Origin of the sequence: Bacillus fungorum, assembly GCF_002746455.1 — a bacterium.
In the GTDB taxonomy this organism is placed as follows: Bacteria; Bacillota; Bacilli; order Bacillales; family Bacillaceae_G; genus Bacillus_A; species Bacillus_A fungorum.
The window spans coordinates 230,197-272,017 of sequence record NZ_NWUW01000007.1 but is presented as its reverse complement, the minus strand read 5'-3'; the positions used below and the strand labels follow the sequence as shown (position 1 = coordinate 272,017).

Annotated in this window: 41 protein-coding genes, 3 pseudogenes and 1 riboswitch (1 of these 45 cut by a window edge); of the genes and pseudogenes, 11 read left to right on the top strand and 33 right to left on the bottom strand. The window is 36.3% G+C overall.

All coding sequences use genetic code 11. The features are described 5' to 3' along the window. From CO726_RS13290 to CO726_RS13260, 7 genes and pseudogenes are all read right to left on the bottom strand, one after another. Positions 1–2,414 (bottom strand): SpaA isopeptide-forming pilin-related protein (locus CO726_RS13290; protein ID WP_136699607.1); only part of this gene is annotated, 2,414 nt, incomplete at its 3' end. Between the two features lie 59 nt (positions 2,415–2,473). After that, a riboswitch (cyclic di-GMP riboswitch) is annotated at positions 2,474–2,566 on the bottom strand. 162 nt (positions 2,567–2,728) lie between these two features. Then, complete coding sequence (locus CO726_RS13285) at positions 2,729–3,274, bottom strand: TetR/AcrR family transcriptional regulator (protein WP_098761689.1); 546 nt, start codon at positions 3,272–3,274, stop codon at positions 2,729–2,731. A gap of 388 nt (positions 3,275–3,662) precedes the next feature. Next, positions 3,663–3,791, bottom strand: a pseudogene (locus CO726_RS13280) (CPCC family cysteine-rich protein); the annotation flags it as partial. Positions 3,792–3,813: 22 nt separating this feature from the next. Continuing rightward, complete coding sequence (locus CO726_RS13275) at positions 3,814–5,265, bottom strand: PH domain-containing protein (RefSeq protein WP_099684551.1); 1,452 nt, start codon at positions 5,263–5,265, stop codon at positions 3,814–3,816. Continuing rightward, a complete protein-coding gene (locus CO726_RS13270) occupies positions 5,258–5,734 on the bottom strand; it encodes a PH domain-containing protein (protein WP_000371356.1) in 477 nt (158 codons plus the stop codon). Before CO726_RS13270 ends, CO726_RS13275 begins: the two co-directional genes overlap by 8 nt. A 79-nt stretch (positions 5,735–5,813) precedes the next feature. Next, complete coding sequence (locus CO726_RS31775) at positions 5,814–5,981, bottom strand: hypothetical protein (protein ID WP_000783806.1); 168 nt, start codon at positions 5,979–5,981, stop codon at positions 5,814–5,816. Between the two features lie 2 nt (positions 5,982–5,983). Then, positions 5,984–6,535, bottom strand: a complete 552-nt coding sequence (locus CO726_RS13260) for a TetR/AcrR family transcriptional regulator (RefSeq protein WP_099684550.1) — start codon at positions 6,533–6,535, stop codon at positions 5,984–5,986. Positions 6,536–6,777: 242 nt separating this feature from the next. On the opposite strand from CO726_RS13260, the gene CO726_RS13255 reads away from it, so the two are divergent. Continuing rightward, positions 6,778–7,092, top strand: a complete 315-nt coding sequence (locus tag CO726_RS13255; RefSeq protein WP_169513035.1) for a PadR family transcriptional regulator — start codon at positions 6,778–6,780, stop codon at positions 7,090–7,092. Positions 7,093–7,096: 4 nt separating this feature from the next. Continuing rightward, entirely contained in the window at positions 7,097–7,660 is a 564-nt protein-coding gene (locus tag CO726_RS13250) for a DUF2812 domain-containing protein (RefSeq protein WP_169513034.1), read from the top strand. Between the two features lie 488 nt (positions 7,661–8,148). Here the strand turns inward: CO726_RS13250 and CO726_RS13245 are convergent, their stop codons facing one another. The 6 genes from CO726_RS13245 to ecsA form a co-directional block, all read right to left on the bottom strand. Then, positions 8,149–8,850, bottom strand: a complete 702-nt coding sequence (locus CO726_RS13245) for a LutC/YkgG family protein (protein WP_099684547.1) — start codon at positions 8,848–8,850, stop codon at positions 8,149–8,151. Further along, positions 8,831–10,261 carry a LutB/LldF family L-lactate oxidation iron-sulfur protein gene (locus CO726_RS13240; protein WP_099684546.1) on the bottom strand — a complete coding sequence of 477 codons (1,431 nt, stop codon included), beginning with the start codon at positions 10,259–10,261 and terminating at the stop codon, positions 8,831–8,833. The genes CO726_RS13245 and CO726_RS13240 overlap by 20 nt, the downstream gene beginning before the upstream one ends. A gap of 15 nt (positions 10,262–10,276) precedes the next feature. Further along, positions 10,277–11,002, bottom strand: a complete 726-nt coding sequence (locus tag CO726_RS13235; RefSeq protein ID WP_099684545.1) for a (Fe-S)-binding protein — start codon at positions 11,000–11,002, stop codon at positions 10,277–10,279. Positions 11,003–11,130: 128 nt separating this feature from the next. Beyond that, entirely contained in the window at positions 11,131–11,838 is a 708-nt protein-coding gene (gene ecsC / locus CO726_RS13230) for an ecs operon protein EcsC (protein WP_099684544.1), read from the bottom strand. 13 nt (positions 11,839–11,851) lie between these two features. Continuing rightward, on the bottom strand, positions 11,852–13,063 hold the full coding sequence (gene ecsB / locus CO726_RS13225) for an ABC transporter permease EcsB (protein WP_099684543.1): 1,212 nt from the start codon (positions 13,061–13,063) through the stop codon (positions 11,852–11,854). After that, positions 13,056–13,799: an ABC transporter ATP-binding protein EcsA gene (gene ecsA / locus CO726_RS13220; protein ID WP_065704661.1), complete on the bottom strand. Its 744-nt coding sequence runs from the start codon at positions 13,797–13,799 to the stop codon at positions 13,056–13,058. Before ecsA ends, ecsB begins: the two co-directional genes overlap by 8 nt. A 558-nt stretch (positions 13,800–14,357) precedes the next feature. Between ecsA and CO726_RS13210 the strand changes: the two genes are divergently transcribed. The 3 genes from CO726_RS13210 (at position 14,358) to CO726_RS13200 (ending at position 16,196) form a co-directional block, all read left to right on the top strand. Continuing rightward, on the top strand, positions 14,358–14,792 hold the full coding sequence (locus CO726_RS13210; RefSeq protein ID WP_001016840.1) for an HIT family protein: 435 nt from the start codon (positions 14,358–14,360) through the stop codon (positions 14,790–14,792). Between the two features lie 185 nt (positions 14,793–14,977). Beyond that, positions 14,978–15,340, top strand: a complete 363-nt coding sequence (locus CO726_RS13205; protein WP_098760664.1) for a YtxH domain-containing protein — start codon at positions 14,978–14,980, stop codon at positions 15,338–15,340. Positions 15,341–15,638: 298 nt separating this feature from the next. After that, positions 15,639–16,196: an HTH-type transcriptional regulator Hpr gene (locus tag CO726_RS13200; protein WP_000834918.1), complete on the top strand. Its 558-nt coding sequence runs from the start codon at positions 15,639–15,641 to the stop codon at positions 16,194–16,196. A 1-nt stretch (position 16,197) separates the two neighbouring features. On the opposite strand, the gene CO726_RS13195 is transcribed toward CO726_RS13200, so the two are convergent. Beyond that, complete coding sequence (locus CO726_RS13195; protein ID WP_099684542.1) at positions 16,198–16,536, bottom strand: DUF1878 family protein; 339 nt, start codon at positions 16,534–16,536, stop codon at positions 16,198–16,200. A gap of 118 nt (positions 16,537–16,654) precedes the next feature. Between CO726_RS13195 and CO726_RS13190 the strand changes: the two genes are divergently transcribed. Both CO726_RS13190 and prsA read left to right on the top strand, forming a co-directional pair. Further along, positions 16,655–16,849, top strand: coding sequence for a hypothetical protein (locus CO726_RS13190; RefSeq protein ID WP_000172690.1), 195 nt, complete (start codon positions 16,655–16,657; stop codon positions 16,847–16,849). 424 nt (positions 16,850–17,273) lie between these two features. Continuing rightward, positions 17,274–18,143, top strand: coding sequence for a peptidylprolyl isomerase PrsA (gene prsA / locus CO726_RS13180; RefSeq protein WP_099684541.1), 870 nt, complete (start codon positions 17,274–17,276; stop codon positions 18,141–18,143). Positions 18,144–18,362: 219 nt separating this feature from the next. Here prsA and CO726_RS13175 read toward each other — a convergent pair whose 3' ends face one another. Next, positions 18,363–18,608 carry a cytoplasmic protein gene (locus CO726_RS13175; protein WP_099684540.1) on the bottom strand — a complete coding sequence of 82 codons (246 nt, stop codon included), beginning with the start codon at positions 18,606–18,608 and terminating at the stop codon, positions 18,363–18,365. Between the two features lie 279 nt (positions 18,609–18,887). On the opposite strand from CO726_RS13175, the gene helD reads away from it, so the two are divergent. Together helD and CO726_RS32430 are read left to right on the top strand one after the other, a co-directional pair. Further along, complete coding sequence (gene helD / locus CO726_RS13170; RefSeq protein WP_099684539.1) at positions 18,888–21,218, top strand: RNA polymerase recycling motor HelD; 2,331 nt, start codon at positions 18,888–18,890, stop codon at positions 21,216–21,218. A gap of 757 nt (positions 21,219–21,975) precedes the next feature. After that, positions 21,976–22,379, top strand: a pseudogene (locus tag CO726_RS32430) (MarR family winged helix-turn-helix transcriptional regulator); the annotation flags it as partial. Positions 22,380–22,436: 57 nt separating this feature from the next. Here CO726_RS32430 and CO726_RS13155 read toward each other — a convergent pair. Genes CO726_RS13155 through CO726_RS13145 form a run of 3 tightly spaced genes read right to left on the bottom strand, consistent with a single transcriptional unit; the run spans position 22,437 to position 24,640 of the window. After that, positions 22,437–23,687, bottom strand: coding sequence for an FtsW/RodA/SpoVE family cell cycle protein (locus CO726_RS13155; protein ID WP_099684537.1), 1,251 nt, complete (start codon positions 23,685–23,687; stop codon positions 22,437–22,439). Positions 23,688–23,694: 7 nt separating this feature from the next. Beyond that, a complete protein-coding gene (locus CO726_RS13150; RefSeq protein WP_099684536.1) occupies positions 23,695–24,102 on the bottom strand; it encodes a PadR family transcriptional regulator in 408 nt (135 codons plus the stop codon). Between the two features lie 4 nt (positions 24,103–24,106). After that, on the bottom strand, positions 24,107–24,640 hold the full coding sequence (locus CO726_RS13145) for a sigma-70 family RNA polymerase sigma factor (protein ID WP_099684535.1): 534 nt from the start codon (positions 24,638–24,640) through the stop codon (positions 24,107–24,109). A 281-nt stretch (positions 24,641–24,921) separates the two neighbouring features. Between CO726_RS13145 and CO726_RS31770 the strand changes: the two genes are divergently transcribed. Beyond that, positions 24,922–25,086, top strand: coding sequence for a hypothetical protein (locus tag CO726_RS31770; protein ID WP_099684534.1), 165 nt, complete (start codon positions 24,922–24,924; stop codon positions 25,084–25,086). A gap of 199 nt (positions 25,087–25,285) precedes the next feature. Here the strand turns inward: CO726_RS31770 and glpD are convergent, their stop codons facing one another. From glpD to CO726_RS13075, 12 genes and pseudogenes are all read right to left on the bottom strand, one after another. Continuing rightward, on the bottom strand, positions 25,286–26,968 hold the full coding sequence (glpD, locus tag CO726_RS13135; RefSeq protein ID WP_099684533.1) for an aerobic glycerol-3-phosphate dehydrogenase: 1,683 nt from the start codon (positions 26,966–26,968) through the stop codon (positions 25,286–25,288). Positions 26,969–27,101: 133 nt separating this feature from the next. Beyond that, positions 27,102–28,592 carry a glycerol kinase GlpK gene (gene glpK, locus CO726_RS13130; RefSeq protein WP_099684532.1) on the bottom strand — a complete coding sequence of 497 codons (1,491 nt, stop codon included), beginning with the start codon at positions 28,590–28,592 and terminating at the stop codon, positions 27,102–27,104. A gap of 13 nt (positions 28,593–28,605) precedes the next feature. Continuing rightward, positions 28,606–29,427, bottom strand: a complete 822-nt coding sequence (gene glpF / locus CO726_RS13125; protein ID WP_001272193.1) for a glycerol uptake facilitator protein GlpF — start codon at positions 29,425–29,427, stop codon at positions 28,606–28,608. Between the two features lie 227 nt (positions 29,428–29,654). Further along, positions 29,655–30,215 (bottom strand): glycerol uptake operon antiterminator GlpP, encoded by a 561-nt coding sequence (glpP, locus tag CO726_RS13120; protein ID WP_099684531.1) that lies wholly within the window; start codon positions 30,213–30,215, stop codon positions 29,655–29,657. A gap of 97 nt (positions 30,216–30,312) precedes the next feature. Further along, a pseudogene (locus CO726_RS13115) lies at positions 30,313–30,480 on the bottom strand (DNA-binding protein); the annotation flags it as partial. Positions 30,481–30,612: 132 nt separating this feature from the next. Then, entirely contained in the window at positions 30,613–31,464 is an 852-nt protein-coding gene (locus CO726_RS13110; RefSeq protein WP_099684529.1) for a DUF2935 domain-containing protein, read from the bottom strand. 170 nt (positions 31,465–31,634) lie between these two features. After that, on the bottom strand, positions 31,635–31,835 hold the full coding sequence (locus tag CO726_RS13105; RefSeq protein WP_000449229.1) for a sporulation YhaL family protein: 201 nt from the start codon (positions 31,833–31,835) through the stop codon (positions 31,635–31,637). A gap of 78 nt (positions 31,836–31,913) precedes the next feature. Further along, positions 31,914–32,789 carry an alpha/beta fold hydrolase gene (locus tag CO726_RS13100; protein WP_099684528.1) on the bottom strand — a complete coding sequence of 292 codons (876 nt, stop codon included), beginning with the start codon at positions 32,787–32,789 and terminating at the stop codon, positions 31,914–31,916. 233 nt (positions 32,790–33,022) lie between these two features. Beyond that, positions 33,023–33,349 (bottom strand): hypothetical protein, encoded by a 327-nt coding sequence (locus tag CO726_RS13095; RefSeq protein ID WP_099684527.1) that lies wholly within the window; start codon positions 33,347–33,349, stop codon positions 33,023–33,025. Beyond that, positions 33,350–34,444, bottom strand: coding sequence for a response regulator aspartate phosphatase (locus tag CO726_RS13090; protein WP_099684526.1), 1,095 nt, complete (start codon positions 34,442–34,444; stop codon positions 33,350–33,352). A 256-nt stretch (positions 34,445–34,700) separates the two neighbouring features. Beyond that, positions 34,701–35,678: a ring-cleaving dioxygenase gene (locus CO726_RS13085; protein ID WP_099684525.1), complete on the bottom strand. Its 978-nt coding sequence runs from the start codon at positions 35,676–35,678 to the stop codon at positions 34,701–34,703. A gap of 190 nt (positions 35,679–35,868) precedes the next feature. After that, entirely contained in the window at positions 35,869–36,816 is a 948-nt protein-coding gene (locus CO726_RS13075) for a ring-cleaving dioxygenase (protein ID WP_099684524.1), read from the bottom strand. A gap of 643 nt (positions 36,817–37,459) precedes the next feature. On the opposite strand from CO726_RS13075, the gene CO726_RS13070 reads away from it, so the two are divergent. Then, positions 37,460–37,639, top strand: coding sequence for a DUF4177 domain-containing protein (locus tag CO726_RS13070; RefSeq protein WP_000272495.1), 180 nt, complete (start codon positions 37,460–37,462; stop codon positions 37,637–37,639). Between the two features lie 425 nt (positions 37,640–38,064). Here CO726_RS13070 and CO726_RS13065 read toward each other — a convergent pair whose 3' ends face one another. The 3 genes from CO726_RS13065 to CO726_RS13055 form a co-directional block, all read right to left on the bottom strand. Then, entirely contained in the window at positions 38,065–39,492 is a 1,428-nt protein-coding gene (locus CO726_RS13065) for a serine hydrolase domain-containing protein (protein ID WP_099684523.1), read from the bottom strand. Positions 39,493–39,905: 413 nt separating this feature from the next. Then, positions 39,906–40,850, bottom strand: coding sequence for a 3'-5' exoribonuclease YhaM (gene yhaM, locus CO726_RS13060; RefSeq protein WP_098760682.1), 945 nt, complete (start codon positions 40,848–40,850; stop codon positions 39,906–39,908). Positions 40,851–40,891: 41 nt separating this feature from the next. Next, positions 40,892–41,821, bottom strand: the end of a protein-coding gene (locus tag CO726_RS13055; protein WP_099684522.1) for an ATP-binding protein. The gene runs 1,995 nt beyond the window's last position; the window shows 930 of its 2,925 coding nt (coding positions 1,996–2,925); its start codon lies off the right edge, out of view; its stop codon occupies positions 40,892–40,894.

The following is a 41,821-nucleotide window of genomic DNA, read 5'->3' as shown; positions in this document are numbered from 1 at the left end:
CCTACTGATAGATCTGAAACGTTCGCTTTTCCTTCTTTATCTGTTGTTACTTTCGTTACTACTTTTCCTTTTGAATCACGTACTTCAAATACAACATCTTTTAATGGTGCTTTACTATCTTTATCTATTTTTGTTATCTCTACATTCCCTGTATCCATCATTTCATTTTCTACTTTTAATGATAGTACCTTGGTCATGCCTTTTGTAATTTCAAACGATACTGGCTCTGTTAGTTTCTTATAACCTGGTAAGCTTTTCGTCTCTACTAATTTGTACTTTCCTACTGATAGATCTGAAACGTTCGCTTTTCCTTCTTTATCTGTTGTTACTTTCGTTACTACTTCACCTTTCTCATTTTGGACTTCAAATACAACACCCGCTAATACTGCGCCGGTTTCTTTGTCCACTTTTGTAACTTCTACATTACCTTTGTCTACCATTGCATTTTCTACTGTTATTGGGAATATGCCATCCCCTGTTACATTTACTTCGAACTTTGTTTCTTTTAATTGGTATCCTTCAGGCGCTTTCGTTTCTTTTAAAATATATTTTCCTGGTGCTAGCGGTTTAGAAATTGCCTTACCATCTTTATCTGTAATAATATGTTCAACTACTACACCGTCTTTTACTAAATCAAACTCTGCATTTGCTAATGGTTTTTCACCATTTTCCGAATCAACTTTCTTTAATTCAATTTGACCCTTTTGCAAAGTATTTTTGATTTCAATTGTTTTTGTTTCTCCAGCTTGAAGTGTAACCTCTACTGGAATTGTTAATTTTTGATATCCTTCTGGCGCTACTGTTTCATAAATTTTATACGTCCCAGGAGCTAAAGTTTGAGGCACTGAAAACCCATTTTCGTCCGTTTTCAGTTTTGCAACAACTTCATTTTCATTATTTCGAACTTCAAATTCGGCACCTTTTAACTCCTTGTTTGAATCCTCAGCATCTATTTTATGAATCAATACTGTGCCGTCTTTTGGAGCTTCAGGTGGCGTAACATTTACTTCTTTCGATGTTAATTGCTTATCATCAAAATGTAATTCCGCTTTATTAGGAATCTTCTTATCTACGTAAGGAGATAAGTCTGCATTAGCTTTAATTTTCGCCTTAATGCTGAGATTAATTACCTGGTCTTCATATGATTTATAGTCAAAATCCTTACCAAACGTAAATGTTACCTCACTTCTTTGTTTATCTATGTTTAACGTTCCTTTAGAAGTAATATCTTGGCCATTTTGATCATACACTTTTGCCTCTAATACTTCTAAAACATCTTCTAAATCATCACTAATTACCATAGATGTGTATTTAGGAGGATCGTTTGGTATATGTGTACCAACTTGGTATTGAATAGCTTGATCCATTTGTGTTAACTGTTGATTTTCTACAAGCTTACCATTCTCATCAACTATATTTTTCTCAATGCTAGGTGGATTATCGTCACCTGAACCGGTTCCTCCTCCACCACTTACGAATACTTGTCCTACTTTTTCTTCAGTTACAATATTTTTACCTTCTAATTTCACAGTATTTTTATGCGGCTTTGCAGCAGGATTAGTAATCTTTGTTTTATATCTTAAAACATAACCTTTTGAACTGTCGGGAAACTCAATTGTAAATCCAGTCTTCGCTGCATTAATTTTAATTTTAGATAAATCTGCTGGCTTAATATTTGTTACTGCATAGTCATCTTCAAATACAGCCTCTTCTAATACTAAGCTCTCTGTAATTAGTTCATGCCCAGGTCCCAATGTGTCTGTTAATTTAAGATCTTGCATTTCTGTTCCAGTTGCATTTACATATACCGTCCAGTCTGCAATTGAAGGATCCTCCTGATTATAAGAACCCCATTTCAATAGATTATCTGTATTAGGCTGTGGCTTCGGTCTCTCTGTCGTATTGTTTACACTTACTTCTTTATTTACGATTTGACCATCAACGTTAAACTCTAATGGGATTTTTTTTATACCATCATATGCTTCTAGACCAAAGTAGAATTCTACGAATAAAGAACCTTTAATATTATTCTTTCCTTCTACGTAATCACCCATAGTACATGTCAATAGACCCTGTTTCATCTCACATGTACCAACTGTTTTTCCTTCAGCATCTTTTAAAGGAAATTTCATATTCATAAGATCTTTTCTAAATTCTTTTGGCATATCAATTGTGAATTGATCTCCACTTTTTATTTTTTCTTTAGCTGACCACTTCACTTCTACTTTCATGCCATCTGAGGCTTGATATGGTTCAGACGTTGTACCATCCGTACGGGAGATATTAATCTCGTCCACTGGATTTTTTATCACAGCGGCTTGAATAACTGGAGCCCACACATTTAGCACTGAAAATAATACTAGAAAAACTAATGAAACCATTGAAATATGCCTTTTAGTACTTTTCATTTGCATCATTCCCTCCTATTTTTTATATTTATATAATAAAAAAAGACCGTCCGGTTGCATCAAAAATGTGCAACCAGACGATCTTAGTAACCAATATGTATTACCGTAGACTCTAAGCTTTGCGGCCTATCCTTTCGAATAGTGTGCTAAAAATATTTTTTATTCTTTTTTCGTTTCATTTTCCACTTGAACCAAATATTACTATACCGTCTGGACGGTTATATTTCAACACTCTATAAAATTGTTCTATTATTCCAATAAAAAAAACAATTCACCACTAGATTAAATGAACTGATGGTGAATTGTTTTTATCCTTTAGTTTATATATTTTGTTTATAAGAAGCAGTTATAAGAGCTTGAATCACTTTTCCTCTTAATTCGGGGCTTAGTCTTCCAATCCCTAAATTTTCCGAATACCATAGTCCATCTGCCGCTAATCTAATAATTGTGGCGTAAACTGAATCTATCTCATCATTCTCTATTTTATGTTGCAGTTGCTGAAATGATTGCTGTAACGGCTCAAGTAATTCAGGTTTTAGCATTAATGCTGCCATCATACTACTACCCAGCTCTTCTACACTTCTCTCATTACTTAATCTTTCCTCTACAAAAGAACGTACCCATCTTCCTTTCTTCTCTAAGTCTTCCGCTACTTTATTATGGATAGCGTCTTGATACTCCTCCGTTCCCTTGAGTATCATACCCTCTATTAAAGCTTCTTTAGTTGAAAAGTGATACAACAATCCACCTTTACTTATCCCCGCCTCTTTTGCTACCGCTTCTAAGGTTAATTTAGCAACCCCTTTACATTGCACAATTTGAGAAGCGGCAGATAAAATTTTTTGCCGTGTTATGCTTGTACTCATTCCTTTTTAAAGCCCCATTTCTACTAAATTTATATAAATACGTATCTTATTTTTAATATCGCTGAGTAATAATAACTATTTTCTTTATGCAACAAAAGCTTCATCGCCTTTACATTGCTCGTTGCTTCTTCTATTAAAAATTTCCATATCATTCAATATGATAACATTAAATACACAAAGCTGACTATACATCTATACTTTCATATTTATTCCTAATATATCCATTAGTGAAATTTACTGTTTTAGTCCTTCTTTTTACTTTATCATCTCTATTGTTTTTATCTTATAAGGCGGCGTTAATTCTTTCATCATTGCATAAAAAAATGTTATTACTCTTGGTAGATTGAGTAATAACATTTTTATTTAAAGCTAGTTAACAAATTTGCTATCAATTAGCATCCTTCACATCTTCACTAGTCGGTTTTCTAACTGATTTAACAAAACACTCCTCGTAAGCACCAAACGCAATGAAATTTTTCTGCGCTTGTCTTAACGAAACTTCATTCGCCCCGCCTTCCGCGAAAGACGAGCCATTTCAATTAATCACCACTTAATTTCTTCTTATACCAATCCTGCATTCTCTCCGCATCTTCTATTCTCGTATGCTCTAATTTATAATCCGATGATGCGCTAGAGAACTTATACGTACATAAATTTGCACGGCGCTGGAAATATGATTGTGTCTTTTCCATCGATTGGACGTGTCTTCTTCTAACAAGTCCTGTATATTTTCCAACGCTACGATATACAAGCGTAATTTGCTCTCCATCTACACTGTAACCATTTGTTTTAAATGTTGCGTATCCAATTGTAAAGATGAGGATCGCGAGCGGTAATAAAGCCCACAGGATGAAATACTTTTCAAAGTATATACTGATTCCAGTAAGCGGGATTGCTAGCATAGCGAAGACTATGAAACTATCAATGAGATAGCGGCGTAATGCTGCTTTGGGTAATGCAGTAATGTTTGTATTTAGTTCATATGGTAGTTGTAAATGCGCGAGTAACTGTTGCACACGATCTTTTCGAATGATTGGGTGCAGTGTAACCTTTTCTTTTTCGTCGCCCATTCCCTCACTTTGAATGACTTCTACCTGCACAGCACAATAACCGAATGGTTGGCGTAAAATACTTTCTTTTATCGTAATCCCTTGAATACGATGTAATTTTAGTACAAGTTCTTTTTTCTCAAGTAACCCTTGAGCAATACGAACTTCATCATTTCTTCGATTTACTGTGAAATTACCATGTTTTAACGCGTAACCAATTGTAGATATAATCCAAGAAAGAACGAGCAAAATAGCTACCATGTAGATCCACGCATATATATCGTGGTCCATTACAAATGACGCTACTTTATTTTTGATCCATTTCGGAATGTACTCATCTACTTGGTGATACACGAAAAAGATTAACGAGAATAATAGCCCAAACTGACCAGATGTAACAGATGCTAGTAAAATTTCTTTCCAAGTTAATTTATATTCTGTCGCTTGTTTTTCTTCTGTAACGATTTCTTTTTCTACCACATGTTCTGCTTTTTCGTCTAACGTTTCTTCCGCTTTCACTTCTGGAGTTGACTCATTTAGCAAAGAAATAAGCTCTGTTGCCTCTTCTACTGTAATACCAGCTAAGCTAACTTCCGCATCATCGCCTCCGCCAGCTGTTTCGATTTGAATTTTCTTTAAGCCAAGCATTTGATATAACACGTTAGAACTTGTATTAATCGTTTGAACACGTTCTTTATTTAAGTAGCTCTCCTTCTTCACAAAGAGCCCTTGTTTCACATGTAATACGTTATTTTCAACCCAATATGTTGTGTAATACCATTTTTCAAACGCTGAAAAGACGGTGAGTAAACCGAATGCAGCGGGAATTAAATACCAAAACGGAAATTTTCCATTTAAGCTAAACATGAAAATAATGAGTGGTATAAAATCTCTTATTTTTAATTCTAATAACATTGTGATCGGATGCTGCCTCTTATACATCCTCATCACTCACTTTCGCTAATTCTGCGATTTTCGTTTTCAACATTTCTGCTTCATACATCGTTAAGCCTGGGATGCTGTGAGAAGTTGCTGCTGTTGAAATGTGTAATTCTGCTAAGCCATATTTTCTCATAATTGGTCCTTGTTCAATCGTAACGTGCTGTACACGAATCATCGGTACTAATACGCGCTTTACGACGAAAAGGCCATGCTGAATTTCAAGTTCTTCTTCATTTAGTTGGTAGCTGTAATAACGTTGACGTAGTTTCGGGAATAAGAAGTACGAAAATGGTGCGAACGCAACTGTTAGCCCAATCATCACATACAAAATCCACGCCCACCAATCAAACTTTATCATGAGGAAAAGGTAAGCTAAAATGACAAGAATACCAATCCCTTCTTCAATGACAGCACGAACTTTCCACACCTTGACCATGTCAGGGTGAATTTCATTCTTCAATGGATCCATGTAACCACTCCAAATCTAGTAATCTAATATATGAATACTCTCAAATTATATTTTACATAACTTTACAGAAAATTGAAATTCAATCTTCTTTCTTCTCTGGAATAAAATATCCGAACCAAAGTAACCAAATGAAACCGATTAACTTCAGCCAACTTCCATCCGCTTGAAAAGCTTCAATCATACCTGGTATTTTATAAATCCCAATGAATCCAAGAAAACCGAGCCACCAGTTTTTTTGCATTTTCATCTTTATTCCTCCTTCATGACGTTTTTCACATTTTGAATCCAAATTTCTTTATACTTTAACTGGAATCCCATCAGCATGTAATTACTCATATTATCAATCACGAGCGCTAACGTATGAGCATTCTCTTCCGTTGCATGTTGTGACACGACGCCCAGTTCCACACCTTTCTTCAATAAATCGTGGAAACCATTTAAGAAATCTTCTTGTATTTCAAATAAACGTTTCTGATACTTTTCATTTCGCGCCGCAGTTACGATAAATTCATTTATAACGCGTAATATTCCTTCTTTGCCTTCATACTCAGAGAGCATATGTAAACCATCTGCGATTAACTTTTCTGCAAAATTTTCTTTCGTATATTGCTGTTTATCAAAATAACTCACGAAATGATACCCAGAAAAAATTTCTTCAAATAAAAAATCAACTAACGCTTCTTTAGAAGAAAAATGATAGTAAATAGCCGGTTTTGAAATACCTACCTCTTTCGCAATCATGGAAAGGCCCATCTTCTCAATACCGTGCTCTACCATGAGTTTAAATGATACCTCTACAATGTTCTGCGATGTTTGTAAATTCTTTACTGTACCTCACTTCTTTACTTACCGGTTGGTAAGTAAATTGTAAAATAAACATGTTTTATTTTCAATTTTTGGGGATTGAAGGTAATTTCCCCCTTATTAAATCTTAATTTATTAATATTCCTTACTTTTCCAGAATATATTGACACTCGATATATTGTGTTTTATATTATGGGTAACGATATATCGAGTGTCAATATATTTACGAGGTGAGAATTTTGAACCCTTTATCTGAGTCTACCTATTTAGTTTTATTAGCCCTATATCATGAACCTTTGCATGGCTACGGAATTATTAAAGGCATAGAAAATGTTAGTAACGGGACCTTTATTATTGCACCAGGAACTCTTTATGGTGTTTTAAACAATTTACAAAAACAAAAGTTAATTGAAACTTTCCAACAGGAAACCGATAGTCGTAAAAAAAAGACCTATTGTATTACTGATAAGGGAAAAAAAGCAATACATATAGAATTTAATAGGTTTCAAACTATGGTAGATTTTACGAAGAAAATCATGGATGAGAGGAAGTAAGTATATGTTTAAAAGTAATAGCAGAAAAAAAATCAAAAAAAAATTTAATAATTTTACTGAAGAGGAACAATGGCTACAAAGCATGTTAAATGATGGATGGCTACTTATCAGTTATGATTCAGAGGAGGTGGGTCCCTGCCAATATGTGTTCGAATCTCTGCAACATACTGACCAAAAAAAACTTATTTACAAAATAGATTTTCGAAACTTTAATAAAAAAGAAGATTTTCAAGAATTTAAAAATATTTTTGAAGATGCAGGATGGACAATGCTTTCAAAAAGTAAGTGGTATTCAAAACATATTTGTTATACTGAAAATCAAAATACTGATATAGATATTTTTTCAGATATAGAGTCTTATGGAGCACGTGAAAAACAAAAAATGTCTGTGCTACTTTGCTATATATTGACTTGTTTTGTAGGATGCATCGCTTTATCTTTCTTATATAATATTTATAACCGTAGTTCTTTTTTAGCTGTAGGATTACTCTCATTTGTCACAGGTGTGAAAGTTACTCTAGATTATTTCAAGCATAAAAAAATTTATAAATCTCTTACAGAAAAATAATATGACATTTCATTCTTCTATGTTCCATAGCTAATCATCTGGGTAATCGACTATTTTATATAAACATTTAAAAAAATAAATAAAACAGAACCTTTTAGCACGTCTACAAGCTCAAATTGATAACATGGCTATTGATACGCTCGGTTTCGGAGGAGAAAGTCTGTCCAAATGCAAGCTTACTCACCTCAGCTGGTCAAAACATGAAAAAAATAGTTCTCCACCTAACCAAAAAGGGTTAGGTGGAGAACTATTTTTCTAAATTCTATTATTTTATGTTGTTTTCTTTCATGGGTGTGTATGTGTGTTATCTTCATCAAATCCTTGATACGACCATGTTTCTTTCGAACTTAGCTGGGCACTCAAAATAGAAAGCCCTAGTTATATTTAACAGTCAGCGCTTTCTATTTTCAATATTCTTATACATGTTACTGTGTGTGTTTCATCTATATTTCCAACTCGTATGCCTCAGCGCTCTGCCGCAAACGGCATTATTGATCATCCACAATGATATATGCTGTTCTGATTGGCCCATGTACACCTACGACAAGGTTCATTTCAATATCTGCGCTATTTGATGGACCAGAAACGAAATTTACACAAGCGGGCAGTTTTTTTCCTGATGTATTTTGATCATGTATTAGTTTTGTAGCTTGGGTTAATCTTGGTACGATCGTACTTTTAGGAACGATTGCAATATATGACTCCGGAAGAAGACTAACATGCCTTCCTTTTAACCCATCATTAAATAGCACAACGGTTCCTGATTCTGCCAGCGTCATATCGCTGAACGTAATGCCAAGGTCAGCAGCTTTCGCAAATGCTATGTCCTCTTCTTTATGATCCGATCCCCAAGCACGAAAATGTGTTGTGCCTTCATTGTTGAAAAGTGAAGTAAAGCCGTACTCATGAAAGCGCTCATCATTCGCATACATAGCGGATTTAATATTCCATTCTTTTATTATAGACCCCAATGTTTCCACAAGATTTTCTTTCGTTGTTCGCTTTACTTCTGTATGAATGACTTCGCAGTGCTCTATTAACTGTAATACAAGTTCGTCTTGCGCGAGTCCGTCAAAAACAGTCCACTGCGGGGCAAAAGACCATTTCGGTTTTTCCACTGCTTCAGGACGTTTTCTACCAAGCTTTTCTGATAATTGGAGTAAAAATTCTTCACGATTTTGGATGGCCATCATCGTTCTCCTTTACGTGTTTTTCAAACCACTTTCGAAACGGTTGTTTTTTCGGAACCGGAAAATCTCTCGCATCCGTCCAAGCTTTTAACGGCCCAATGCCACGCTCGATTTTATCACCTTTCGCAAGAGGTTTTAATGCATACGGAGCGCTCTTCGCCGCAAAAGAAAATAAACTAGGACTCTTCACTACTTTTTCGAAACCTTTCATAGCCGCGTTCCAAGCTACAGGTGATCGTTTTTCTTCTACAATGTGGCTGCGATGTTTAATTAATAAGTCGTGTAACGGAATTTTCACTGGACACGCTTCTGTACAAGCACCACAAAGGCTAGATGCATAAGGTAAATCCTTATATTCATCATATCCTCCTAAAAGCGGTGTTAACACAGCTCCAATTGGTCCTGGATAAATGGAGCCATATGCATGTCCACCAATATGCCTGTATACAGGACAAACATTAATACATGCTGCGCAGCGAATACACTGCAGGACACTTTGGAATTCTGTTCCTACAATATCGGAACGACCATTATCCACAATGACTAAATGAAATTCCTCAGGTCCATCTGTTCCGCCAGGCTCAGTTAACCCTGTAATATAACTTGTTAACTTTTGTCCTACAGAACTTCGGCATAGAAGTGTTACTAAAACATCAAGCTCTTCCCATGTCGGAACAATACGCTCCATCCCCATAACTGTAATTAGCGTTTTCGGAAGTGTCGTAGTAAGCCTTGCATTTCCTTCGTTTGCTACGATAGAAATTGACCCGGACTCTGCAACCGCAAAGTTACATCCAGTCACTCCTATATCCGCAGCAAAGAAATCATCACGTAAATAGCCTCTTACAAACCTCGCCATTTCCGTAGGATCAGATGTTCCAGTGTAATTTAACTTTGTTTTAAATATTTCACAAATGTGTTCTTTATCTTTGTGAAGACACGGAACAACAATATGTGACGGCGGATCATGGTCGTTCACTTGTAGAATAAATTCAGCAAGATCTGTTTCTAACACTTCCGCTCCTGCTTCTTCAATCGCCTCATTTAAACTAATCTCTTCTGTTACCATCGATTTTGATTTCACAACTTTTTTCGCGTTTTTCTTTTTTACAATCTCTTTTACATATTCCCTTGCGTCTTCTGCCGTCTGTGCAAAATAAACAAAACCACCATTTTTCTCAATATTTTCACTTAGCTCATATAAATAATAATCAAGATTTTCTAATGTATGCTTTCGAATTTCTTCTCCTAAAGCTCGCCATTCTTCCCAATTCCCAAGACTCTCAGTCGCTTTTAATTTCTTGCCCCTAAGACCATCTTGTGCTTTCCTAACAGCCTGCCGCATAAATTGATCGCCAATGCCGGTTGCAGTACGCTTATGAAAGGGATCGTTCCCAATTCTCATTCCCATCTTTATATCCCCCTCTTATTTTCGATCTTCATTTAATACTTGAGCAATATGTTTTACATCAATTGGATAGCCATTGCGTGTTAAACGTCCTTTTATATTCATTAAGCAGCTACAATCCATCCCAATTAACACTTCTGCACCGGTTTCCATAATATGCTTTACTTTTTCATCGACCATTTGTTCAGAGATTTCTGGCATTTTCACTGAAAATGTCCCTCCAAATCCGCAGCAATCATAATTGTGCGGCAGCGAAACTACTTCCAGTCCTTTGACACATTTTAATAATTTTTGCGGTGGTTCTTTAATTCCCATTAATCGGCTCATATGACAAGATGTATGAACCGTAGCTTTTTTATGAAGCTTCGCACCTAAGTCTTCTTTCCCTAATACTTCAACGAGAAATTGTGTAAATTCATACGTCTTATTCGCAAGCTCATTCGCTTTTTTCTTCCACTCCGCTTCACTGTCAGAAAATAAGGTAGAAAACTCATGAACCATCATCGCGCACGAACCCGATGGTGCCACAACATATTCTGAACTAGCAAAGACTTCAATCATATGTTTTGCAGCTGTTTTTGTTTCTTTCACATACCCGCTATTATAGGCAGGTTGTCCGCAGCAAGTTTGGCTTTTCGGAAAATCAACTTCACACCCTAAATCTTCAAGAATTTCGACAACATCTCTTCCGACTTCTGGATAAAAAACATCTGCCACACAAGTGATAAATATTGATACTTTCATATTTGCACCCCTAAATACAGTAAAGTAAGCTCAAGTAACTCTATTTGTATATTATCTTCAAAAATATGGAAAATATGAATGAAAATAACAAAAAGCACCCTAAATTACACATTTAGGGTGCTTTCTTTTTAATTCTTATTCAGCAATCGCATACGATAACAATTCATCGTCACTTCTCCGAGTCTTTGCAGTAATTGATAGTTCGCATATGCGCCGACTGGGGCACCGATTATTGGTACGAGCTGAAGCATTTTGGCTAAATCGATATAGTCTCGGTACTCTGTTTGGAACTTTTCCCAGTCCATATGATTTTCTTTTTCTGTATCCCATGTTTCAATTGCTTTCCATATTTCTTTTCGGTGGTCGTCACTTGAAAAGGCAAGCTGAAAGACGTGAAGGATAAAAAGACGCTCTTCTTTGTTGCTCGTATCAAATCCGTACAATGTTGCTGCATCGAATAAAAATTTAATTTTTATTCCGAGTAAAAGCGGAAAATCAGCAAGGCCAAGGAGAATACCACCTGCTCCCGTCCCAGCCCCTTCTGCCGCTGCTATTTTTTTGTACTCATCCATTTTTTTACGCACTTCATCGTCTCTTCTTTGCAATGACCAGTTCGTCTCTTTTAATTTCGGCTTTATAAAGTTTGATCCGGCACTAATCGTCTGCACCATCATCCGAATCGTTTCTGTTAATACTTTTTGCACTTTCGCCGGAATAAGCTGTTGTACTTTCGTCTGCACTTTCTTTGAGAACCGTGTCATCATAGAAGAATCTTTCATGAATGTAGCTTTCCACTGCTCCAATTCTTTTATAACCTTCTCTTCGTATGTAATCATAGGTTCATTCCCTTCAATTTAAACGCTCAATACGTTTCGCCCCGTATTGATAAACGAAACCGATACTAAATACTATGCTTACGACTAATAAAATTCCCGTCATCATGAAATCTTTCGTCGCAAGGGCGAATATAACTGTAAATACAATGCTACCGATAATGAGAATTGCATTTAGTAAAGTAAGAAAATCTTTCTTCTTCTCTTCTCCGCCTACTGGGTACAAATCAAGCCAAATTTTCATACGGTGATGCTTCCATAAAGTTAATAGCTGATAACCGATTAAGTATAAGAAAATAAGACTTACGATAAATCGTCCATATAAAAACGGAATGAAGTAAAGAATAATTCCGCCAAGAGCGAGCAAGCGCACATATAAACCGAAATAGTTACCAGATCGTAAAAACGTTCTCGTATATAAGTATAAATATGTACGCTTTTCACCGATCATCGAAAGAATGAAGTCGAGCCATTTCTTGCGGGATACTCTCTCTTTTAATGCTGGTACATCAACGAACATATTCGCGATGCGGTACAGCAGCATCATCTTCTTACCTTCTTCAGAAATTAAATACTCCCAGTTTAGCGGCTTTCCCTTCACCATTTGATGCATGATCGCAAGGTATAACACCATAAGAAGGACGATTCCACCAATAAACATAACGGACGTACGCTCTACAAGGAAGTACACAAATAAGCCGTTTAAAATAAAACGAATGAACCAATCGGCTCTTTGTATATTTTGGTCTGTTAAAAATGATTTCTCCCATGCGACAAATAAGTTCCACGCTTTTACAATGACAAACGCGAGTACAATCCATATGTAAACCGCTCCTGTTTGCTTCATTTGCTGGAAGTATAACGGGGCAAGCGCTGCCGCTACGATGGCGATTATGTATAACTGAATCATAAACGTAAAGAGAAATGCCTTTGTGAAATAAGGTTTTAACTTTTCTTCCACTGGTAGTAAGTAAACGAGATCTGCTTCTTTTAATAACGTTTGAATTGATCCGGCCGTTAATACGAGTCCAAGTAACACTGCCATAACGAGGGCCGCCTGAAACGAAGGTGTTAACGTTTGTAACCATTGCTGGTAATAATACGCTCCTGCGCCGATGATGAATACGAAAATAAATTTCAAATGATCATTAAATACGTATTTACTATATGTACGAACTTCTTTTAGAAAGTGACGAAATCGTTCTTTCCATAATGCTGTGCTATTCATAATCTTCTTCCTTCGTTAATGCAATATAAATATCATCTAACGTTGCACCTGGCATATTAAACTGTGATTGCAGTTCAGATAATGTCCCCTTCGCTCTCACTTCGCCTTGATGCAGAATAATGAACGAATCACAATAACGCTCTGCCGTCGCTAAAATATGTGTACTCATTAAAATACCTGCACCGCTCTTTTTCATTTGATCCATCATTTGGAGAAGTGATTGAATCGCTAACGGATCGAGCCCAACGAAAGGTTCGTCCACAATGTAAAGAGATGGTTCCACTAGAAACGCACTCATAATCATGACTTTTTGTTTCATCCCTTTTGAGAAATGAGACGGAAACCATTTCAAACGATTTTTCATACGAAATTCTTGTAATAGTTGTCCTACACGTTCTTCATATTGTTTTTCATCGACACCGTACGCCATCGCTGTTAACTTCAAATGTTCTTCTAGCGTTAGCTCGTCATATAATACTGGTGTTTCTGGGATGAACGAAAAACTAGAACGGTACGCTGTCATATCATCACGAATTGTTTTCCCATTAATTGTGACAGTTCCTTTTTTCGGTTCCATTAAACCGATAATATGTTTAATCGTCGTACTTTTACCCGCTCCATTTAAACCGATTAAGCCGACAAGTTCGCCTTTATTAACAGAGAACGAAACATCTTTTAGTACAGGTCGTTTCGTATATCCTCCTGTAACATTTTCTACACGCAATAACTCGTTCATACGACACCACTTTCTTCATTAGTATTCATTCTATATTCATCTTACCAAAAATGGCGCTATACTACATAGTATCGATGTCTTAAAAAAAAATTAAAATTTGTAGCATATATTTTCCCGAAAGCGGACATCATAATTAGTGAAGAAGGAACACATTGAAAAAGCGACCACCAATTGATGAGTACAACAACATAGTGAAGTCATCATGAAATGGGGTGTCCATATTGGACAAAGAAATTTACACATAACCAGATCATTTGTTTCATTTTAGAAACGGGGTGTCTCTGAAAGAGCATATACTGTTTTAAAAATAAACAATTTCCTTTTATGAAAGATTGCAATTCATTTCACTTGAAAATGGGGTGTCTACGGCAGAAACTTTAGCCGATTTACCGTGCATTTCTTAAATAAATGAGGTGTCTGCGAAACGTAAATTACGATAATGCTTTTTCAATCCCTCTTCAGAAAACAGGAAGCTGAGTCAGCTTCCTGTTTTTCGTGTTTGTTCTCTTATGTAATTATGATAAAATACGGCTAAGGCTATTTGAAAGGATGAGATCAATGAATCATACAGCAGACAATTGTATTTTTTGTAAAATTATTGACGGGCAAATCCCTTGCTCAAAAGTATACGAAGATGAACATGTGCTTGCATTTTTAGATATTAGTCAAGTAACAAAAGGGCATACTCTTGTTATTCCAAAAGTTCACAAACAAGACATTTTTGCGTTAACGCCAGAAATCGCATCACACATTTTTTCTGTCGTTCCGAAAATCGCAAATGCGATTAAAGCAGAGTTTAATCCAGTTGGCTTTAACCTACTTAACAATAACGGCGAGAAAGCTGGACAAACTGTGTTCCACTTCCACCTTCATTTAATTCCACGCTACGGTGAAAACGATGGTTTCGGTGCTGTTTGGAAATCACATCAAAATGAATATACAATGGAAAATTTACAAAACATCGCAAGTACAATTGCAAATAGTGTGAAATAGTGACACTATAATAAGAAGTAATACATAACAAGCCACTTTCCTAAAGTGATTAAATATTGCACGGCTTGTTTCTCCACTCAAGATGCCGGGGAATGTGCACCGCACACTTTTCTTTCCCTCGTCTTAAAGATATGCATATTTTTTCACATCATGAATACGAACAAAAAATAAGGAGGTCTCCTTTTATGTCAAAAGCTAAATCCTTTATTACAGGTGTCATTTGCGGCGGAGCAGTTGCTGGACTAGCCGTTCTTTTCTCTACTCCTTCTTCTGGCAAAGACATGCGCGGTAAGTTAAAAGAAAAAGGAAATGATATTAAAAAGACTTTAGCTGATATTACAGCTGATACAAAATTATTAAAACGTCAAATCGTTGAAACTGCTTCAGAAGGTAAAGAAGTGTTTCAAGAATTAAAAAACGATATGCACGATACGCTTTCTAACTGGAAGCAAGATATTTCTCAAAACAAACGACATATTGAGCAAGAGATTTTGGACATTCAAAAATCAATTGAGAAACTACAAGAAGCTGTTCCGGAAAAAGCGTAAACAAATTCCTGCTTAGTTTTTTGCATATAACAAATATTTTTTATATAAATTGACCTTAACACGGCATATCACATAGATATGCCGTGTTTTTATGCATTTACAATATATGTTATCACTTAACATGTATGGACAACACATGTATTCACGACTCATAAAACGCTTCAATAGTTATGCATGATTTGTATAGAATGTCATTTTTCCGAAAAATTTTCACAATTCTCACAAAAAGACTTTATTAATTTTTATTTTACTGGCATAATAGATAGTAATGAAAAAGAATGTTAAAGTGGGTGAGTAAATGAAAAGTGGAGAAAAAGATTACTCGGTAAAAGAAGCGATGATTTTCAGCCAACGCATTGCTCAATTATCGAAAGCGTTATGGAAATGTGTAGAGAAAGATTGGCAAATGTGGATTAAGCCTTACGATTTAAACATTAATGAGCATCATATTTTAACAATCGCTTATCATTTAAAAGGGGCTTCTATTTCTGAGATTGCTAAGTTTGGAGTTATGCACGTATCAACGGCGTTTAACTTCTCGAAAAAGCTGGAAGAACGCGGCTATCTTGTATTCTCGAAAAAAGAAGATGATAAACGAAATACGTACATTGAAATTACAGACAAAGGGGAAGAATTACTACTTCGCTTAATGGAGGAGTATGATCCTGAAAATAATTCAGTGTTTAATGGGGCTCTTGCACTTCGTAATTTTTATGGGAAGTTCCCAGAAAATATCGAACTTATCGCTATCTTGCGTAACATTTACGGACAAGACTTCATCGATATTTTTGAGAAATCATTAGAAGATATTGAAGAGAACTTTACAGAATCTGATCAGAAGTTAGTTAAGAAATAATCTATTTATTTTTTGCAATCATGCTTAAGAATTCATTCATAAGCGGCTTAAATAAACCTTGTTTTTCTAGCGCTTCCGCAGTTTCGTATACTTCGAGCTGATGTGGAAGCGCTTTTTCAAATTGATCTAACAGTGCATCGAACAAAAGAAGCCCCTCTGCTTTCTCCACTACATATTGCTCGTTCAGTATTTCACAAAGTTTTAGTATACGTTCGATATCTTTTTTACGAGCTTTTTTCTTGATGACCAAAGAATAAAATGGACACTTTTCTTCATCAATCATTTTAAACAGTAGGTCTACGTAGTATTCAGCTTGTTCTAATCTTCTAACAACGTCCATTTTCTCCCTCACTTTCTAACACAAGGTCTTCTATTTCTGAATTTTATAACACGAACAAAATATCGTATGATACAATATATAAAGTATATGTATTTTAGCCAAAAGGAGGTCTCGCCTCATGACACTTATAACAGTTGTTTTTGTCGCATTCGCACTTCTTGTTATATTTTACACGAATTTCATGACACATACACTGTGTGAACGAAAACAAATAGCTGCGAGCCGCCAACCCGGTGTCTTTCGGGTTATTAATGTATGTATAACAATTTTATTAATTTCTAGTTATATAGAAATTATATTTCATGGAAAGTGAGGAAGGAAAGCCCCTTCCTCACTTTTTTCCTCTATAAGCAAATTATACCTACTATAACCAATAAAATAAACAGTACAAGCAATAAAATAAGTTGAGAATTCATCCCCATCCCCTCCTCTATTCTGTATATGCGGCATACGCCCAATATGGAACACCTTCAAAATCTGACACACACTGGTTAATTTTTCTTTATCAATATGAAATCGAGTCGAAATATGATATATTAAATTTTGTACATATTGCTTATACTATGAAATAAATGACACGCATCTTAACTTTATCCTCAGCCTCGGTAAGCCCTGTTAAGCGCGCTTTACCAATATAAAAAGCAAAAGTATCAGTGAGACTTAATCGGGCTCTTATGAACTAAAATTCATTGGTGTAGGATAAATTAAAAATACATAATAGTAGGAGTGTTTATCGAATGAAGAAAGCTATGCTTGCCTTAGCCGCAACAAGTGTAATCGCATTATCAGCATGTGGAACATCATCATCATCATCAGACAAAATCGTTACATCTAAAGCTGGTGACATTACGAAAGAAGAGTTCTACACTCAAATGAAGACACAAGCTGGTAAACAAGTATTAAACAACATGGTTATGGAAAAAGTACTTATTAAAAACTACAAAGTTGAAGACAAAGAAGTAGACAAAAAGTTCGATGAAATGAAAAAACAATACGGTGATCAATTCGATACACTATTAAAACAACAAGGTATTAAAGAAGAAACGTTAAAAACTGGTGTGCGTGCTCAATTAGCTCAAGAAAAAGCTATCGAGAAAACAATCACTGATAAAGAATTAAAAGATAACTACAAACCTGAAATTAAAGCAAGCCACATTCTTGTAAAAGATGAAGCTACTGCGAAAAAGGTTAAAGAAGAACTTGGACAAGGTAAATCTTTCGAAGAGTTAGCGAAACAATACTCTGAAGATACTGGTTCAAAAGAAAAAGGTGGAGACTTAGGATTCTTCGGACCTGGCAAAATGGTTAAAGAATTCGAAGATGCTGCTTATAAACTGAAAAAAGATGAAGTAAGCGAGCCTGTAAAATCACAATTCGGTTACCACATCATTAAAGTTACAGACATTAAAGAGCCAGAAAAATCATTTGAACAATCAAAAGCTGACATCAAAAAAGAAATCGTTCAGAAGAAAGCACAAGACGGCGAATTCATGAACGATCTTATGATGAAAGAAATCAAAAAAGCTGACGTAAAAGTTGACGATAAAGATTTGAAAGATCTTTTCGAAGAGAAAAAAGCTGACGATAAAAAAGACGAAAAGAAATAATGAAGTGAAAGAAGCTTGGGCCTAGGCCCGAGCTTTTTTTGTATGCTCTCTTCTCATGATACATTACGTGCAGACCCGGTAAATGAAATTATACAATTGCTTCCCGATTCTACAGAAAAGATAACGTCTTTTTCGTTTTATGGATAATGTAAAATCTTAGTTACTTATATATATTTACATAATCTTCGTCAACAAAAGTTGATTTTGTTATTCATTTAACTAAAACCATCTTTTATGCATTTCACTTAAAAACATTTCTGTAATTTTAAATCCAGAATTTTCTCCTATAATAGAGTCAATCCCGCAATGCGGACAAACTGCTGTGTTATCATCATCCCACCACTCTGTAATTTTTTCTGGATGAAAAATTTCTAAACAATAGAAACAACCACATATAACATCCTTTTCTAATTGCTTTCTATTACGAGAACAAAAACGATGCGCTTCCTCAAAATATTTTCGCATCAGTATCCCCCTATTCCTGATTTTCTTCTTTGCTTTACTTACATTCTCCTCAATAAAATTGCAATTCTTCCTTAAAGAAAAACACAAAAAAACCTTGATCCACGCCACGCAGAACCAAGGTTTATCTTATTATCATTGATTAAATGAAAAAAGTATGTTAAATTAGTACAGAAACACGTTTATAAAAATACAAAGAACGTATTTATCCTTATCTTAATTTTACACCAAAAAACATCTTCAGTCAACCTCTATTTTTCACTTTTAAAGGAGTGCTACCGTATGAACAAAAAACTTGATCAAGAGCAAAAACGATTGGATACCGTAATCGAAACGATTACGCAGCAAATTGATAAACTGGAAAACGAAACTGGCAGACGCCGGGCAGAAGTAATCAATATTCGTAAACACTTTTGGGATGACGTGAAAGTGAATACTGATACTTTTGATGATTATCTTGAAACAGTTATCAACTTAAGACAACAAGCCCAGTCACTAGCTGTCACACAAATTACCCATAAGCACACCTTTAATCGACTTGCCGCATTAAGACGCATGCATAAAGCACCTTACTTTGGGCGAATTGATTTCAAAGAAGAAGGAGAATCTGCTGCGGATCAAATTTATATCGGTGTTGCTACACTTACGGATGCTAGCGGAGAAAACTTTCTTATATATGACTGGCGCGCACCTATTTCGAGTGTATACTACGATTATCCACCAGGACCAGCTGAGTACAGTACACCAGGAGGCGTAATCCACGGTAATGTGGAGAAAAAATTACAATACATTATTCAAAATGGCGAGATTGATTCTATGTTCGATACGAGCCTTACAATTGGCGATGAAATCTTGCAACAAGCACTCGGAAAAGGTACGAACAAACATATGCAAAGTATCGTCGCTACGATTCAGCGTGAGCAAAATGAAATTATCCGTCACGATGAAGGCCGCCTCCTTATCGTTCAAGGAGCTGCTGGTAGTGGTAAAACATCTGCTGCCCTTCAGCGAATCGCCTACTTACTATATAAATATCGCGAATGGCTAAAAGCGGATCAAATTATTCTCTTCTCCCCTAACTCTATGTTCAATAGCTACGTTTCTAACGTACTACCTGAACTTGGTGAAGAAAATATGCAGCAAGTTACATTCCAAGAGTATTTAAATCATAGACTAAGTAAGTCATTTGATGTTGAAGACCCTTATGAGCAATTGGAATATATGTTAACTGAAACGAATAGCCCTACCTATAAAACGAGAAATGCGAGCATCCGATTTAAAGCATCTACTCAATTTTTCGAGATGATTAGAGCGTACAGACAATCTCTTGAATCTTCAGGTATGCTATTTAGAGGAATGAAATTTAGAGGGAAACTAATCGCCTCAGCTAAAGAAATTACAGAGCAATTTTACAATACAGACTCCTCCCTTCGTTTCAATAATAGAATTGAAAAGTTAACGGATTGGCTAAATAAACAAATAGATGCACTTGAAAAAGCAGAACTGAAAAAGCCTTGGGTAGAAGAGGAAATTGAATTACTTAGTAAAGATGAATACCAAAAGGCTTATAAATATTTACAGAAAAAAGGCGAGTTTGACGACAACTCCTTTCAAGACTTTGAGAAAGAAACAAGAGTACTTGGGCGTATGATTGTCCGTAAAAAAATGAAGCCACTTCGTAAAGGCGTTCAAACATTGCGTTTCATCAATTTCACAGGCATATATAAACAGCTCTTCACAGATGCATCATGGGTTCCTGGGGAAAAACCGAAAGAGTGGGATGACATTTGCTCATTAACAGTAAACATGCTTGATGAAGGAAAGCTATATTACGAGGATGCGACTCCATTTTTACTTTTAAAAGAATTAATTGAAGGCTTCCAAACGAACAGATCGATTAAACACGTACTCGTAGATGAAGCGCAAGATTATTCGCCGTTTCAATTCGAGTTTTTAAAACGCCTCTTCCCTGCTGCAAGAATGACGGTACTCGGGGACTTTAACCAAGCGATATTTGCCCATGCGAGTGAAACAGTGAATTTCAATACGCTCACTAGCTTATACGGGCCAGATGAAACGAACGGCATTAACTTAACTCGTAGCTATCGCTCAACAAAACCGATCATTGAATTTACACGTGCTCTCGTACCGGAAGGAAAGAACATTCACGCCTTTGAACGTGACGGCGAGAAACCTACAGTCACGAAAGTATCAAATGACAGCGAACTACACGAACATATTACTGCCAAAATTGCTGAACTACAAAAACAACAGCACAATACGATCGCAATTATATGTAAATCTGCAGCTGAAAGTGCCGCTGCTTACGAAGCAATTAGTCCTATCGAGAATATTAAACTCGTGAAGAGTAACTCTGCCGAGTATGAGCAAGGCATTGTCGTGATTCCTGCTTACTTAGCGAAAGGTATCGAATTTGACGCTGTTATTATTTACGATGCTTCTAAAGATGTGTACAGTGATGAGAGCGTTCGTCGATTATTCTACACTGCTTGTACACGCGCGATGCATGAATTACAACTTTATAGCGTTGGCGAAGTTAGTCCTTTTATACTTGGGGCTGATTCGGAGAGTTTTGAGCTTATTACACCTTGATAACAATCAAGGTGTTTCTTTTTTGTGCAGGATTTACACCTTTAAAATTAAAGAAGAAGAGTTGCTATCACCTCTCCCCTCCCATCCTGATACACTTTTATAATTGTCACTATAATTCCTATAAACTCATAAATTCCCCATCATATCCAAGGCATCCACCGACTGCCGCTACAGCAACAGATGCTCCTGTGCCGGCACCAACAGATGCGTTCGCCCAAGAACCTCCCCATAAATATTAAACGTATATATTTAAAATCGTATTAAAGTGTAAATAAGATTACTTGCTCTATATTATTTACACTTCTTAAATTTTCTATATAAAAGAATAATTATAGAAATCACTAATCCTAATACACAAAAAGTAAATAATATTAATTTTTTTATAGATAATTTTTCAACTTCAAAAAAAGTCATATTCCCTACTATCAATGTTTGAATAATGAATATAAGGATAAAACAATATAAAATCTTGCTATTCTGTTTCAAATAATCCCTCCTAACTAGTAACTTTATATATTATATAAGTTTAATATATTGATTTTAACACTAAAAATAATGCAATTATGCATATCTCTAATGATAATTTATACAAAATAAGTTATATAACTATATATCAAAATTTATTTATCATCTAGACTTGAAATAAAAATGGCAGTAACGTCATTGTGGAGAACATCGTCATCATTATTATCGTCAATAAAATTGTTATTAGAGTAAACATTGGATACTTGCATGCACTAAGATCCAATAATAGCTCTTTCAATTTCAATTGTTATCCCTTAACACACCTTATCGTCCAACGGGGCCTAGGCTACGCGTGCTATCCACCTTTTCTGAAAACAGCCTAATGCATTAACCACTAAATTAGGAGGCAAAGCGCGTACAGTTACCGATTTTGTTGATGCATTCGAACAAGAGAAACTTCTAATTCATATACCAGATCCAACCGACCGTCGAGCTACATTAATTCAACTTACTGAATGCGCGCAATCCAATATGAAGAATGCGGCACTCACTTTCTAGGACAAGGTCGCAGACAATATTCTAAAGAACCTCACATTAGAGCAACATGAACAGTTTTTGGAACTTCTATTACAATTAATAAAAGATAAGCAAATTCTAGATTCATGCGGAGAAGTTGAAAATGAAAAAAATTGTTAAGTTCGCAAATAAAACCACCTATCCCCTAAAGAATATAGGGAACGGGTGGTTTATTTTTTAAGCTGACTTTCTCGCTGGAATATCTTTACGCCTATATACACTTAGCACAATACCCATTATAAATGCGTGAAACAGAGTTGGTACTAATCCATAACTAATAAAAGGTAATGATATAGAAACACGTGGTAATAATCCTAAAATCATGCCCACATTATAAATGAAATGGAATACAAAAAGAGTTACTCCACCAACGAGCAGCAATTTACCATATCGATCGTCTATTTTATAAGATATGGTCATTATTCTTACTGCAAAAAGAGAAAGAATCAAGACAAGAACTAACGCAAGCACATATCCATAATAGTAAGTCAAACTTGCAAATACAAAATCAGTATGAGTAGCAGGGATAGACTTTATATTTCCATATGTACCAAACCAACCTGCTGATGCCATTGCCTCTTTTAAACGTAAATACCATTGATCATGCTCTGGGTTTAAAAACCCTAAAATTCTAGCTATCCGGTATTCTTTTACGGCAGACCAGGAAAGTAAATCCCTAATAATAAAGAAACAAATTGGTAACATTGTAATGAGCCATGCCGTTTTCTTTCCTAACTTACTCCACCAAAGCATAACAAATACCATCGTGATATAGATGAACAGCGGTAAAAGAGTTGATGTAGTTAGAAATAAATATAAAGAAAATAAATACAACATGAGAAGATGTATAAACTTTAATCTACTGTTATTGAAAAAAGAAGCCCAGGCTAGAAGGAAGAATGGTATTGTCATTAGACAGTCAATTGTGATAGAACCAATTTTTATTAATGGCTCTCCAGTCAAAAAAGCAGTAGGAAAACACTTTATCATTAACAAGATAAGTACTCCGGTTGTATAAAACAGCCACCCGATTCTTTCTAGCTTCCGGTAATCAAGCAGCATCATTCCAATAGCTGTTGCAATGCCGAGAATTACAAAAATCACTTTATTTAGTAGTAAATCATTCATATATCCAAAGGCTATAACCGGCAAAAACCCTAACCCCATCGCAGCCACTAATAAACCAATTAAGAACCAATCAACCTTTGGCTTATGTAGTTTGTTAAGTTCCCGGCCAAGTTTGACCGGACTTCCCATTTGTTCAACAGCCTTATCTTCAGCAACTTCCTCGCTTAAGCCTTTCTCTATCCACATATTCTTCGCCTGTTTCAAGTGAAAGTCTAGTTCCGCCGCTACCAGGCCCTTCGCTTCTTTTGATTTAATATGGTTCGTAACTTCTTTTAAAAAACGCTCCCCTTTTTTGTTCAATTTTTTCTCACTCCTGTACTAAGCCTTTTAATATAAATCGTGCCTTTGTAGAATTCTTCTCTGCCTTTCGCAGCATCTTATTTCCTTTATCATTTAATTGATAATATTTAGCTCCCGCGTGATCCCAGCTAGATTGGATAAAGCGATTCTGTTCTAGACGATGTAATAAAGTGTATAGAGACCCTTCATTACCTTCGAATTTTTGAATCCCTCTTCCTCGTAGTAACTGCATCAATTCATAACCTGTTTTTTCATTCATAAGAAGTTGTAACACTGCTAAAAGGATATCTTCTTCCCTTTCGGACGATTGCTTGATTTTTTCGCGCACCTGCTTTCGATGTTGATCAGAAAAACTCAAATGTTTAAACGTTGTATTCTCCATTGATTTTCGCAAGCCTTTTAATCGATCTTCCATTTGATTATTCCTCCAATCCTTTCTTCAAAAGCTCCTTCGCTTTTTTCAGCCTTGTTTTTATCGTGTTTTCCTTCACTTCTATTACCATAGCAATCTCTTTAATTGATAACTCTTCATAATAAAATAGATAAATGACTTCTCGATATTTTATCGGTAAATTCATTACCGCAGAAGCCAACTCACGGTCCTCCGCATTTTGAATAACAGTTTGTTCGACACTATTATTTTGAACCCCCATATAAGCAAATTCATCCTCTGTCACAATCACCTTTTTGTTATACCAACTTTTTATATAGTCCTTACATTGATTAATCGCAATTCTCCATAACCACGTTTTCACATTCGACTTCCCTTTGTATGTATGAAGAGATTTATAGCATTTCACAAATATATCTTGCGTTACATCTTCCGCAACCTCTTTATTATTTACATATGAATACACAAGCTGCAGGACTTCTTGTCCATACTTGTTCATTATTTCATCGATAAGGAGTTCCTTATCTTCTATTTCAAACGCTTCTACCGTTAATTCATCCACATCATTTCCTCCTTCCCATATATTAGACGACGCACTGTATGGAAAAGTTTTATAAAATCATAAAAAAAAATACGGCTGGCAATGCCCATACCGTTTTTTATGAATGTTTATTTGCTTATTGTCCCCACGCACTAACGCTCTGCTTGAAGACAGGAATTTTCATCCATACGCCTTGTTCCCTATTTTAAAACATAATACAATTAATACGTAACTTAATAGCGCTATAACTAGTAGGTGTGGTAATCATCTCTTCCATTTTGAAAAAAGGGGGAGGTGATAAAATGATCGCGATGTTTGTAACTAAATTAGTGTACGGTATCCTAACCGGAGCTGGCGTTGTCATCGGTAGAAGATACGTCGGTCCGTGGCTAATTTCTGTATACAAAAAAGCGAGAACCACCCTGCTTCGTGGAAAAGGTAAGGGCGGTTCTCGGCTAAAACGTTAATGTAATTGTCTTATAACCGCACCTACTACCACCACAATAGCAAGTTAGGTTACACAAGGCAGAAGTTTCTCAGACTTCTGTCTTCTTTATTTTATGCAAAATTCATACTATATACTCTATCATCATTGTAACACATTCTATTTATTTTTAGTCAAGATAAAAACCACCTGAAAGGCTCCCCTTCAGGTGGTTCTCTATTTTATGCTAACGCAGCTGCTTGCTCTTGTTGATCTACAGGAATGACAGCGTCCCTTAGTGCTTTTTCTAGTTCTGCTGTGTATTTCATTTGCTCTTCTTTGCTCCAGCCTAGTTTCGCAGCCATGTAGTTGATTACTGCTTCTTTCCACTCGTATACCCAGTGGATGTTGAAGAATACAGCGCCTCTGCGGCGTACGAAGAAGTCAACTGGCTTTGCTGTCATTTCGTAATCCATTGCGTATACAAGCGGGATTAGAACGTCAAGCGGCATGTTGTATTCTTTCGCTTCATCTTTATGTTTTTTCGCTAAGTCGAACAGTACGTCTACGTTAGAGCCGTAGAATTTCGCGAATTCTTCTGCTTGCGCTTTCGTTAAACCGTATTTCGTACCTTCGCCTGCTTTTTTCGCAACGAATGCTGGGAATCCGTGTGAACCACTTACGTGTCCACCAGAGATTGGCATATGTTTCGTATCGCTCTTCGGATATGCACTATGACCTTCTTTTTGTAGTAAGTTCGTTACATAGTCTACTACCATTTCAGCCATTTTGCGGTATCCTGTTAATTTACCACCTGCGATTGTAATTAAACCAGATTCAGAAGTCCAAATCTCATCTTTACGAGAAATTTCAGATGCGCTCTTACCTTCTTCGTAAATTAACGGACGTACACCAGCCCAGCTTGATTCGATGTCTTTCTCCGTAATTTTTACGCTTGGGAACATGTAGTTAATCGCATTAATGATATATGTGCGATCTTCCGTTGTCATTTGTGGTACAGCTGCGTCTTTATCATAGAACGTATCTGTTGTACCTACGTATGTTTTTCCGCCGCGAGGAATCGCGAATACCATACGTTTATCTGGTGTATCGAAGTAAATCGCTTGCCCTAATGGGAAACGTTTTTGGTCAATTACTAAGTGAACACCTTTTGATAACTGAAGTACTTTTCCTTTTTTCGAGTTATCTTTTTCACGAAGTGTATCTACCCAAGGACCCGCTGCGTTTACAATTTTCTTACCGTAAACTTCATATACTTCTCCGTCTAGTAAATCGATTACACGTACACCACATACTTTTCCATCTTTATATAAGAAACTGTCTACTTTTGCGTAGTTAACAGCTTTTGCGCCGTGTTCAATTGCTTCTTTCATTACTTCAATTGTAAGACGAGCATCGTCTGTACGATATTCTACGTAGTAACCGCCGCCTTTTAATCCTTCTTGTTTTACAAGAGGCTCTTTCTTCAGCGTTTCTTCACGGTTAAACATTTTTCTGCGCTCGCTTCGTTTTACACCTGCTAAGAAGTCGTACACACGAAGACCAATTGATGTACTAAATGATCCGAACGTACCGCCTGTATGGAACGGAAGTAACATCCACTCTGGTGTTGTTACATGGGGACCGTTCTCATATACGATCGCACGCTCTTTCCCCACCTCTGCTACCATTTTCACTTCAAGTTGTTTTAAATAACGTAGACCACCGTGTACAAGCTTCGTTGAACGACTTGATGTACCTGCTGCAAAGTCCTGCATTTCAAACACAATTGTTGATAACCCGCGTGTTGCTCCATCTAATGCAATACCAGAACCAGTAATACCTCCACCAATTACGATCACATCTAATTCTTGTTTATTTACTCCGTTTAATACGTCTTTACGTTGTTTACTTGAAAATTTCATGGTAATTCCTCCCTTTGATAACGAAAAAAGAGACCACAAACTCCGCTATAGATTTCGCCTCTATAGCGTGTTGTGGTCTCTCCAAATCTCCTACCGAATTATTAACTTGTCACCATTATAACACTGTTTATGATTATTTGAAAGCTTTTGTTGCTTCAATTGCTTTTTTCCATCCAGCATATAGCTCTTCGCTTGTTTCCGCTTCCATTGTTGGTTCAAAGCGTTTGTCCATATGCCACTGTGATTTAATTTCATCTTGGTTTTTCCAATATCCAACCGCAAGACCAGCTAAGTATGCTGCACCTAGAGCCGTTGTTTCGTTGATCACTGGACGCTCTACAGGAACGTCTAAAATATCACTTTGGAACTTCATTAAGAAGTTATTTTTAACTGCTCCGCCATCAACGCGTAATGTTTTCAGTTCAATACCTGAATCTGCTTCCATTGCGCATAATACATCTTTCGTTTGGTAAGCTAAAGATTCTAATGTTGCACGAATGAAATGCTCTTTCGTCGTACCGCGTGTTACACCAAACATAGCGCCACGTACTTCACTATCCCAGTAAGGTGTACCTAATCCTACGAATGCTGGTACAACGTATACACCGTCAGTTGATTCAACGCGAGAAGCATACACTTCACTCTCACTTGCATCTTTAAACATGCGCATTCCGTCACGTAACCATTGAATTGCAGAACCTGCTACGAAAATACTTCCTTCTAATGCGTAGTTTACTTTACCATCTATTCCCCATGCAATTGTTGTTAATAGGCCATGCTCAGAAGCTACTGCTTTTTCACCTGTGTTCATTAACATGAAGCAACCAGTTCCATAAGTATTTTTCGCCATACCTTCACCGAAACAAGCTTGTCCAAATAATGCTGCTTGTTGGTCACCAGCTACACCTGCGATTGGTACATTTTGACCGAAGAAGTGATAATCAATTGTTTCAGCATAAACTTCAGATGATGGACGTACTTCTGGAAGCATGCTCTTTGGTACTGTTAACATGTCTAGAAGCTCATCATCCCACTGTAAGTCGTGAATGTTAAACATTAATGTACGTGATGCATTTGAGTAATCCGTTACGTGCGCTTTACCACCAGATAGTTTCCATACAAGCCACGTATCAATTGTTCCGAATAATAGATCGCCGTTTTCTGCTTTTTCTCTTGCACCTTCAACGTTATCTAAAATCCATTTTACTTTCGTACCAGAGAAGTATGCGTCAATTAAAAGACCTGTTTTTTCGCGAACCATTTCGCTATAACCTTTTTCTTTTAACTCATCACAAATTTCAGCTGTTTGGCGAGATTGCCATACGATTGCGTTGTAAATTGGTTTGCCTGTTGTTTTATCCCATACAACCGCTGTTTCACGTTGGTTCGTAATACCGATACCAGCGATTTGTTCTGGTTTTACATCTGCTTCGCTTAAGCAAGTTGCAATAACTGCTAAAATAGACCCCCAAATTTCTTGTGCGTTATGCTCTACCCAACCTGGCTTTGGAAAATGTTGTGTAAACTCTTTTTGAGCTGAATGAACAATTTCACCTTTTTTATTGAACAGAATTGCGCGTGAGCTAGTTGTTCCTTGGTCTAATGAAAGAATATATTTTTTCATATCGGTTTCCCCCTTATGCTACTTTTCTACTATTTGTATTGCTTCCACTTTTTTTACTTGTCATATAAGAGATTGCTAGTACAATCACAGTTGCAATAATCACATAAATAAGTGCTGCATTTTGTTTTCCTTCAAATACAACTTGATGGAATAATCCTGCAAGTGATCCACCTAAAATCGGACCAACTACTGGAATCCATGCATACTTCCAGTTTGAACCGCCCTTTCCTGCAATCGGAAGGAAGAAGTGTGCGATACGCGGACCTAAATCACGAGCCGGGTTAATCGCGTATCCTGTTGTTCCACCTAATGATAAACCAATACTTACAATTAAGAAACCTACGATAAATGGATTTAAACCATCTGCAAATTTATTTGCTCCAATTGCTAATATACCAAATACTAAAACGAATGTTCCAATCATTTCACTTAAAAGGTTTGCAAATGTGTTAGGAATTGCTGGACCTGTTGCAAATACGCCTAACTTTGTTCCTGGATCTTCTGTTTCTTTCCAGTGTGGTAAGTAATGTAAATATACGATAACTGCCCCAATAATTGCCCCAATCATTTGTGCTGCGATATAACCAGGTACGTCACTCCATGGGAACGCTCCCTTAAATGCTAATCCTATCGTTAAAGCTGGATTCAAATGTGCCCCACTAATTGATCCAACCGCGTACGCTGCAACCGCTACCGCTAAGCCCCAGCCCATTGTAATAACAATCCAACCAGAATCTTTCGCAAACGACTTCTTTAAACTTACACCAGCACAAACGCCGCCACCAAGTACGATTAACAACGCAGTCCCTATTAACTCTCCTAAAAATGCTGACATAGTATCCCTCCACAATCAATTTAAACGCTTCCAAATGTGATAGAGGTAAAATGAATGGCCATTCGTTTTTGTCAAAAGAAAAAGACCCACAGCTTTGCACGCTTCTATATAAATTTATATAGAAACAATGAAATGTGGATCTCTACTTTTCTCCGTCACGTTTATTAACTTGTCTATAATGTTAACCGTAAATGAAAGCGGTGTCAACGAAAAAATTCACATTTTCGTCACTTTTTTTGGTAATGTTTCCATAGTTCGCGTTTGGATGTCGTAATTGCTGTCGCACCAGCGTTTAAAGCTCTTTCCACATCTTCTACAGTACGAATAAAACCACCTGCTAAAATCGGTACACCAGTACGCTCTTTCACTTCAGCAATAACATCCGTCATTGCTCCTGGAAGCACCTCAATATAATCCGGCTTCGTCTTTTCTAAAAGATTGCAACTCTTCTCCATTGCGCTAGAATCGATTAAAAAAATACGCTGTATTGCCACAACGCCTTTTTGCTTCGCCTTCATAATGACGCTCGCCTTTGTAGAAAGTAATCCATACGGTCTAAATTCTTGGCATAAATATTCCGTCGCATGCCCATCACTCTGTAAGCCATGAATTAAATCCACATGTAAAAACACCTTTTTACAATATTGCTTCGCAAGTGATATAACACTCTTCAATTGACCGACATGAATATCTAAAATAACGATATACTCATACGAACTATGTAATAGCTTTTCCAAATCTTTAATTTGCCTCACTGCCGGCAAAATCTTTTGTTCATGAAATTCCATTCTATATGTTCCCTTCTTTATGTCATCCTATCCTTTATAGTACACAATTTGAGTGAAAAGAACAGCTAGTGTAGGGGATTTCTTTCAAATCTTTCTTCTATTTATATATTTTCTTCAACTTATCAGATCCCATACCACCTATAACCATTAATATGAGAGGTAAAAAATTCATCACATATGGTGCATCCACTATAATTGTAATGCTCGCTCCGGCAAATTTATTTAACATCCATACAACGATTTTTGTAATAAATAAAAATACTCCATTCCTACTTATCAGTCTCAAGAAAGAATAACGCAAAGTTTCATTTTTAAACCTTTTCATCAAAAAGAAAAGAAGCTAACAATACATTGTTAACTTCTCAGCCGAAAGCAAAATATTATCTTTCCTTATCTTCTAATATCTAGGTTGTGATTGAATATTTGTAAGATGAGCATCAAACATATCAATAATTTCAAGAAATCTATCAGCTTCACGAAAAACGTGGTCTGCTAATAATGGATGAATGATACTCTTTATTTTACATTGCTCAATTAAATCACGTGCGGTTTTCTTAAAATCCCGAAGAGATGTAACCGACACACGATTTTGATCTAAAAATTGATCTAAAAGAGGGACTGTTTTGGATTGTGGTTTCATAGATTCTAAGTCAATTGCTTGATACATCAATTCATCAAAATCATTGCTAAAATTCCGTGCTGTATCTACAAGCTTTCTTTCCGATGGATCAAGAAGATGGCCAATAAATTTAGCATGGTCTGCCATAATCCTTAAAAAGAAAACATTTTCTTTAATAATAGCATCAGGAAGAGCATCTAATTTACCTTCGTTTAATTCCATTAAACGTTTTCTAAAATAATCAGCTTCCCTACTTGTATGGTCAACTAACAATGGAAAGTTATTTTGTCCTGGCAATTTACATGTGAGAATCAACCCTAAAATTTTTCGTTTAAATCCCCAAATATTAGTTGCGGCTTGTTGTACTTCTGCATTAAACCTTTTGATTTGCTCAGGATCTGTTTCATTTGTATAGGAATACGCTATTTGCTCGATATGTTCAAACAATCGATAAAATTGATTCGCCTCTTCGATTAGTTGGGTATCCTCGCATCTAAACCCCAAGCGAAGAAAAAAAGAATGCTCCTTCATGATTCTAGACCAAAAACGAATTTCATTTAATGAACGTTCAACAAACATTACAGACGTAACACCCGTATCAGGATGTAATGTAGTTTCATCCCTATGCATTGTTAATCCCCCCAGTAAATATCGCGCTAGTTCCATTCTTATGAGAAAAAAAATATATAAATACCATCAGTAAAAGTTCATGATGAATTTCGTATACATGCTCTCCAAAAAGAAAAAAGCTATCATCTAGATGTAAATTTCTACTAGATGATAGCCTTTCAAAAGTTCTATTAAAGCAATACTGAATCCTTATCACTATCCTGATTACGTTTCTCGCGCTCTTCTTCTAAGCGCTTCATATACACTTCGCCTTCTTTTTCGATAAACTCATTATCCATCTCTTGCTCTTTTTTTGAAGTATATAAAACCATGTAGCCACTTAGTACAATCCCAACAATTACAAGATACACCCACCATGGTAAAGTTTCCACTCAACTTCATTCCTTTCCTTAGACAAGCCTTATTAGTTTCACTGTATGAGGAAAGAAGTAGATTTATGCTTAAAATTTTTATTGTGGATGCTTCGCGAAAAACGCTTGTACATATTCCATAAACTCGATTGGTTCCTGACGAAACGGCGCGTGGTATCCTTTTTCGATGATATGAAACGTACTATTTGCGAATAACTGATGATACAGTTCACCATTTTTCCAAGAAACGCTCTTATCATGTCGTCCCCATATAATTAAAGTCGGCACCTTAATTTTATCAGCTTCCATCGCAATGCGGCGTTCTCTCATTTTCGTAAGCTGATCATAATGCTCTTTATCGTCACGACTATTTTTCACTTCATTTTTATTATAATTCGTAATCTCTGTTACCGTTTGAAGATTGGTTGATAGCGATGGCACTTCATAACTTTCTTTTTGCTGGAAAGACTCTATCCCTGTAGCATCTGCCAAAACGAGATGCGTCACTGCGTCTGGGTATAAATACGCTAAATTCAGAGACATCTCTCCGCCCATCGAATGACCAAGTACTGCGAATTGATCATATCCAAGCTTCTTCATTAACTTATAATATAAATTCACTTGCGCAGGAAACGAATATTGAAAATCAATTGGCTTAGAAGAACGCCCAAACCCTAAAATATCAACCGCAATAATCGTATGATCTCGCGCAAGTTCCGGATAAATATTACTAAATCCATCTGAAGAACCACCAAACCCGTGAAGCATAAGTAAAGGAGGTTTCCCCTCACCAATTTGCTTAAAATAAATTGTCTGCCCATCAATCTGTGCCATACTCTCTTTCGTATTCAGCTTCGTCATAACAGTATCTTTCACTTCTCCAACCTTCGCAATCGGCTTATCAACGAAGTTACAAACAATTAACAAAACGAGCACAATACCGCTAATCAAATAAAATTTAAACCGTTTCAACATTTCCGTCTCCTTTCTCAAGTTGCTATTTAAAGTTTTTACATTTTTTGGTTGTTTTATGATTAATTTTAATTGTAACTAGTTTAGTTACAATTAAACTAAAAAATATAACTTATTTCTGTTACTGGTGGTTATCCTGTAACTATTATAGTTACATATTTAAAGTAAGTCAATTCTTTTTGGTAGTAAAAAGAAAAGGGACCTCGTTGTGAGGTCCCTTCACCTTATTATTTAATTTAAAAATGGTCAGCGTGTGAGTCTTGCTTGCTAATACCGCCGCCGTCGCCTCTATTGTCTGCTGGTGCTCCACCTGTTTCGCCAATGTTAACGTAGTCTGGCCTTGCTGGTGCTCCGCCTGTGTCTCCTCTATTGAAACTAGCATAGTCTGGCCTTGCTGGTGCTCCGCCTGTGTCTCCTCTATTGAAACTAGCATAGTCTGGCCTTGCTGGTGCTCCGCCTGTGTCTCCTCTATTTAACGATTGCTCTTGAAACCCAGCCAAAGAATTCAGTCCAATTGACAGTGTAACTACTAAACCGGTAATGAATAAACTAGCCTTTTTCATTTATTTTAACGCTCCCTTTTTGAGAATTCTTTTTTGAGCTTGACTACTAATAAAGAAGTACTTACTAGCTTTTTCATGATTTTCTTCCTGATAAAACTTATAAGCTAATATTTCCATATATTCTTTAACACACTCTAAAAGAGAATGTTCTTCAAAATATAAAATCCCTTCTAAAGTTACTTTTTCTAATTGACTAGCACTGGATTTAATATTCAGCTCTTTTAAAATTATAAATCGATATTGGAATTCTTTATTTTGTAATTCGTTACAAATTCTTAAGCCTAATTCTATTAACTCATTAGCAGTTTCTACCCTACCTAATTTATAGTTTTCCTCCGCTTCAGTAAAAATTGCTTTAAAATTTTTAGGCATTTTTTGAGTAACTTCGCTTAAATGTCTAATCGCTAAATCAGATAAATCTTGACTGCCGTATAGCCATCCTAAATTATTTCTAACCATTAAAATATACTTTTCATGATTAGCTTGTTGGAAAACATTTAATGCATTATTAAAATTTTCCTCCGCCAATTCAAATTGTCTTAAATCTATACAACATAACCCCAATACATTCTCACATAAAGCCAAATTAATCTCATATCCTTGTTGCTTCGTAAAATCTTCTTTTGCTTTTTTCAAATAATCAATCGCATTGATTTGTTGATAGGAATGATAGTAGAAATTCCCCATCCGATAATTAAACTCCGCATGCTCTATCGGATCTGCAATATATTTTAATAACTTCTCAGCTTGCTCATACTGTTGTTTCGCTTCGTTATAATTTGAAATTAATGTACAATGAAATCCTTTGAAAAAGTGATAATAATAAGCTAAAAAGCCTTCTGTTGGAATTTCGAAAGATTCCACTTTATCAAAACTATCTTCTCTAACCCCAATCCAATCAACTAATGCATCATATCTAAAGTTCAATAACGCATGATAAAGCAATACATCCTGATCCACATCCAGCCCACTAATCTTACTATCAAGCTCTTCTTTCATCTCCGTAGCTTTCTCTATGTTTTGCTGCAACATTACACGATACCAATCATCTAAAGAATGTTTCATTTGCTCCCGCGTTACTACATCCGCTCCCATACACTCGCATCCCCTTTTCTCCAAAATTACAAAATTAGTATTTTTATACAATTATCAAAATTGTATATTACCACTCCTTTTCTAGGCATTGAACAATAATTATTAGAAAATTTAATATTCTAATTAATTATACCGAATTTTTCCTTTTTAATAACTTGAGAAACAATTGTCAGAAAAATTACTAGGATAAATAAAAAAGCAAGCAGTTCCAGCACTCCGCTAAAACTACTTGCTCTCCTACTTATTATCTCTACTTTTACTCTTTAATAAATTCCTTCGTACTTCTCACTGTATCAATTGGACGAACTAACTTTTCGATTTCTTCACGTTTTGGCTCTAGGAATGGAGGTAACGATAATTTTTCGCCAAGTGTTTCGTATGGCTCATCTCCCATAAACCCTGGGCCATCTGTTGCAAATTCAAATAAAATTTGCGGTGCAACTCTTGCGTATAATGACTCGAAGAAGTGACGATTTACATATCCAGATGAAGGAAGCCCTACGCTACTGATTCTTTCAATCCATTCTTCCAATACAGCGCGATCTTCTACGCGAAATGCTGCATGGTGAACTGTACCAAAACCTTGTTGTGCTTCAGGAAGAACTGTATTATGTTCTACAATGACTGATGCACCGTTTCCCCCTTCGTTCACTTCAAATAAATAGAATTCTCCTTCTTGCGCAATCTCTTTAAATAATAGAACTTTTTCTAACACTTCTTTGAAGAAACTAAAGTTCGCAATACGAATAAATACAGAACCTAAACCAGTAATCGCATATTCTAATGGAACTGGTCCGTTTTGCCACGGTGTACCTGATTCCACACCATGATCAAGTTCATCTGAAATTAATTGGTAGTGTTGATCATCAAAATCTACGAAAGAAAGAGTTTTCTTACCAAATTGCTCTTTAATGCCTGCATGTTCCACTTCAAGACGGTCAAAACGGTTCACCCAATACTCTAATGCTGCATCAGTTGGAACGCGGAATGAAGTTTTAGAAATTTCATTTGTACCATGTACTCCTTTAGGAACACCTGGGAAGTCAAAGAATGTCATATCTGTTCCTGCACTACCTTTATCATCTGCAAAGAATAAATGATACGTTTGAATATCATCTTGGTTTACTGTCTTTTTAACTAAACGCATCCCTAAAACGTGAGTAAAAAACTCATAGTTCTTTTCTGCGCTACTTGTAATCGCTGTAACGTGGTGAATTCCTTTTAATTGGTTCATTTTATATTCCTCCAGTGGTTTTAAAAGTTATCCCGCATTAACGGGCAGTAAGCTCCCCGCCTTAAAATTCAGCGAAAGCAAAGAATTTAGGTGGGAATCAACTGCCCGTAAAAGCCCGATTGGTTCAACTAATAATCAGTGGGAGATGAAGCCCCCCTGCTGATTAAAGTTTCACTTTATATTTTCTCTTCTATTCCTTCTCTTCAATAGGTGCTAAATTCGCTTCAATTTCTGCTCGCTTTTCTTCTAAGAACGGCGGTAAATCAAGTTTTTCTCCTAAATGTTCTACATCTCCATCAACTGTAAATCCTGGTCCATCTGTCGCAATTTCAAATAGAATTCCGTTTGATTCACGGAAATATAAGCTTTTAAAATAGAAACGGTCGATGATTCCTGAAGACTGGAAGCCTCTTTGTATCACCTGTTCTTCCCAATAAGCAAGCTCTATATCATTTTTTACACGAATTGCTAAATGGTGGATGCTACCGCGGCCCGGTTTTTCAGTAGGACCATCTAAATATTTCACAACGATTTCTCCAAAAGCCTCTCCTTTAATGGACTGGAAAATTGCTTCCTCTTCGCTGTGGCTAACCTCTGTATAACCAAACATCTCTGTAAGTGTACTCGCCATTTTATCAAGTCTACGAACTGTCATTTCCACAGAACCCATTCCTTGAATTTGATGCTCTGCAGGAACTTCTGATTTCTCCCATGTTTCCCAGTGCTCTACTTTTTCTCCGTTTGAAACGAGTAGTACTAAGCGAAGACCTTCAGCATCCTCAAATTGCAAAGCAGGGCGATTTGCATATGTTGTCATTTCACTATGTTTCACACCAAATTCCTCAAATCGTACTTTCCAGTAATATAAGCTTTCCTCGGAAGGAACGAGTAATCCAATTCGAGTAATGGCATTCGTACCGCGGTACGTTTTTCCTACTAAAGGAATTTCAAAAAATGATAATTCTGTACCTGGACTTCCTGTTTTATCTCCATAAAATAAGTGATACATGGACGGATCATCTTGGTTTACCGTCATTTTCACACGGCGTAAACCAAGCACATTTTTATAAAAGTGATTATTTTCATTTGCGTTTTTCGTAACCATTGAAATGTGATGATGCCCTTTAATTTCATACATTGGTTATTCCTCCGTTTCATTTTACTAGTCAAGTGATGGCTAAAAAAATAACATTTCCCACAACTAATATGGTTTTTAGCTTTTCAATTTATTCTTAATTATGTTTTTGTAAATTCATTTTAGTTTTACTGAATAAGTTACTTTGTTTTTTAATCGAAAGCAACTGAGTGTATGTTTTTCATATGACTCAATTGCTTTCATTACTATCACTTTACAACTCAAGTGATTAAAAAGCAAGTGATTTATCTCAAATTCAAGATATTTTTTTATTGGATAAAATTTTGGACTACAAACACAAGAAATTCTTGGTTTGGAGACATTATAAAATTCATAAGTTGATGGATGTAGGATATCGCCAGCATTAAAAAAACACGCTAAGAAGTATGCAAGGTTTTATACAGTTTTTCAGCTAATTCAGTAACAAACAGAAATCTTAAAATCCCCTTCAGGATAGGAATGTATAAAAAAATGTATAGATCCATAGAACGTAAAAAGGAGGTTCCCTTGTGCGAGCAGGGTTCCTCCTTGTCCTTGCTACCGATAATATTACGTTATATTAATTGAATGCGAATACCATATACATCCAAAAATCATAACAAATCGATTCTCCGAAATGGTACAATTAGGAAAAGGGGGAAAGGATATGTACGATTACAAATTCGTGAAAGTCGAAGTTAATAACTGGAAAGGGGAACCTAAAGAAGATTATAAGCGTATTATTGCCGAACATGCTGAAGACGGTTGGAAATTTGTTCAAATCTTTGCACCATCAATCGCAGGATACGCGCAATATTTTGAGATTATCTTCGAACGAATCAAATAACCCCTTTCGAGAACGAGAGGGATTTGCTTTGAATAACATACAAAAAGAACTGAAATATTTGGGAATCTAATTGTTCTCAATTTAACTTATAAGATAAATAAGCTAATATTAATCAACTTCCAATATCGAGAATTATGTAAATAAGCTGCCCATATGGACAGCTTATTGTATTTTTTGCTTAACATATTTTTTCTGAAATGCTGGCGGTACTCAATTTAAAAGTTGATATGCCCCCATTCTAGTGGCAAGATATGTTTTATTAGTTCTTCGTTACACCCATGCGTACTTCTTAACTATTTTATTTCATTTTTAATAAAGTGAAACTTTAATCAGTGGGGGGTTTTCTTCACCCCCCACTGATTATCAGCCCTCACCAATCGGACTTTAATGACTTAACATTATGCTTATCTTGGGAGCAAGGTATTTTATCGGTGAGTGTATACAAACCATGTAATGCTTGCTGTTAATAATGCTGACGAAATCAAAGCTGTAAGAACACTATATGTTTGCCACATAAGTATTGTTGACCAATCGAAAGCACAGCACAGTATACCCAGGGCAATCGTAGCGGTCAGGAAAATAACTGTTACGGTTATTCTCTTTTTTGTCATTGGCTGCCGCTCATTCGTTCTCCTACTGCGTAATCCTAAGAGAAATAGCAAAACGGCCAATAGGCAAAGAATAATTGTGATAGACGACAAAATGATATCCAAAAGCTGTGTGCCGCTTATTTCATATGACTGAGTTAGATTGCCTTCTAATATATCTTTAACTTTTAGTACCATGTTTGTATTGGTATTTGCGCCGTTGCTCAGCAAGGAGACGGCTGTTCGTTCATTTGGCAGTATGACTACTTTGGTTCTGAAATTTGGATTACCCCCAGTGTGTTCTATAATCGTTTGTTCAGCGTTTACGGACCAGCCTGCCGCATAATACATACCGTTGACAGCCGAAACAGACATATCACCCCTATGTGATTTTTCGATAACCATGTGAAATATTTCGGGTATGTCCTGCACGATCCCCATCTGTATGCCCATCCAACGCGCCATATCTTTTGTATTAGAAATGATGTAGCCTGCGGGTTTATTCCCAGCATAATCCGGAGCTTTAAATGGAGTTGTCATAAAAAAGGAAGAACGGTAGCCCTGTGCCAACTGTCCAGTGGCTTGAGCAGCTTCTTTATAAACATACGTCTGGTGAAGACCTAACGGCTGAAATACCTGTTCCTTCATAAAGTCTTCATAGCTCTGTCGCGACACAATCTCAATAACCAAACCCAATACGTCATAATTAACGGTTCCATAGTTATACTGTTCACCGGGAGGGAACGCCAATTCAGCATCCACGAGCATTTCCACAGTCTTTTGCAACATATCCGGTGTATTGCCTTGTGGAATATTTTGAAGATGCCTAATATTTGTTAGACCACTGGTATGGTGAAGAAAGTTATTTAGTGTAAGACTTTGCATATCAACAGGTTTCCCTTGATATTTTAATGTAAACCAAGGTAAATATTTTTGGACAGGGTCAGTCATTGAAAGCAGCCCTTGCTCTTCCAATAGCATAATACCCATACCGGTAAAAGCTTTACTGACCGAGGCTAACTCATAGAGTGTATTTTCACTTGCAGACAACCCCTTTTCACGGTCTGCATACCCTGAAGAAAAGTAGAACACTTCATCATCAGCAAGTATTGAGATTGACATTCCCGGCACACCTGATATACGACAGGCATCATCTAGCAACGCTTGTATTGCCGCAGATTGCGAATCTGACAACGCATAACTTTGTGTTGCAAATCCTGAGAATAATATAAATATCGTTAATACAAAAACAATAATCTTTTTCATAAACTCTCCTTTTTGGAAAATTATAAGAGAATAATATAAAGTGAACCTATAATCAGCCCTCACCAATCGGACGTTTACGGGCAGCCCGACCCCCACCTAACTTCTTTGCTCCAGCCAAATTTTGAGGTGGGAGTTTTACTGCCCGTTAATGTTGGATAAATAACCTCCTTTTACAACTACGAAACTAATTTTAATGTATCTTTCTATTCACCTGTATAATATCAAATGATTGCGAATAGTTACACTTGAACGAACAGATGGATGTAATTTGAAACAACTTTAAAGAGCCTTGCTACGTAGAATGTAGTAAGGCTCTTAGCTTTTTAATAATCAAAATTCAATAACTTTATTATCATTATACAACAGCCCCACTAAGCGTATTAACACTTAATGAGGCCATTTTATTCACACTATTAATTATGGAACGTCGGTTTATAGAACGAACGATTATCAAGAGCAAAGACACGCTCTGTGTATTCACCTGGTTTTGTGCGTCCTAATGCACGGTCCATCATGTTCATTTTTGCATCTAAGTTATCGATGTAATGCAGAATTTCTGCTTCTCTTACTAATGGCGGTTTTGGGCTACCCCATTCTGCTTTTCCGTGGTGAGAAAGAACGATGTGTTGAAGAATTAATACTTCTTCTGCATCGATTTGCAGCTCGTCTGCTGCTTTACCAATTTCGTTCACCATAATGGAAATGTGGCCTAGTAAATTTCCTTCTAACGTGTATGTTGTGGAAATTGGACCCGATAATTCGATTACTTTACCAAGGTCATGTAAAATAACGCCTGCATATAGTAAGTCTTTATCTAATGATGGGTACAAAGCAGCAATAGCTTTCGCTAAATCAAGCATTGATACAACGTGATAAGCTAGTCCAGATACGAACTCATGATGGTTTTTTGTCGCTGCTGGATAGTCTAAAAATTCGTTTTGATGCTTATTTAATAAATGTCTTGTTAGACGTTGAATGTTTGGATTTCTCATTTCGAATATGTATTGCGTAATTTTCTCAACCATATCTTCTTTTTTCACTGGTGCTTTTTCTACGAAATCTGAGATGTCCGTCACTTCATTTTCATTCGCAACGCGAATTTGTTTCACACGTAATTGAATACGTCCTTTATAGTTTTGAATATCACCAGCTACTTTAACGATTGTTTCCGCTACATATTGTTTCTCAACTTCTGGTGATACGTCCCATAATTTCGCTTCAATATCTCCACTTGGGTCTTGTAAGATTACTGTTAAAAATGGCTTTCCATTACTTGCGATACCTTTTGTCGCTGTTTTAATTAACAAGAAAATATCGACTTGTTCACCAACTTCATACTCTGCAATTTTCTTTTTCATTCGAATTCCTCCACCAAATCAGTTACTTTTAGTATAGCACACTACAACTCATTTTCTTTACGCTTACGCGTTAATTTTATAATCTGTTTTTCTGTAAAGAACGATAGTAAATGCGCATGACATGTAAAGAAGATGACTTGTCTATCTTGCGCAATTTCCTTTATTAGTTCAATTGTGCGATTCGTCCTTACCGCATCAAAATGTACGAAACTATCATCAATAATAAAGGGATAATCATGCTCAAATGTTTTCGCTAACGCAAATCTCAGCGATAAATATAACTGCTCCGCTGTCGCTTGGCTTAGTTCATGACTGTAAAAACGCATACCGTCGTTACGCTCGACAATGAACGGTTCCGCCTCTGACGGCGAAAAGATTTTACTATATCGTCCGCCTGTTAAATAGACGAAATACTCTTCAGATTTTTGTAAAATACGAGGAAGATGTACTTCGTGATAATATTGCTTCGTTTTCGTTAACACTGTCTTTGCGGCCGCATAAGCAGCCCACTTCTTCACTTGTTCACGCACTTGCGCTTTTTTCATTTCCCACTCATGCAGTAAATCACCGTACGTACTACCTTCTTCTAAATTTGCAATTTCCATACGATGTTTCGCAATACGCTCTGTCAGTTCTTTTTCTTGTGCCAGACAGTTTTGCGCGGCTGTCAGTTCTTGCTTTAATTTTTCATCATAACCGTCAGCTTCATAATGCTCAGCTAATGATAAACTCGTTAAACGTTGTTCTAACAGATCAATTTGCGGTAGTAAACGCCCCACTTGTTTCTCAGCATCTTCACGTTTTTCCGCCAGTTTACCTGATTCTAAAAACATCTCTTCATCTGTAGAATCTGCGATATGCCATAAATTATCTCTTTCTACTAACAGTTGTTTCAATTGCTCTTGCATAAACTCATATTCTTCTTGCCATTCCGCCAGTTTTTCTTTCAGCTGCTTACAAGTTTGGCGCTT

Bases quoted from the DNA above. Each gene is read 5' to 3' on its own strand.
- CO726_RS13285 (WP_098761689.1), bottom strand. From the start codon at position 3,274: ATGAGTACAAGCATAACACGGCAAAAAATTTTATCTGCCGCTTCTCAA.
- CO726_RS13275 (WP_099684551.1), bottom strand. From the start codon at position 5,265: ATGTATAAGAGGCAGCATCCGATCACAATGTTATTAGAATTAAAAATA.
- CO726_RS13270 (WP_000371356.1), bottom strand. From the start codon at position 5,734: ATGGATCCATTGAAGAATGAAATTCACCCTGACATGGTCAAGGTGTGG.
- CO726_RS31775 (WP_000783806.1), bottom strand. From the start codon at position 5,981: ATGAAAATGCAAAAAAACTGGTGGCTCGGTTTTCTTGGATTCATTGGG.
- CO726_RS13250 (WP_169513034.1), top strand. From the start codon at position 7,097: ATGTTTAAAAGTAATAGCAGAAAAAAAATCAAAAAAAAATTTAATAAT.
- CO726_RS13245 (WP_099684547.1), bottom strand. From the start codon at position 8,850: ATGGCCATCCAAAATCGTGAAGAATTTTTACTCCAATTATCAGAAAAG.
- CO726_RS13240 (WP_099684546.1), bottom strand. From the start codon at position 10,261: ATGGGAATGAGAATTGGGAACGATCCCTTTCATAAGCGTACTGCAACC.
- CO726_RS13235 (WP_099684545.1), bottom strand. From the start codon at position 11,002: ATGAAAGTATCAATATTTATCACTTGTGTGGCAGATGTTTTTTATCCA.
- ecsC (WP_099684544.1), bottom strand. From the start codon at position 11,838: ATGATTACATACGAAGAGAAGGTTATAAAAGAATTGGAGCAGTGGAAA.
- ecsB (WP_099684543.1), bottom strand. From the start codon at position 13,063: ATGAATAGCACAGCATTATGGAAAGAACGATTTCGTCACTTTCTAAAA.
- ecsA (WP_065704661.1), bottom strand. From the start codon at position 13,799: ATGAACGAGTTATTGCGTGTAGAAAATGTTACAGGAGGATATACGAAA.
- CO726_RS13210 (WP_001016840.1), top strand. From the start codon at position 14,358: ATGAATCATACAGCAGACAATTGTATTTTTTGTAAAATTATTGACGGG.
- CO726_RS13205 (WP_098760664.1), top strand. From the start codon at position 14,978: ATGTCAAAAGCTAAATCCTTTATTACAGGTGTCATTTGCGGCGGAGCA.
- CO726_RS13200 (WP_000834918.1), top strand. From the start codon at position 15,639: ATGAAAAGTGGAGAAAAAGATTACTCGGTAAAAGAAGCGATGATTTTC.
- CO726_RS13195 (WP_099684542.1), bottom strand. From the start codon at position 16,536: ATGGACGTTGTTAGAAGATTAGAACAAGCTGAATACTACGTAGACCTA.
- CO726_RS13190 (WP_000172690.1), top strand. From the start codon at position 16,655: ATGACACTTATAACAGTTGTTTTTGTCGCATTCGCACTTCTTGTTATA.
- prsA (WP_099684541.1), top strand. From the start codon at position 17,274: ATGAAGAAAGCTATGCTTGCCTTAGCCGCAACAAGTGTAATCGCATTA.
- CO726_RS13175 (WP_099684540.1), bottom strand. From the start codon at position 18,608: ATGCGAAAATATTTTGAGGAAGCGCATCGTTTTTGTTCTCGTAATAGA.
- helD (WP_099684539.1), top strand. From the start codon at position 18,888: ATGAACAAAAAACTTGATCAAGAGCAAAAACGATTGGATACCGTAATC.
- CO726_RS13150 (WP_099684536.1), bottom strand. From the start codon at position 24,102: ATGGAAGATCGATTAAAAGGCTTGCGAAAATCAATGGAGAATACAACG.
- CO726_RS31770 (WP_099684534.1), top strand. From the start codon at position 24,922: ATGATCGCGATGTTTGTAACTAAATTAGTGTACGGTATCCTAACCGGA.
- glpD (WP_099684533.1), bottom strand. From the start codon at position 26,968: ATGAAATTTTCAAGTAAACAACGTAAAGACGTATTAAACGGAGTAAAT.
- glpK (WP_099684532.1), bottom strand. From the start codon at position 28,592: ATGAAAAAATATATTCTTTCATTAGACCAAGGAACAACTAGCTCACGC.
- glpF (WP_001272193.1), bottom strand. From the start codon at position 29,427: ATGTCAGCATTTTTAGGAGAGTTAATAGGGACTGCGTTGTTAATCGTA.
- glpP (WP_099684531.1), bottom strand. From the start codon at position 30,215: ATGGAATTTCATGAACAAAAGATTTTGCCGGCAGTGAGGCAAATTAAA.
- CO726_RS13110 (WP_099684529.1), bottom strand. From the start codon at position 31,464: ATGCATAGGGATGAAACTACATTACATCCTGATACGGGTGTTACGTCT.
- CO726_RS13100 (WP_099684528.1), bottom strand. From the start codon at position 32,789: ATGTTGAAACGGTTTAAATTTTATTTGATTAGCGGTATTGTGCTCGTT.
- CO726_RS13095 (WP_099684527.1), bottom strand. From the start codon at position 33,349: ATGAAAAAGGCTAGTTTATTCATTACCGGTTTAGTAGTTACACTGTCA.
- CO726_RS13090 (WP_099684526.1), bottom strand. From the start codon at position 34,444: ATGGGAGCGGATGTAGTAACGCGGGAGCAAATGAAACATTCTTTAGAT.
- CO726_RS13085 (WP_099684525.1), bottom strand. From the start codon at position 35,678: ATGAACCAATTAAAAGGAATTCACCACGTTACAGCGATTACAAGTAGC.
- CO726_RS13075 (WP_099684524.1), bottom strand. From the start codon at position 36,816: ATGTATGAAATTAAAGGGCATCATCACATTTCAATGGTTACGAAAAAC.
- CO726_RS13070 (WP_000272495.1), top strand. From the start codon at position 37,460: ATGTACGATTACAAATTCGTGAAAGTCGAAGTTAATAACTGGAAAGGG.
- CO726_RS13065 (WP_099684523.1), bottom strand. From the start codon at position 39,492: ATGAAAAAGATTATTGTTTTTGTATTAACGATATTTATATTATTCTCA.
- yhaM (WP_098760682.1), bottom strand. From the start codon at position 40,850: ATGAAAAAGAAAATTGCAGAGTATGAAGTTGGTGAACAAGTCGATATT.